Genomic DNA, 57671 nt, shown 5'->3' with positions numbered 1-57671 from the left:
ATTGGCGGCAGCTTCTGCGAAGGGATGTTCGCCACGCTGCTGGCAACGCCGTGCTCCGCGCCGTTCCTCGGTACCGCGGTCGCCTTTGCCCTTGGCGCACCGCTGCACTCCCTGTGGCTCATCTTCCTGATGCTTGGCGTGGGCATGAGCCTGCCGTGGCTGTTTGTCGCCCTGGTGCCCAAAACGGCCCTGCTGCTGCCTAGACCCGGCCGCTGGATGAACACGCTCAAAGTCATCCTGAGCCTGATGATGCTGGCCTCCAGCCTTTGGCTGGCAACATTGTTGAGCGTGCATCTCGGCGAGTCGGTCAGCCAGATCGTAATGCTGGTGCTGATCGCCGTCGCGCTTGCGCTGTTCGCGCTGAAGGGGCAAAAATCCTCACCGCTGTTCTGGCTCGTGGTCATCGTGCTGTCGGCGTTCGGCGGGTATCAGGCGCGCGGGCTGCTTAACGCGCCGTCAGACGCGTCGGCGCAAAATACCGCGCAGACCATCCCGTGGCAGCCGCTCAGCGAAGAAGCCATCCAGCAGGCGCTGGCGCAGGGAAAACGGGTGTTTGTGGATATCTCGGCGGACTGGTGCGTAACCTGCAAAGTTAACGAGCATCGGGTGCTGAATCAGCCGGACGTTATTGCCGCGCTGCGCCAGCCGGACGTGGTGGCCCTGCGCGGAGACTGGAGCCAGCCGTCCGCGTTTATCGCGGAGTTTCTGGCGAAGCGAAACCGTTACGCCATTCCGTTTAACGCAGCGTATGGCCCCGGTCTGCCTGAGGGGGAAATCCTCTCGCCGCTGCTGGACAAGCGCACCCTGGTCACCACCCTGAATAACGCAAAAGGCTAAACGTATTATGAAAAAACTCCTTATTACGCTGCTGCTCCTGCTGGCCCCGGTTCAGGTGTTCGCTGCCCAGCCGCTGACGCCGGACCAGGAGCAGCGTGCGCAGAAGATGATCGCTGATTTCCTGTTTAACGATCCGAACTCCCCACGCATCGGCGCGAAAAACCCAAAGCTCACCCTGGTGGTGTTTACCGACTACAACTGCCCGTACTGTAAAAAATTCGATCCGTATCTGGAGAAGATTGTTGAGAAATACCCGGACGTCGCGGTGGTCTTTAAGTTCTTACCTTTCCGCTCGGAAAGCTCGCTGACCGCCGCACGGGATGCGCTAACGCTCTGGCGTCAGGATCCCGGGCAGTTTATGAAGCTGAACCATACCCTGATGGCCAGGAAGGGGTACCACGATGACGCCAGCATTCAGGAGGCGCAGAAGCGGGCGGGCGTGAGCGTTACGACGCCGGATGACGAGAGCATGCTGACGATCAAGCGCAGCCTGATCGTCGCGGAAAAAATGGGGATCCAGGGCACGCCCGCCACGCTAATCGGCGAGGGACTGCTGCCTGGCTGGGTGCCGTTTGAACAGTTCGACGAAATGGTCAGTGACGCACTGAAAAACCGCTAACCTGAAGGGGGCGTAATGCCCCCGACAAACCGGAGAGGGAAATGAAAAAATTACTGTTACTTTCAGCGCTGGCGACGTCAGGGCTGGTACAGGCGGCTGAAGCCATACCGGAGGTGGTGAAGCACTTCGGCGAGCAGCAGAATATTAAAATCATCAAGAAGCTGGATGCGCCGGGCGGTGCGCCAGCCTGGCTGGGGCAGTATCAGGATATGGGCGTCATGCTGTTTTTAACCCCGGACGGCAAGCACGTCATATCTGGCTATCTATACGATGACAAAGGAAAAAACCTCAGCGAAGGCTATTTCCAGAAAGAGATCTACGCCCCGATGGGACGCGAGATGTGGAAGAACCTCAACGCGGCGCATCCCCTGAAGGAAGGGGCGGATAACGCTCCGCGTAAAGTCTTTGTGTTTGCCGATCCGTTCTGTCCGTACTGTAAGCAGTTCTGGGCCGAAGCGCAGCCGTGGGTGAAGGCGGGCAAGGTTCAGCTCAACACGCTGCTGGTGGCGTTTCTCAACCCTAATAGCGGACGTAACGCCTCAGCGATTCTGAATGCGAAAGATCCGGTTTCGGCCTGGCGCGAATACGAGCTTTCCGGTGGGAAAAAATTGCCCAAGCCAGAGGGCGAGGCTTCTCGCGAAACGGTAGCGATCCTGCAGAAGCACCAGACGCTGATGGACAGCCTGGGCGCTAACGCCACGCCGGCCATTTACTATCTGAATGCGGAAAATGAGCTGCAGCAGGTGGTCGGCATGCCGGATGCGCAGCAGCTTGAGGCGATGTTTGGGCCGAAGCCGTAAAAAAAACAGGCAGAAACGGGGCGTTTCTGCCTGATAGTCTCTTAGCTTCCCCAACGTCCTTTCAGGTAGTTCACCGCCTGCTGCGTCTGCGGCTGGTTCAGGTAATCTTCCCGGAACAGGATGGTGCCGTTCACGTTGGGCAGCGAATCGTTGAGATCGAGCTGTTTTTTCAGCTCCGGCACGCCGCCCTGAACCGTCCAGTCCGGCTCATTTCTCGAGGGCTCGCCCACCTTGTAGAACGCAATGCCGATATACAGGCGAGTGTGGGTCGGCTTCACGACGTCGGCCCACCATTTGGTCAGCACGTCGTAGCGCGCGGCATTCCGGGAGAAGGGCCAGTAAATCTGCGGAGCGATGTAGTCCAGCAGGCCCTGCTGCACCCACTGCCGCGTATCGGCGTAGGACTCATCGTAGGCCGCGGCGCCGCGGGTATCGGAGCCTGCCGGGTCAAAGGAGCGGTTACGCCACACGCCCGCCGGGCTGACGCCAAACTCAACGTCGGGCTTGGTCTGTTTAATCGCGCGGGAAACCTGCACGATCAGCTGCTGCGTGTTGTGTCTTCGCCAGTCGGCCTTTGAGGCAAATCCCTGACCGTACTGCCGCCAGGTCTGTGCGTCGTTGAGCGCTGAACCAGGCGTTTCGGTATAGAAGTAATCGTCAAACTGCACGCCGTCTACCGCGTAGTTCGCCACCACTTCGGTCACTACGCGGGTGATCCAGTCCCGCACTTCCGGAATACCCGGATCGAGAACAAAGCGGTCGCCCGAGATGCGCACCCACTCAGGGTGCTGGACATAGACGCTGGACGGGGTCTGATAGGCGGTCCGGTTCAGGGCGGCGATGGTTGACGGTTTAGTGTTGGTCGACACGCGGTACGGGTTGAACCAGGCATGGACCTTCATGCCGCGCTTGTGCGCTTCGTCCAGCATAAACTGCAGCGGGTCGTATCCCGGATACTCGCCGACGTTGCCCGTCAGCATATCCGACCACGGTAAAATTTTGGATGACCAGAGGGCCGTGCTGTCCGGCTTCACCTGGAAAAACACCGTGTTAATACCGAGGTGCTTAAGGTTGTCGAGCTTGCTGGTCAGCGCCTGCTTTTGCATCGCGATGCGCTGGTCCGCGCTGCGGCCGTTCACCGATGCCACCGGCGGCCAGTCGAGACGAGAGACGGTCGCCAGCCAAATCCCGCGCATCGGCTCGTTTGCCTGCTGCGTCGGCTTGCTCGCGGTGGGAAGGGGGGTAACCAGTGATTTGGGTGGTTTTGAGGAGCAGCTCACAAGTAAAAGCGCGCAGGCAGCCAGCGCACCAATCCGTTTTACGTGTCGCGTCATTTGCGTATTAGCTCTTGATAATTCGACTGTTGGCCCAGGGATTAAAGGCGGGCTCCGCCTGTTCAGTGCTCACCTCATCGTGGAGGGAGTCCAGATACAGGGCTTCGACTTCCGCGCGCGCCCACGGGGTGCGGCGCAGAAATTTCAGGCTCGATTTAACGCTGGGATCTTTTCTGAAACAGTTAATTTTGATTCGGTCGCCCAGCTCGCTCCAGCCATATTTCGCCACCAGGGCGTTGACCATCATCTCCAGCGTTACGCCATGCAAAGGATCGTTAGAAATGTGTGCAGTCATAGGTGTCCGGATGTCTCAATGTTTGTGGGGGCAGGGTTACCGGTGAAAGGGTACAAGAAAGCAGGGGAAGCGGCAATTTTCCTTTTCCCCTTGCTTACCTTATGACGGACTCAGTGCGCTGATTTTCACCGACCTTTTTTCCCGCTTTGTTTTCAATCGTAAACGTAATCGACACCTCCTCCTGGCCTACGGGCGTGGCCGTCAGCGTTTTTACCATCGTTCCCGAATCTGCTGCGATCGTCATCGTCATCGTGCCCTTGGCCAGCACCTTATCGCGCTGGGTGATGCGCCAGGTCAGACGGCAATTGCTGCACGGTTTCCATGTGTCGTTGATGGCCCAGAGGCGCACGGTCGCCGCCGTGCCGGATTTCCACTGCGCAGTGACCGGTTCAATGGACGGCAGAACCGGCTGATACGCGCGTTTTAAGGCGTAAAAACCGGCTTTAGGCTTACGCAGGTAGTCCACCACGCTCCAGTTGATGGAGGGCCAGGTCTCCACAAACATGAAGTGGAACAGGGCCGTCACCGGCTGGTAGCGCTGTCGGCGGTAGCTTTCGGCCGCCGTCGCCACCAGCCGGGACTGATACGCCTGGGTATTGCGGATCATTTCCTGAATGGTGTTTCCGCGCGGGATACCGGCAAATTTAAACGTCTGGAAGGGCTGAAAATTATGGTATTTCCAGACGGTCCAGCCGGGATCGTCGGCGGCGGTAGTTTTTGGCCAGAGATGCGCTGCTGGGATGATGGTTTTTAACGTGGACAAGCGGGGAAGCGCCTGCGCGCCAAACTCGGTGATGATCCCCGTTTTGGCCGGCGTCAGCAGGTCGCGTACGGTACCGAAATACCAGCCCGCCCAGTAGTGCTCTTCAACGGCGGAAAAGCGATGCACGATGCGGGAGGTATCTTCGGCAAGCGTGTCCGCCACCTGCTGCGTGAGCTCGCGGTTGAGGTTTTTATTCCAGTCCGGGAAGCGTTTTTCCATCCAGGGCGAATTCCAGGGCGGTTCGTTATGGCCGCCCCAGACGATGATGGCGGGGGAGTTGCCAAACTGTTCGATCATCTCCCGCGTCTGTCGCACCGCATTTTTGGTAAAGGCGTCGCTACTGTCGTAGCCCCACTGCAGCGGGACGTCCTGCCAGATCATCATCCCCATCTCATCGGCAACATCATAAAGCGCGCGCCCCGCGACGTGTCCGTGCACGCGTATGGCGTTGGCGTTCATGGCTTCGACCAGACGAAGATCTCGACGATATTTTTCTCGCGTCATGGTGCTGAGCCAGGGGGAGCCGATGTAATTGCTGCCCTTAACAAAAAGGCGTCTGTCGTTAATGAGCCAGCCTTTATTATCGGGCTGCTCAACGATCTTGCGCAGTCCGGTGCGGGTGAGCGCCGTATCCATTAACCCATTTTCATCCCGTAATGAGACGCGAACCGTATACAAATGAGGGTTCCCGGTGCCGACGGGCCACCACAGTTTTGCCGCCGGCATGGGCAGCGTCACCTGCGCGGAATGGGCACCGCTTTCGAGGGTAAGCGGAAAGTCTGCCTGGAAGCGTTTGCCGCTGAAATTGGCTGGGGTGGCAGTGAGCCGCACGTTAGCCTGGCCCTTGCTGAGCGCGCGATAGCGAATCTCAGCCTTCAATGCAGGGCTTTTCAGCCCCTGCGACCAGTCAGGCCGAAGGATGACCTCATCAACGGTGGCTCCCCGGCTAAGATGCAGCCTGACCGGTCCCCAGATGCCGCCAGAGTTGGCGTCCTGTCCTTCTGGTGACCAGGCACCTCCGGGACGCGTGTCATGCTGATTAAGAATCCCCTTCATGGCCGTTTTATGCAGGGGCCAGGTTGTATGCGGATCTTCGTACGGGCTATCCACCCGGACCACGAGTTGATTGTGACGTTGTAACGCACTACTGGCATCCAGCGAAAAGCGCTGAAAATAGCCCTCGTGCTTGCCCAGCGGCTGGCTGTTCAGCGTGACATCGGCCAGGTAATCGACACCGTCAAACACCAGGGTGCTCATTACATCGTGTGGCTGAGCGGGTAGCGTAAAGGCGTGCTTATACCACAGCGCGCCCTGATGATCGTACCCGGCGCTGTACCAGTTGGCAGGGACTTTCAGCCCGCGCCAGCCTGACGCGGGAGGATGCGTGCTGTCATTGGCGTCCTGAACCTGCCAGGTACCCGCAAGCGACCAGCTTACCGGTGCTGATGTCGCCACCATTGTGGGGAGAAACAGGGCAAAGAGCAGCGTGCAGTTACGAGTCATGAGTCACGTTTACCCCGCGCGCGTTGAGCCATGCCGTCAGGCGCAGCGATTCCTTGTAAAGTTGTTCATTCAGCGCCGCAAGCTGTTGCCCCTCCAGCGTATGTGCTTCGCTCTCCAGCGCCTGCAGCTGTTGCGCGAGTGCCCTGAAGTCCAGCGTAATGGCTTCTCCGCGCAGCTTGTGGGCCGCGCGTCGTAGCGCTTCGCGATCGTTGCTGTCGATAGCCCGGGTGATGGCTTTCATGGCTTCAGCCAGTCCTTCGCTAAACAGGGACAGCAGTTCCTGTACCAGGTCAGGATCGTCAGCGCACTGTTTTAGCAGGCGTGCTTCATCCGGGAAGGCAGAGGGGTCATCATGGCTCGGGAGCACGCGAGCAATCTCCTCTGCGAGATGTTCCTGGCTGATGGGTTTGGCAATGTAGCCGTCGAATCCCATGTTAAGGCAGCGCTCTTTATCCCCCTGCATGGCGTGTGCGGTCATGGCGACGGTGGGCTGCGTCGGTCCGGGCCGGGACCGTTCCTCCTCGCGAAGCAGGCGAATGGCGGTCTCGCCGTCCATCTCGGGCATCTGAAGGTCGATCAGCAAAACGTCCCATACGCCCGCGCGCCAGCGCTCAAGCAGCGCGACGCCATTGTCGACGATCTGACAGCTATGACCGAGGCGTTCCAGCAGGCGCGCGGCGACCTTCTGATTGACCAGATTATCTTCAGCCAGCAGGATCCGTAACCCCGTTTCGCCCGGCGAGACGAGAGGCGTCGGCGTGGTTTCCCCCGCGAGCTTCGGCGCTCGTTCAAACGCTGCGGCAATCGCCTGATGCAGCTCGTCCTGCGCAATAGGCTTATGCAGATAGTTTTTGATGCCGATCCGCTTCAGCATATTGATATCAAAATGTCGGCTCATGGAGCTCAGCATGATGATATGGCTCTCAGATACCTGCGGCAGAACCGAAAGCTCAAGGGCCAGAGACACGCCGTCCATTTCCGGCATCTGCGCGTCCAGCAGGATCAACGGCCACGCTGTACCCGCTTTAACCCGATTAATGGCCTCGCTGGCTTTGTTGACGCAGGTGGGTTTCAGCCCCATCTGGCTAAGCATCGCGGCCAGCAGCCGCAGATTGGTCTCGTTATCATCGACCACCAGCACAGGTTCCCCGTTAAAGCGATCGCTATGCGGGCGTTCCTCCGGCGTAAGAAACTGTGTCGCAAGCGGCAGCGAAAACGAAAATTCGCTGCCTTTCCCCGGCTCGCTGGACACCGTTAACTCGCCGCCCATGGCCGCAACCAGTCGAGCAGAAATGGTTAACCCGAGCCCCGTCCCTCCATAGCGGCGGGTGGTTGAGTTATCCGCCTGGCTAAAGGCTTCAAAAATAGCCTTCTGCTTATCTGCCGGTATGCCAATGCCGCTGTCGCGAACTCGAAAACGCCAGCGATCCGCGCTATCGCACGGTTCAACAATCAGGATGACTTCTCCCTGATGGGTAAATTTCAGCGCGTTGCCCAGCAGATTGGTCAGGATTTGGCGCAGCCGCGCGCCGTCGACCAGCAGTACGTCGGGCACGTCGGGTGCGATATCAACCAGCAGCTCGATGCCTTTTTCGCTCGCTCCCGGCATGTGCGGGCGAATAAGCGACTGAATGAAGGGGCGGACAGGTACGAGGTCCGTCTCCAGCTCGACTTTGCCGGCTTCAATGCGGGAAAAGTCGAGAATATCGTTGATGATATGCAGCAGAGACTGGGCAGAACTCATCACCAGCGTCAGGTAATCGCGCTGATCGGCACTGAGAGACGTATCCAGGCACAGCTGGGTCATGCCAATAATGCCGTTCATCGGGGTACGAATTTCATGGCTCATATTCGCTAGGAACGCGCTTTTCGCCTCATTGGCTTTCCTGGCGTCCTGGGCGGCATTGATGGCCAGTATTTCTGCTTCTTTGCGACGCGTAATATCCTGCAGCGTGCCAATGACGCGCTCGGCGTTTCCTTCGATGGAGAGCGTGACCACCTGCCCGGACAGCATCATCCAGCGCAATCCTTCGGTTGGGTGATGAACGCGGATCTCGCATTCAAAGACCGGACGATGATCCTGCTTCGAGGCGTGCAGCGCCTTGCGCAGCGCACCGCGATCCTCTTCGTGAACCTGGTTAAGCAAAAAGCGCACCGGATATCGCCACTGCGTCCGCGACTGGCCCAGCATGGAAAGCAGGGTGTCGTTGACCTGTAAGCTGTCACCAGAAATCTGCCAGTCCCAGATCCCGATATGAATAGATTCCGCCGTCAGCAGAAAATCGTCATGCAGCTGGTGGCGCGCCCGCTGCGCTTCATCCAGCTCCGTGATATCGCTGTGCAGGCTAACAATGCCGCCGTCCGCAAGCCGTTGATGCTGAACGAAGATACGGCGATGGCCAGCCTGCCGCACTTCACAGTGCTTATCCTGACGACAGTTGCGTATGACCGACTCGCGCAGCGTCTGGCGAAGACCGGGATCGACGTTGTAAACGGCGTCGATAAAGCGTTCCGCCAGCGCGTCAAGCGTTGTGCCCACCTTCAGCCATGGGGTGATGACCGGATAAAAAAGGGCCACGTTGTGATTCCAGGCCTGCAGTCGTTCGTCTCGGTCATAAATCATGACGGCGGCGGGCAGTGCGTTAAGATCGTAGGTGAATGCGTTCATCGTGATCCTCCCTACGCGCGGTAGTGCAGTTCTGCCTGTCGGCGCAGATATTCCAGCCCGGGCGCGATCGCCATCGCCCAGGCCGTCAGGATCTCATCGTCGCACTGCGGATCGCGCTGGCTCACCGTGTTCAGCATGGCTTCGCGCCAGAGCGCGAAAAATCGCGGGGGGAGATGCAGACCGTCGTCGCTTTGCTCCCGCGCCAGTCGCTCGAGAAAATCAGGCACGATTAATGCGCCGTCTACCGCAAGCATGGCGAAGAAACTTTTAAACAGAGTCTGCTGCCCCTCCCGATCCGGCAGGCGAGAAAAATGCTGCTCCGTCTCGGGTGACATATGGACGAAGGCGTCATAGAACGTCTGAAAAAACGCTGTTTTGTCATTATCCGGAAAGACGCGGTTCAAACTGGATTCAAACAGATCGCGGTAAAACTTCACGGCATCCTCCTTACGGCGCTTTCGCCCGGCAGACAAAGCCCTAAGGGCGTAAATTCATCTGCCAGACGGCGTGAAAAGTAGCTCTCTTTCTTCGAACGACGAACGTCAAAGAGGGGCCCGGCGTTGTGTTTAAAGAAAAGGGCTTCCAGAACCGTGGCATTGGTGGAAAGGGTCAGGGAGGCGTTGGTATCGCCCGTGGCTTCAAGGCGGCCTTCGTACCAGCCTCTTAGCGGATCGTGAAGGTGCTCGGTGACCGACATCAGTACGTCGGTATACGGGGTGTCCCACAAGACCCACAGCGCAAAGACCGCTTTTGTCGATACCTGCGCGAAGCGGGTGTAATCCCGGCCATCGTCGCCGATGGAGTTCCAGGCATAGCCATTTCCCCAGACGGTATCCTGAATATGCCAGGGTGCCTGAGGGAGCGAAAAGTCCGCTCTGGCCGTCAGGACCTTATCGGTCTCCCAGCGCGTTTTCTGGATCAGCCAGACGTTTTCCGCCTGCTTGCGCAGGCGCTTTTGCAGATCGGCCGCAACGCCTTCCGGCTCCCAGCCAAACTCCAGGCCCGGCAGCATATAGGGAAGGGTGGTTATCAGGGAGGGCTGCCACGTGGTGCGCGGATCGCGGGCATCGACGGCCAGACGCCGCTGGGCGATGATGACGTGGTGCGCAGGGGGCGCAAACGCTTTATCCGGGGAAAATCCCCACAGATGAAACGCCGTCGCGGCGTATTCGCTTTCGCCCAGGCGCAGCTCTTCCCGGACCACCGGCTGGCCGTTTTGCAGTGAGGACGACCACAGCTCGCCTTCGCCATCAATGACCGGGCAGAAATTCCAGCGCAGAATGATTTTATCCAGGTACTCGCTGTACTGCGGCTCCCGCTCAGCGGTGAGGCGCAGGGAGAGCATCAGGCGAGCCATGTCGCGCGCGGACCAGCCATTTTTGACGGGGTTGCCGCTAAAATCGACCAGCGCCGCCGTCTGGCTGGAATAAACCCGTCCGGGCGTCCGGGCCTCGGTCAGCGTCAGGCGGTTGAGGGTGCCCATCAGCCGCGTCAGGCGGGCGTCATACTCGGCCTCATCAATCAGCCCCAGCTCTTTTGCCGCCAGCAGGGCGATAAGCGTATCGCCCATTTGCCAGAGCGTAACGCGGGGCTGCTTGTCGCTCCCGTTGACCAGCCCGGTTTGCGGCTGCGTATTATTGACGAAATAGCGCCAGGCGATCGCCGCCCATTTCTGTTCTTCCGGCGTCAGGGCAGAGATACGCGCGCTGGAGTGCCAGCCGCCATTGATTAGCCAGCGCCAGCCGGCTCCCTGATGGCCAAACAGAGCAAATATGACCACGCCTGCGAGGAGTAATCCCGCGAGCCCTCTTGCTATGGTTTTAAGCATTGCGCAGTCACCGGAGGCAGTTTAACCGGCTCGTCCGCGCTGCATGAGGCGCACTGACAGGCCTGGCAGGCGGGTTTAGTGCGCTGCGTGACGCCGGTCCGGTCGCACCAGCTTTTTACAGCCGGTGTGCTGGTCAGGAACGGGCGGCTGCGCAGGGCGTTGTTCTCTTCAAACTGATCGAGCAGCTTTTGATCCCACAGAGACGGGGCAAAATCCTTGCTCTTCGGGTTGTCGGTGTTGAAGGCCAGCAGTTTCCCCTCTTTTTTGAACAACAGGGCTTCCAGCATGATGCCGTTATTGTTCGCGGTGAACTCCTTGATCGGCCCGTCACCGTTTTCATACAGCCCTTCGTAGTAGCCTTTTCCCTCTTCGTTCGCATTTTCAATGGTGTTCAGCAGGCGGTCGGTATAAGGCGAGTTCCACAGGACCCACATCCCCAGCGCCGCTTTAAGTGAAATTGCGGCAGCGTTAGGAACGAACTGGCCCTTGTCGGTGATCGTGTTCCAGTTGTATCCGTCGCTGAAGACGGTGTCATAGACGAAGTAAGGGGCTTTATCGAGCTGGTGCTCAGAGCGCGCGGTGAGCACGCCGGTGATGGTATAGCGGTTCTCCTGAGCCTGATAAACGCGATCGGCAAAGTTTTTCATCCACGTCAGGGAGTAGTCGCGCGGAGCGTTATCGCGATCGGTAGGCTTATCGAAGCCAAACTCCAGCCCGTAGAGCAGGTAGGATTCCGTCACAACATAGTTATGCTGCGACGTATTGCGCGGGTCCCGTGAATCATACGGAACCAGCACGCAGTAGATCTCGGCCAGCTCATACGGCTGCGGGCGGCTGGCTTTACAGGTATTAAATCCCCACAGCTGATAGCCCGCCGCACCGTACTCTTCATAGCCCAGTCGACCTTCCTGAACATACTTCGGCTGACCATTTTCGAGATAGGCGCCATACAGCGTGCCGCAGGGGTCGATCGCGTGGCTGAAATCCCAACCGAGGACCACGTTATCAATGCTGTTGCCGTATTCCGGGTAACGCTCTTTGATGATTTTCAGCCAGACCAGCATCCGCCCGATATCCAGCGCCGAGAAGCCGATTTCGCCGGGCTTGTTGGTATAGTCCACCTTCTGACCGCTGATGGTGTTATAGGCTTTGTTGGGCAACTCATTACGGAACAGCACAAGGGTGTTTAGCGTGGCGAGGAATTTCAGCATCCGGCGGTCGAACTCGGCTTTATCTATGATCCCCAGCTCACGCGCTGCCGTCATGGCGGCGATATAGGACGCGCTGTCCCACATGGTGGTGGACGGATATTTGTTAACCGCATTCACCAGCCCCGTCGTGGGCTGATAGTTGGAGACGAAATACTGCCAGGCGTTTTTCGCAATGGTCATCTCTCTGGCCGTCAGCTCGCCGCTGCGCGGGGAGTAACCAGATGCAGGCAGCTCGGTTTCCGCACGCACGGTCGATAGCGCCAGCCAGCAGATCGTTATTCCCGTGAGCAGGTGGAAAAGGATCGGGGATCTTGGCTTCATGGCGTTGCTCCTGCGGGAGTGGATGAATGGGGGGCCGTGGAGAAGCAGGCCAGACAAAGCATCTGGCCATGCGCGATATACGACAGACTTTCCAGCACAATGGCGTTGGTGTCGCCGTCAACAACGGTATTGGCGGTGTTATTGAGATTTAATCCTCTCTGCCAGCCTTTACCCGGCACCTGAAGCGGCAGAACCTGCTGGCGCAGCGCTTCACTCCAGCCGTTGCGGAACAGGGCATACCAGGCAAACGCGGTTCGGGTGGAGGCGATCGCCACCTTCTCCGGTATCTCTTCGCGCAGGGCGCGCGCCTGAACCGGCTGCCTGTTGGGCAGATCGTTAACGTAATCCGGCGCCGGTTCGGCATAATCCGTGCTGACAGGCGGCTTTGGCGTGCGCAGGCTATGGCGCCGCTGCTGAATCTGCATAATCCGCCACGCGATTTCAGCGCTTTGTGCGTCAAAGCCAAGCTCAAGGCCGGTTAACAAATAGGGGAGACTGATTAGGGAGGTCTGCTTGCCCCAGGGCGTGCGCAGCCCTTCATCGGGAACCATGATCCCATCCAGGTCGATCATCTTTTGCCCTTCAGGCGGATTGGTAACCGCCAGTCCCGCCGCGCTGTCAATCAAGCGCAGCGTATGGCTGGCATAGAGCCGGTAGCCAAAGCTGTCTCGCTGCTCGTCGGCAGCCAGCGTCCAGTGATGGAGCGGTACCGCCGCCTGGCTTTGGGTGCTGTTTTCCATCAGCGCGCCGGTGCGCCAGACGCTAAACAGATCGCGGATTGCGGCTGCGTGCTGAGGATAGCGCCACAGAATGGTCTGCAGCGCCGCCAGCAGACGACTTAGCCCAATTGCGGAGGCGTCTGGTTTCCCCAGAATTTTAAGGGTGTCCGCATGGTAATACGCGGCAGGGAGACCTTGTTCATTGAGCGGCAGCTGCCCCAGCGTAAACAGGGCCGTGCTGACCCTCTCGTCAAACTCATCGGTGGAAATGATATTGAGCTGCTCTGCGGCGGCGGTCGCAAACAGATAGCTCCCCACGCTCCAGAGGCTCAGCCAGGGCTCTCCATCGCTGGCATTCGCCAGGCCATTTGGCTGGGTATTGTTCACATAGTATTGCCAGGCTACCCGTGCCCAGATGGCCTCTTCATAGGTCAGCTCGCGTTTCGCGGGCAGCGGAGGGAAATCTTTACTGAGCGCGATGCCGCCGCTGCTCTCCACGCGTGAAGGCATTTGTTTCTCAACCCATACCACAATGGCAAAGCCGAGCAGGAACCCCAGCAGAATAGTGAGATAACTGCGCGCGGAAAGCAGGGCATCACGTATTCTCATTGGGTGACCTCATCCTCTTCGGCGGGCGTCCACATGGCTGCGAATATCAGCGGCAGCATGGCGGCGATGTTCACCCCTCCCCAGAAAATATTGATGACGTAGCCAGAAGGATCGTCGACCTGGCCGCGTGCAACCTGAATCCCTCCCCAGATAAGCCCTGCGAGGGTCAGCACCACGATGGCAATCTGCGGCTTCACCAGATAGAGAAAACGCCCCGTCTGCCTCTCTTTTGGCGTAACGTGAAATTTGATCTGTTCGCCCCGCAGCACCGTATTGAGCGCGCGCAGATTCATGGAAAAGAAGGAGAGGTAGGAGGCCCTGCCGTCCCAGGCCGAAATCCCCCATGTCCCGAACATAAAGGCCAGTTCGGAGAAAATAAAAAAGGGGAGAAAATGGAGATAGAACGGCGTCGACCAGGCCGATACCGGCGGAATGCCGGTAAACAGATAAATAATGGGTGAAATCAAAAACACCGTGTTCCATACGCAGGCCATATAAGACCAGAAGGTCGTGGCGTACATCAGCGTCTGAGGGAGGGAAAGCCTGAAGCGACGACGGCTAAAGATGTTGTCATGGAACAAAATATCCAGTGAACCTGCGGCGTATTTAAAGCGCTGGATCATCCACGTCAGCATATCCTGCGGAGAGAGCATCTTCGACTCAACGCGCGGGTGCATGACCGAACGCCAGCGTCTTGCGGCATCACCGTGCAGCAGCACCGAGGTGTAAATATCTTCGGAAACGTGGAATTTGTAGGGCGTTAACTCAGTGTCAAATGCCACGTGCGGGCGCATAGCCTCCTGCAGCGCGCTCCGCGTTTCGTCATCGCGGATGTCGCGGGTATGGCGATGGATCTCCTCTTCGACGGACCAGACGTAGCTTCGCAGCGCGGCCTGCATGACCGCCTCGCGACGGTGGATGGACGCCGCGCCGCAGCAGAATGCCGCGTTGGCCCAGTTTCGCCGCCGCAGGATGACGTCATAGAACATGCGCGGATCGTTAAAAAACGGGTCGCGGCCAACCGTGACCGGCCCCACGAATTTTTGTATCAGCCAGCCCATGCCATAGCCCACGTTTCCCGCTTTCCGCTGGCCCCAGCGTGACAGACTTTCCCCTTCAGGGAGATCGAAGAACCATTGTGGCGTCTGCACCCAGGCCACGTCAGGGTCGCGGAAATAGCCCAGCGTATGGCTGAGAAGGGTGGGAAATACCCGGGTATCGGCGTCGCAGATGACAATAAAATCACCGTCAGTTTGCTCAAGGCCATTGCGCAGATTACCGGCCTTAAAGCCGATGTTGGTCTGGCGACTGATGTAATTGACGCCTTCCTCATCGCAAACGGCTTTCATCTCCGGGCGACGGCCGTCATCGAGGACGTGGATCCGGTAGTCATTCGGGTACGGGTAATCCATGTTCAGGGCATCGCGAATGGACAGCCTGACCAGCTCGGTATCTTCGGAGTAGGTGGCAATGAACAGATCTACCTTAACGGGACGGGGCTCTACCGCTTCCTCTTGTGACAGGCAGTCGTTAATCTCGCTCGGGGGCGGATTCTGGGGGGGATCCTGTTCTTTCCATAAATTGATGGTAAACAGCACGGTACCGATCCAGGCCAGGGTTTCGGCGAGGACCAGCGGTATGGCGTACCATAACGCGTCCGTGTTCAGGGAGGAGGTCCAGCGCCAGTAAATATAATTTGCGCCCAGAATAAGCGCCGCGACCGCTAACACCTGCCAGGTCATCATTACCCAGCGCGGCGTTTTCAACGGTTCCGGAGGTCGACGATGTTCAAAACGGGAAAAATAAAAATCCATAGTTCCGGCGTTCCTGATTCCGTGAAAATGCAGACCCATTCTGCTGCGAAGGCAGTTGCCCAAAAGCGAAAGAAAATAGCGATTAAACAAGATTTAAGATAAGTGTAGAACGCCGAATAAAAGTGTCCAGCATCGTTTTTATTAATATGTAGCAGGAGTTAATTCATGTTTAATTCTACTTAATATATTTCATCTGCCGGTGATAAATTGCAGTTACTATTCCTTTAGTCTATCTACTTTATTTAGACCTTAATTTTCGTTTTCAGGCAAAGGACACCCTATGAGCCATGTTGCGCCGTCGATCGCGCAAGAAGATGACGCTAAATCAACAGCATGGCAGTATGCCGTTGCAGGTGCTCGGGACCTGAGAATTGACTTTATGCGCGGAATAGCCCTCGTCATGATGGTCGTTGCGCATACGGAGGTGATGTCGGTATTTAATATATTCTCCTGGGAGCGTTTTGGGCTCACCACCGGTGCAGAAGGTTTTGTTATTCTCTCGGGTTTTATGCTGGGGATGCTGAATCGCGCGCGTCTGCAAAAAGTGGTTTTGCTCACGGTTTCCTGGGGGCTTTATCTCAGGGCATGGAAAATATATCGTGTAAATATCATTATCATAGTGTCATTTATTCTTCTGTCCTATATCCCACATATTAATCTTTTCGAGGTCACTCATTTTACCGACCGATTTTCGGGTGAAAGCTGGTCGCTTTATCCGGTTACGCCGCAAATAAAAGAGACCTGGTTCAACATTATTCTCTATTTGCAGATTGGCCCCCATCAGACGCAAATTCTGGGGCTGTATATCTTTTTGCTGCTCCTCAGCCCGCTTTTTTTGGGGATGCTACAGAAGGGTAAAGTCTGGTGGCTGCTGGGGCTGTCGCTGCTGGTGTACAGCCTGTGGCAACGGTGGCCGCTCCGGCTGACGCCGTCGGAATTTGAATTCGCCTTTCCGCTGCTCGCCTGGCAGTTCATCTTTGTGCTGGGTATGGCCAGCGGCTGGTATAAAGCCGAACTGATCTCTTTCGCACGCACGCCAGCAGGTAAAGTGGTGGTGGTTGCGCTGGTGATGGTGGCGCTCATTCTGGGGTTCGTCGCCCAGAACCATACCAACCCGTTTATGCCCCCCGCGCTGCTGATGCACGTGATCCCGCCTGATAGCTTCAATACGTTTTATCACACCTGGGCGGCGAAGAATGGGCTGGGCCCGGTGCGGGTGTTAAACGATATCGCCCTGATGGTCACCGTCTATCTGGTGCTGACATACTGCTGGGCGCCGCTCAACCGCCTGCTGGGATGGTTCCTGATCCCGCTAGGCCAGCACTCGCTTTATACCTTCATTTTGCATGTGTACGTGGTGCTGCTGGTGAGTCAGTTCATCACCTTCGATTTATGGCGTCATGCCTGGATAGAAAATACGTTAGTGCATGCTGCGGCACTGGGCATTTTGTGGCTCATGGCAAAATACAACGTCGCCGCACGCTGGATACCTAACTAAGGATGGCGGTTATGCGCGAAAAATGGCTCCTGGCGGGCGTCTTACTCGCCGCAATTCCCGCGGCGGATGCAGCGCAAAGCAATGAGAAAGAGACGTTGCGCGATAAGAATGACGAACCTGTTCAGGCTGGCGTCTTTACCAGCCGGTGGGGGCGTTTGTTCTCGGGGAATGACAAGAAATTCTCTGGTGCCCTGAGCTTTAGTTCGGGGCTGAAAGAGCAAATGGTGAGCGTGCCCAATAGCTCGGACAGTGCCGCGCAGGAGAAAAAAATTAACCAGACGCTGAATCTTAGTCTTCAGTATTCCCCCTACAGCTTCTGGTTTGCCAACATTACCTCCCGGTTGCCGGTCAGAGACACCACCCGCTATACCGCGGATTTTCGCTACAGCTTCGGCTATGACGACTGGCACGCCAATACGTTCAGCCTGGTATACGGCAACTACGGCGATAACCACTTCTGGACTTCGGGTAGCCGGAGACACACCTATTTCGAACAGGGTGCCTTTACGCTGGCCTATAAGTTTTCGCTACCGAAACCGGTTGAAAACACGCTCCTGATTAATAAAGGGGACTCTATTATTTGCCAGGTCGGGTACAGCTGGGTTCCGCGCTACTACGACCTCAGCAGCGATGACATCCGCAAAAATAAAAACGTCATGCTCGGCGGCTGCGGCTATACCTTCAAACAACACTTCTTCGTTCGCGCAACAGCGTTCTGGTTCCCGGACAGCAGCCAGCAGCAGCCCTGGAACGGCGATTACAGCTACAGCTTCGGCTATGCGGGCTATACGCCGGGATCGTTTTCCGTCCAGTACGCAAACTATGCCGGGACGCGCTATCCGGGGCATGGAAACGGTAATGCAAAATTCAGGGAAGGGACCGTGAGTCTCATCTGGTTCTTACCGCTATAGGAGGGATGTATGTCAGCGCTGCACGTGTTAATCGTTGAAGATTCGCTGATTTATCGTCGGTTGCTCTCCCGAATGCTCACCCAGTGGGGCTATATCGTGAGCGAGGCGGAAAATGGCGTCGCCGCGCTGGAAATATTGTCCAGCCAGCCGGTCAGCATGGTGATAAGCGACTGGGAGATGCCGGAAATGGACGGTCTCACGCTCTGCCAGACGATACGCAACCGTCAGTTTGGCCGCTACGTGTATGTCATCCTGCTGACGGCGCGCGAAAATGCCGGGGATTTAACGCAGGGTTTTGATGCGGGGGCGGATGATTTTTTAAGCAAGCCTGTCGAACAGGCTGAGCTACGTGCGAGGCTCCACGCCGGGGTACGTATTTTGACGCTGGAAGCGACCCTCGCGGCGCACAACAAGCGCCTGAGTGAAGCGTTACACCAGATTGAAAAGGATCTTGAGCTAGCGGCGCGCGTTCAGCACTCGGTTCTGCCTTCACACCGCTTGCGCTTCGGGGACTACTTTTCCGACTGGCTTTTCATGCCGTCTGCCTGGGTATCGGGCGATGTCTTCAATATTTTTCCTCTGGACTCTCATCTGGGGTTCTATTGCGTTGACGTGTCCGGTCACGGCGTGGGGGCCGCGATGATGTCCCTCGCGGTGGCGCGTCAGTTCCTGCACGGCCGGGTGGTGGACCGTTTTTTGTTTACAGCAGAGGGTGGAATTCAGTCGCCTGCTGAGGTCATCAGAATATTGAACAGCCGCTTTTGCAGTGAAGAAAACGACATCACCAGCTATTTCACCATCATCTACGGCGTGATCGACCCCGAAAGTGGACAGGGGCTGTTGTGTCAGGCGGGGCATCCTACTCCCGTGATTGTGAATGCAGACAATGCCGTCACTTCCGTAGGCGAGGGTGGACCGCCTGTCGGGCTGATGCCCGAGCTCAGCTGGGAGGATGTCGCTTTTACCCTCAATCCAGGGGATCGCTTATGCTTATTCAGTGACGGCATCACGGAGTGTGAGAATAGCGAGGGCGAGCAGTTTGGCTCGCAACGTCTCGAACGCTGGCTTCATCAGCATGTCCGGCTGCCGGTTGACGAACTCTTGCCGCGGTTCGGTGACCACCTGACCGACTGGCGCAACGCAAATCGTGATGAACCGACCGCCTTAACCGATGACGTTTCACTGTTAGTGATCGAGCGTCAGGGAGAACAGAATGATTATTAACACTGAACGATTACCGCATGCCAACATTCTCACACCAGCGGTCCGGCGGCTGGATGCGTCCATTGCCGCGGCGTTTAAGGCCTCTGTCACGGAAGAGATTGGCAGCGATCGTAAAGCCTTAATTGTCGACTTTAGCAAAGTGGACTTTATCGACAGCAGCGGGCTGGGGATGCTGGTGTCGTTGTTTAAGCTGATGAACGGGAAAGGCGAAATGGCTTTATGTTCCCTGAACCCCGGGATCATGAATATGTTCACCCTGACCCGGATGGATCGCATATTCCGCATCTATCCGGATAAAAACAGCGCGCTCGCGCAGCTGGGGCAGTAGATGCAGACGCCGGAGCATGCAGAATTTCCGGCGGCGCTCGTTTCCCTGACGCCGCTGGCCGGCTGGCTGGGAGACAGGCTGGGCGCGCTTGCCGTTGACGATGAGTGGCGTTTCGCGCTCGATCTGGCCGTCTGTGAAGCGGCGACGAATATCATCCGGCACGCGCTGCATGAGGATGCCTCACGCGCATTCAGCGTACAGTTCGACATCCGGAACCATAATGTCTGCGTTGTCTTTACCGACGCGGGTGATGCGTTCCCGCTGGAGCGGCTTGAGGCCGCCCGACGAGACCGCTTCTGCGAAATTTCGCCGTTATTGGAGAGCGGCAGGGGGCTGATGCTCATTTTGCTGAGCGTCGATCGCTTCTCGGTGGAGCGAAAGGCGGATAAAAATATTGCCACGCTTGAAAAGAAAATAAGCGTATGACCTGCTGGCCATACGCCCGAAATTTTTCCTATTTCTTATCAGCGAACAGCTCCGGCGCCCACGGACGCGGATCCACCTCCATAAACGGCGCGCGCTCGAAGCGGTCCTTCAGCGCCCACGGCACCGTGCAGTCGAAGATGGTCTTGCAGGAGATGCCGTTTGCGCGAATCGAGGTGCTGTAATCCGGCGACTGCGACGGATCCAGCTGGTGGCCGCGGATCCCCGGAATATTCGTGATGCTGACATCACCCTGCATGCGGGTTGTCATCGCCCACAGGATGTCGTCGCTGTCGAAAATATCCACGTCTTCATCGACAAGAATAATGTTCTTCAGCTCCGAATAGGTAGCTAAGGCGATAAGCGCCGCCTGGCCCTGACGTCCTTCGTCTGACGGCTGGCGTTTTTTCACCTGCAAAATACCGAGGAACTTACCGCCGCCTGCGGTATGCGCATAGACGTTTTGCAGGAAGCCCGGAATCGCCTCTTCAACGGCATTGCGGATGCTGGCCTCCGTCGGCAAACCGGCCAGCGTGGTATGTTCTTCCCCTGGTCCCACCAGCGTTTGCAGGATTGCGTGATGACGCATGGTCACCGCTTTCACTTTGATCACCGGCAGGGACGGGTTTGCCTCGCCGCAGTAGCCCGGGAACTCCGGCATCGCGTGGCCGGTATTGGTGTGCTGATCTTCTCTCACGCGCACGCCAGGGAGCAGTTCACCTTCGATGATGATTTCCGCCCGCGCGATCGCTTTCTCTTTTACCGCCACGCCCTGCACCAGCTCGACCGGCTGCTGGCGCAGCGCCCCGGCAACGCCCAGCTCGTTGTAGCCAAACGGCGTGGTGGGGGCCTCAAAGCACGCGCCGATATAGATGGCGGGATCGAGACCCATATTGATCGTCACCGGCAGCGGTTTTCCGGCCTCTTCCGCCTTTTTGCGGAAGACTTCGATATGCCGACCGGCGGCAAGGAACATCGAAAGCTCGTCGCGCTCCTGGACGCAGAGGCGGTGAATGGTCACATCTGTGAGCGAGCTATCCTCAGGATCGCTTGCCAGCACCAGCCCCAGACAGAAGAACGGGCCTGCATCAATCGGCGTGTTTGTCGGTGCCGGAAGCAGCTTGCGCAGGTCGAAGTCTGGGTCGTCCGCGTAGAAGACCTGTTCCTGGCAGGGCGCCTGCGAGGCCGGAACGACAACCGGCGCAACCGGCTTTTTCACCGCCTGGCCGACGTGTTTTGCCAGTTCAGAGGGCTCGCAGCCCAGAAGGAGCGCCGCGCGCTCGCGGCTGGCGTGCATGCCCACCAGGATGCGGGAGCCCGGATAGCCCTTCACGCTGTTAAACATCATGGCCGGGCCCGTACGGGTGGGACGTTTTACCGTGCCGCCTGCGCCGATATGACGGTAGACTCCCGCCAGCTCCGCGTTGGGATCGACCGGATAATCGGTTTCAAGATACTGCCCTTCGTGGCGCTGAAGCAGGGCGATGGCGCTGCGGAGATCGTTGATCGCGTTTTCCATATTTTTCTCCCTCGTTTGAATACCTCCATTTTTATGGCAATGACCAATAGCATCAATTGCATCATTGCTGCTAAATTGATAATTAAATTCATATCAAAAAAGGAGGCGTTCCGTGCAGTTTCGTCAGATGCGCCATTTCATCGTCGTTGCCGAAGAGCTCCACATGCACCGGGCCGCCGAGCGTCTGAACATGGCGCAACCGGCGCTGAGCCAGCAGATAAAGGCGCTGGAAGAACGTTTAGGCGTCACGCTCTTTAGCCGGGCGAACCGCCGCTTAACCCTGACGCCCGCGGGCGAAGCGTTTCTGATGAAAGCCAGGCTCGCCATCTCCCTCACCGAACAGGCGGTGCTGGACGCCAGGCAAACGGCAAGGGGCGAGCAGGGGGTGTTAAACCTGGGGTGCGTGTCGAGCGCGATGTTCGACGGCAGGCTGCCCGCCGCGCTGCGCCAGATGCATACGCGCTGGCCGGCTATTACCATGTCACTGGTGACGGGAAACGTGCAGACGCTCTACGCGGCCGTGCAAAGCAACCAGCTCGATGTGGCCATTATCCGGGCGCCGCTGCCGTCGCTGCCTGACGATCTGCAAAGCCGCCCGTTCACCGCAGAGAAAACGGTGCTGGCGCTATATCGTCAGCATCCGCTGGCGGGATCTTCCGCGCTGACGCTTTCGTCGGTGAAGGATGAAAAATGGATCTCCCTTCGCGACCCGGAGGGAATGGGGCTGGAACAGTACTTTTATGACGCCTGCAGCGGGGCGGGCTTTCAGCCGAACGTGGTGCAAAACGCGACCGACGTGCCCACGGTGATAAGCCTGGTCTCGGCAGGGTTTGGGCTGGCGCTGCTGCCCGCCTCGGCAAAGGCGGTGAGCGTCGAAAATGTGGTTTACGTGGACATCCTTGACCGGCTGCGGGAAAGCGAACTTACGCTGGTTTGCCACCGGATTATCCGATCAGAAGTGCTTAAAAAGTTTCTGGCAACCCTCGATCACGCCTGACGTCCGGCGGCCTGCAGCAGCTGCTCGCGCAGCCAGGCGTTCGCCGGGTCCTGGCTGTTTTTCGGGTGCCAGTACATGTAGATGGTTATCGGCTGGAGCGGCAGCGGCGGCGGAAAAATATCCAGCGAGCTGGCAAACTGTCGCAGCATCCGTTCCGGTAAGGTGCACACAAGGTCAGTACCGGTGACAAGCGCAGGCGCCATGGCGTAGCTCTGCGTAGACATCGCGACGTGTCGCTGATAGCCCAGCCCCGCCAGAGTTTGATCGACAAAGCCGGTAAACGGATCCCCCGCCGACGACACCACCAGATGAGAAAGCGCGCAGTAGCTTTCCAGGTCTAACGCACCGGTCCCGCGCGGATGACCTTTGCGCTGGGCGGTGGCAAACGCGTCGTCGAGCAGTTTGCGCCTTACCCAGCCGTCATGGGCACCGGCGCTCACGCCGATGTAGATATCGACATCACCGTTTTCCAGCTGCTGCGGCAGTTCGGCCATCTCCGGCAGGGCGAAGCGCAGGCGGATACCGGGAGCATCGTTGCTCACCTGGTTAAGCAGCCCGGTGCCCAGCATCAGTGCCGGGTTTTCATGCAGAGCGATCGCAAAGGTCCGGCGGCTGGTGGCGGCATCAAACGCGATGGGGGCAAACATCGCGCTGATGCCGCGCAGCACGCTCTCCACCTGAGGCTTAAGCGCTTCCGCTCTCGGCGTGGGCAACACCCCGCGTCCATGTGGGGAGGGGATAAACAGCGGTTCGCCAAACAGCGTTCGCAGACGCGCGAGACGGGCGGAGAGCGCGGGCTGGCTGATGCCAAGCCGCGCGGCCGCATGGGTGATATTCCTGTCCTGAAGCAGCGCGTCCAGGGTCAGGATCAGGTCTATGTCCATGCCAGAGAGGGGCGTCATCTTATTTCGCGCTGCTGGCGTCCCGGTTGGTATAGGTCACAGGGACCCAGGCATAGCCGCCGTTTTCGCCTTTGGTGACATAGCCGATACCCGGGAACGGCAGATGGGGCGCGGCAACCAGGTCTTTATTTTTCACAAAGTCCGCAAACGCATGTTCGCGCACGCTTGCCGCTTTGCTCTGATCTTCATCGTAGGTAATGGTCACGTCGGGCTGCGGGAACTGAACCGCCGCGGCATGAATGATGTCGCCGACAAAGGTGATCTTCTCGCCTTTGCTTGTCAGCGTGTAGAAGGCTGAGCCCGGCGTATGGCCGGGATGAACCGTGCCGGTCAGCCCCGGGAGAATGTCAGATGTGCCGCTAAACGGCACCACTTTACCGGCGTCAAGATAGGGTTTTAAGGTCTTCTGCGCGACGACAAAGTAGTTCTTGCCGTAGCCGGTTTTTTTCTGATTCTCGTCGTTAAAGAAAAAGTCGACGTCCGGTTTGCCAACAAAAACGCGCGCGTTGCTGAACACCATCTTGCCGTCTTTCACCAGGCCGCCCGCGTGATCGGAGTGGGCGTGGGTCAGCAGGACTTCAGTAATGTCCTCGGGTTTAATCCCCTGCGTGGCGAGGCTTTCAATCAGACGTCCGCCGTTGCCGGGGCCAAAGAGCTGGCCTGAGCCCGTATCTACCAGAATTTTATGTCCGGGCATCGCAATCAGGAACGCGTTAATGGACACCTCAGGCGGGTTTGTCTGGAAATTTTTCGCGAGCAGCGCATCAATTTTTTGCGGCGTTGTCCGGCGCAGCAGCTTGTGCAGATCCTGCGGGACGGTCCCGTCCGTAAACGAGGTCACCAGAACGTCGCCGACCTGAACGCTGTATCCGCCCGCCGGTTGTTTAACGACGTGCTGAGGCGTCTCTGCCGACGCCTGAAGCGCAGGGTAGAAAAGCAATGAACTGGAAATAAGCGTGGACAGGGCAAGTTTTTTCACGGTAAGCATACGAGTCTCCTTTGAAAGCGCTCATCTTACTTCTTCGTAAAATTATAAGAACCTGCCCAGAAATGATAGGACCTATAAACGCGGTGGATAGCATAGTGAAGAGGCCGGGTGGCGGTGAAGCCTTTCCCGGCCCGTAAAACGTTATTTTTTCAGCGGCGCGTTCCAGCTGTCCGGCGTGGCTTTGGACCAGGCGCCATAAGCGGCATTAGGCAGCACAATCCAGTCGTTACCGAAGTGTTCCGCGCTGGCCTCAACCAGCTCGCGCTGCTGCTCGCTCGGCTTTTTGTTTTTAAACTGCACGGCGAAATCCGGCAGGCTGTCGCCAAACAGCATCACGATCTGATGCTTTTTGAGGATGCTCTGGCGACGCTCTTCCTTGCTGACCGTATCCAGAAGCACGCTTTCATCGGACACCTGCGGAAGTCCCAGGACTTTTAACGTCCTGAGCGTATCGGCTTTATTTTCCTGCATGCGGTCCGAGACGTAATAGATACGGACCTTGCTTTGATTCACATGGTCAAGAAACGCCTTCGCGCCCGGAATTAAGCCGGGTTTACCCTGTTTCTCCCAGTCGCTCCAGGTGTCCCATTTTGTAAAGTCGTGACACTGCTCCGTGTCGCGCACCAGCAGAGGGGTGTTATCCAGCACCGTTTCATCCAGGTCCATTACCACGGCGTAATTTTCAGGCGTTTTCAGATCTTTTAACTTTTCGTTGAAACGCTCGGTGGCAAACCGATACGTCTGCAGCTGAAGAGCCATAATCTCTGCCGATTTCTGCTGATAGCGCAGCGCCATTTCGTACGCTTTGGGTTCACACAGGTCGCGCCCGGCGGCCGTCGCCGCTGCCGTTGCACTCAAAACAGGTAATGCCAGCAGTAATGCCTTAGCCATTGAATTCACACTTCTTTCCTCAACACCATGGTTAAAATCCCGAAAGCGTAATGAAATTCAATGACAGAAATATGAAGGCTGCATTGCTAGACCAGCATGTAATACCAGAACAGGGCGACCTCGTCTTTTTCCGGTAAGGCGTTGTAGAGATAACGATCGTATCCACCCAGGGTGAACCCGTAGTTACGGTAGAACAGGCAGGCAGAGACGTTCACATTTTGTGTTTCAAGCCGTAATCCCGGCGCGTTTACGCTGCGGGCCCAGACGTGGGCGGCGGCCATCAATTTTTGTGCGGCGCCGGTTCTGCGTTTTGTACGCTCAACGGCGATATAATCCACTGAGATAAATTTATTCCAGCCAATTGAAGCGGTAATAAATCCGGCTATTTCACCGTCATCCGTTTCGGCGATAAGAAATATGGCGTCCGGATTAACGCAGTGGTTTTCAAGAGTTTGAATGTCGAGTTCGTAGGTTTTAATCCAGGGCTCGGTGACGGCTTCGATATGCAAATCACAGTGGATAAAGGGCTCTCGCGCAACGTGGCTAATGGTGAAAGAAAAGTCACAGCATTCAAGACGTACGAGGTCAGTATTTAATCCTTTTCGAATCTGCATAATTTTCCCGGTAGTGAGTTATTTCATAAAGAATAGACGAAGCGGTTAAATCCGCTGGGCTAACACACTTTCAATCCTGAACTAAGCTTGTACTTCGTTCCGCGTAAAATGTGGGTCATTCGAGGACAATGAATGGAATTCAGGACATTTCAAAAGCAGTGGGGTGCTGAGTTTATTTCCAATGACGTAGTACGTTTTCGCGTCTGGGCAGAAGGACAGAAAGAACTTACGCTACGTCTGGCTACCGCCGACGTGCCGATGACGGCAACCGGCGGCGGCTGGTTCCAGGCGGATGTACCCGGCGTCTCGCACGGTGCAGAATATCAATTTGTTCTTCAGGACGGCATGACGGTGCCCGACCCCGCCTCGCGCGCGCAAACGGGCGAGGTTAACGGCCCCTCCGTCGTAATCGATCCCCGACGCTATCAGCCGGTCAACCGGGACTGGGCAGGGCGGCCGTGGGAAGAGACGGTTATCTATGAGCTGCACGTCGGCACCTTTACCCCGGAGGGCACCTTCCGGGCGGCCATCGACAAGCTGCCGTATCTGGCAGAGCTCGGTATTACCCAGCTTGAAGTGATGCCCGTCTCCCAGTTTGGCGGAACACGCGGCTGGGGGTATGACGGCGTGCTGCTGTATGCCCCGCACGCCGCCTACGGCACGCCGGAGGATTTCCACGCGCTTATCGACGCGGCTCACGGGCTGGGGCTTTCCGTGGTGCTGGATATCGTGCTCAACCACTTCGGCCCCGAGGGAAACTATCTGCCCCTGCTGTCGCCCGGTTTTTTCGATGCGGATCGCACCACGCCCTGGGGCAACGGCATCGCTTACGAGCGCGAGCCGGTGAGGCGGTATATCACCGATGCGCCGCTCTACTGGCTGACGGAGTATCGTCTGGACGGTCTGCGCTTTGATGCCATCGACCAGATTAAAGACGACTCAGAGACGCACATTCTGGAAGAGATAGCAGAGAAGATCCGCGAGGCGATCCCGCACCGTCACGTTCACCTGACCACGGAAGACAGCCGCAACGTGATTTTCCTGCATCCGCGCGATGAACAGGGCAACACGCCGCTGTTCACCGCCGAGTGGAATGATGACTTCCACAACGCTGCCCACGCGTTTGCTACCGGCGAGACCCACGCGTATTACCAGGATTTTGCCTTTGAGCCGGAGAAAAAGTTTGCCCGGGCGCTGGCGGAAGGGTTTGTCTACCAGGGCGAAATTTCGCTGCAAACCGGTGAATCCCGCGGGGTGGAGTGTCAGACCCAGCCGCCGCAGTTCTTCGTCGATTTTATTCAAAACCACGATCAGACCGGGAATCGCGCCCAGGGCGAGCGGCTTATCACCCTGGCCGGTGCCGATAAGACGCGAGTGCTGCTTGCCGCGCTGCTGCTTTCCCCCCATATCCCGCTGCTGTTTATGGGCGAGGAGTTTGGGGAAACGCATCCGTTCCTGTTCTTCACCGATTTTCACGGCGATCTGGCAAAGGCGGTGCGGGAAGGGCGCGCAAAAGAGTTTACCGGCCATGCCGGGCACGATGAAACCGTCCCGGATCCGAATGACGTGAACACCTTCGTTCGCTCAAAGCTCGACTGGAATAAGATTGCCACCGACGAAGGCAAAACGTGGCTGCGCTTCACGCGCCACCTGCTGACGCTGCGTCATCGCCATATCGTTCCGCTTCTGCGTCATGGCGGCACCGTTCAGGGCAAGGTGATCAAGACCGCGCCCGGCATGGTGGCGGTGGGCTGGCGCTTCCCGGCTGGGACGCTCTCTCTGGCGCTCAATATCGGCAATAAGCCCGTCGCGCTGCCCGATCTCGCGGGCGAGACGCGTTTTGCCTGGCCGGAAGTCACAGACGTTTTACCCCCGAACGGTATTGTCGTTCGCTTTGCTGATGGAGAAGCATCGTTATGATCCCTTCCGCCACGTACCGTATTCAGTTCCGTAATGGCATGACGTTTGACCGCGTTGCGGCGCTGGTGCCGTATCTGAAAGATCTCGGCATCAGCCATCTCTACGCGTCGCCCGTGTTTAGCGCCACAGCGGGTTCCACCCACGGCTATGACGTCACCAACCCGAATGAAATCGACCCCGCGATCGGCGGACGAGAGGGGTTTGACCGCATGGCCGCGGCGCTTAAGCAGGCCGGTATGGGGCTGATTCTGGATATTGTCCCGAACCATATGTCCACCTCGCTGGAAAACCTCTGGTGGCGGGACGTGATTGAATACGGCCAGCAGAGCCGCTATTTCCGCTATTTCGATATCGACGGCTCGCGCCCGCTTACGCTGCCGTTCCTCGGCGACACCTTTGAGGCGGAGCTTGAGAAGGGTGCTATCACTTTAAAACGTGACCCTGTCACGAAAAAGGCCGCGCTGGTCTACTATGACGCCGAGTATCCGCTCAACCCGGGTACGTACAGCGAGGATAAGAACATCGCTGAACTGCATGACGCGCAAAGCTGGCGGCTGATGTCCTGGCGGGAGGCGCCGAAGCAGCTCTCGTGGCGGCGCTTCTTTGAGATCACCGGGCTGGTCGGCGTTCGGGTTGAAGATGACGCGGTCTTCGACGATTCGCACCGGCTGATCCTAGAGTTGGTCCACGCGGGCGTGGTGGACGGCCTGCGCATTGACCATGTCGACGGCCTTGCCGATCCGCTGGGCTATCTGCAGCGCCTGCGGCAGAAAACCGGACCCGACTGCTACATCACGGTTGAAAAAATTCTCGCCCGGGGAGAACAGATCCCCGCAGACTGGCCGGTATCCGGCACCACCGGCTACGAGTTTATCGCCTCGCTGGCGGAAGTGCTGGTCGACGACGATAACCTGTCACGCCTGGAGACCATCCACGAGGAGACGCTGGGAATAACGGTCGATCGGCACGCCGAGCTGCGCGATGCCAAAGGCCTGATGACCGACCGCAATTTTGAGGGTGAATTCACCACGCTGCTAAACCTTGCTGACGATCTGGCCCGCCGCAATGAGGTTGCGCTACCGCGCGAAAAGATCCGCCACGCGCTGCGCGAGCTGCTTATCGCCTTTCCGGTCTATCGCACCTACGGCACCCGGGAGGGATTAATTCCGCCTGACGTGGCGCTGCTCAACCGCGTGGTCGCCAGCGTGGAGACGTCTGAAGCGGCGCTGAGCCTGATTGTGCGCATTCTTACCGGCGACCTGCCGGAAGATTGCCGCGAGTCCGCCGCGCTTTTCAGAACCCGCTTCCAGCAGCTTACAGGGCCGCTGATGGCGAAGTCGGTGGAGGACACGCTGTTCTTCCGCCACAACCTGGAGCTGGCGCTCAATGAAGTGGGCGCCGACCCGACGCCGCGCGCGTTTTCATTATCTCGCTTCCACCAGGAGATGCGCATTCGTCTTGCCCGTCAGCCCGATGCGCTGCTGGGCACCTCCACGCACGATACCAAGCGCGGGGAAGACGCCCGGGCGCGCCTTTACACCCTGACGGAGGCGCCGGAACGGTGGGGCGATAACCTGGCCCGCTGGCGACAGATGAACCAGACTCAGGTGCGTTTTCTCAATGACGGCACCGCGCCGAACGCCGCCGATACCTGGATGATCTATCAGGCGCTGGCGGGCGTCTGGCCCGCCGTGCAGTCTCCGGACGACGCTGAAGGGCTTGCATCACTGGAAGCGCGTTTTATCGGCTTCCTTGAGAAAGCGCTGCGCGAGGCAAAACAGCGCACCGACTGGATCGACAGCAACGAGAGCTATGAGAGCGTGGTGTTGAGCTACGCGCGGCACCTGCTTTCGCCGGACAACACTCTGTTCCTGCATGATTTCAGCGAGGCGATGCAGCCCTTTATCCGGGCCGGGCTGATGAACAGCCTCAGCCAGACGGTAATCAAGCTGACGGCTCCCGGCGTGCCGGATATCTATCAGGGCAGCGAGGCGCTCAACTTTAGCCTCGTCGACCCGGATAACCGACGGGAGCCGGACTTCCCGACCCTGGTGCACAACCTCAGCGCGGCGGATGCCTCGGTGTTTGACAACCCGGCCTGCTGGCGAGACGGGCGCGTTAAACAGTTCGTCACCGCCACGCTGTTACGGCTGCGTCCGCATTACGCCGCGCTTTTCCGCTATGGCGACTGGCTGCCGCTTAAGGTCAGCGGCGAGCGCGAGGAGAACCTGATTGCCTATGCGCGCGTTAAGGACGACGAGGCGCTAATTGTTGCCGTGCCGCGTCTGGTTTTTGGTGTCACCGGCAACGAAACGCTGTGGGTTAATACCACGGTAGCGATACCCGACGAACTGGCCGGGAAGCGCTATCGGGATCTGTTCAGCGGTGAAAGCCGCATTCTGCAAGAGACGCTGGATTTAACGTCAGAAAAGGGATGTGTACTGGTTCTGCTTACCTGCGAATAATCGTGGAGAACGAAAATGGCAAAGGATACTACGTTTGAAATTCGGGCCGGTCATGGCCAACAGTTGGGTGCTAATTATGACGGAAAGGGAGTCAACTTCGCGCTGTTCTCCGCTCACGCCGAACGGGTGGAGCTCTGTCTGTTTGACCCGTCCGGGAAAACCGAAATCGCCAGGCTGGAACTGCCGGAATATACCCATGAGGTCTGGCACGGCTATGTGCCCGATCTGAAGCCCGGTGCGCTGTACGGCTATCGCGTCTACGGCCCTTACGACCCGGAAAACGGTCACCGCTTCAACCCGCACAAGCTGCTTATCGACCCCTACGCCCGCGAACTGGTGGGCGATATCGACTGGAACGACGCCCATTTCGGCTATGAGCTGGGGCATGATGAACTGGACCTCAGTTTTGACACGCGCGACAGCGCGCCGTTCACGCCGAAATGCAAGGTCATCGACCCGGACGCCTTTGACTGGCAGGACAACAGCCGGCCCAACGTGCCCTGGCCGCATACGGTTGTCTATGAGAGCCACGTGAAGGGTTTTACCCAGATGAACCCGGCCATTCCGCCCGAGCTGCGCGGAACGTTTGAGGGGATGGGGCACAAAGCCTCGGTCGACTACATCAAGAGTCTTGGCATCACCTCGGTGGAACTGCTGCCGGTTCACTGGTTCCCGGACGACCAGCATCTGCTCGACCGTGGCCTGAAGAACTTCTGGGGCTATAACACGCTCGGCTTTTTTGCTCCGGCGTCGCGCTACTACGGCCCGGCGGGGATCCAGGGCTTTCGCGACATGGTACGCGCGTATCACGATGCGGGCATCGAGGTGATTCTGGACGTGGTGTACAACCACACGGCGGAAGGAAATGAGCTTGGCCCCACGCTCTCGTTTAAGGGGATTGATAACTACAGCTATTACCGCACCCTGCCGGACCAGCACCGGTACTACATCAACGACACCGGGACGGGAAACACGGTCAACACCTCGCACCCGCGCGTGCTGCAGATGGTGATGGACTCCCTGCGCTACTGGGCGGAGTCGATGCATATTGACGGTTTTCGTTTCGACCTGGGGACGATTCTTGGCCGCGAGCCCGAAGGGTTTGACCCGCGCGGCGGTTTCTTCGACGCCATATCCCAGGATCCGGTGTTATCGAGACTGAAGCTGATTGGTGAACCCTGGGATATTGGCCCCGGCGGGTATCAGGTCGGCGGTTTCCCGCCCGGCTGGGGGGAGTGGAACGATAAGTACCGCGATACCGTCCGCGAGTACTGGAAGGGCGATAACGTCTCTACCGATTTTGCCGCGCGTCTGCTCGGCTCCGGCGATCTGTACGATCTGCGCGGGCGTCGTCCGTGGGCCAGCGTCAACTTCATCACCGCTCACGACGGCTTTACGCTGAATGACCTGGTGTCGTACAACGAAAAGCATAACGCCGACAACGGTGAGGACAATAACGACGGGCATAACGATAATCGCTCGTACAACTATGGCGAAGAAGGGCCGACGGAGAACCCGGATATTATTGCCACCCGCGAGCGGCAGAAGCGTAATTTCCTGACCACGCTGCTGTTTTCCCATGGCACGCCGATGCTGCTGGCCGGGGACGAGTTTGGCCGCACGCAGAAGGGCAACAATAACGGCTACTGCCAGGACAGCGAGATCTCCTGGATCGACTGGAAGGGGCTCTCCGAAAACGACGCCGCGCTGCGCGAGTTCACCCGACGGCTTATTGCCCTACGCGCATCGCAGCCGTTATTGCGTCGTGAAAGCTGGCGCGACGGGCTGGAGATCCGCTGGTTCAATGCCGGAGGCGGTCCGCAGCAGGCCGAGCAGTGGGATGAAGGCTCGACGCTCGGGGTCTCCATCAGCAGGCCGGATCTCAGGCAGGAGGACGGCATCTGGCACGACGTGCTGATGCTGTTCAACCCGTTTGAAGGCACCGTGCCGTTCCAGATCCCGCAGTTTGGCGAAGGGGGATGGGTGCTGGAACTGTCTACGGCAGATGACGCCGCCGCCGGGACAGCGATCACCGACACCGTAGAGTACGAACTGGCTGGACGCAGTATTACCCTCTTCAGACGACCTTAACTTTAGAGTGATGCCGCCGCGCGGGCGGCGGTGTCATACAGGGAGGAGATCGTGCGTAACAGCTGCGCGGTCTCGCCAATCGACTTCCCGGCAATGCCACTCTCCGCGTGGATTGCGATCAGACACGCCTCCCGCACGTCCCGGTACTTCATGCACAACGCTTTCCCTTCTTCGGTGGTGGAGAAAAAGAGCTCTTTGCCCGCTTTCTCGCTCGTCACATAGCCCGCTTTGACCAGCTTTTTCAGGGCGTAGGTCACCACGTGGGTATCTTCCACATTGAGAACGAAACAGATATCGGCCAGCTTTTTCTTGCGGTCGCGGTGGTTCACATGATGCAGCAGCGAGACGTCAAATGCGCCCATATCCGGTTCACCGGCTGCGGCCATGCAGCGCACCATCCATTTATTGAACGCGTTGCTGGTCATGATCAGCGCGTACTCCAGCTCTGACAGTTCCGCACAGCGCTCGGACACCAGATGGCGGGAAGAGACGATCCGGCCATCGTTGATATCGTCGCGATCGGGTGAAGCACTCTTTTTCGAGGTCATAACGTTCCTTAGCCAGAAATGTAAACTCATCGATAAAATAAGAACATTTTATTGATAATTTGTTTACATGTTTTTGAGGTTCAGATATAGCTTTTTAGCGCAGGTTTTCCGAAACCTGACGAAAAACACAACATCGCTCGCCGCAAAATAAAAAAATAGCCGTCGGCGCGCAACGCTCACTTTGGATAGGGTAAACGTTATGGACGGTACTACGCTGTTGCCGCTGATCGGGATACCGATCGTGGTTATTGGTTTTGCACTGCGCTTCAACCCGCTGCTGGTGGTCGTGGTGGCGGGGCTGGCGACGGGTCTGCTGGTCGGGATGGATTTCGGGATGCTGCTGGAGACCTTTGGCGAAAAGTTCGTGAATAGCCGATCGCTGGCGACCTTCATTCTGATCCTGCCCGTGATTGGTCTGCTGGAATATTACGGGCTCAAGGAGCGTGCCCAGGCCTGGGTGGCTAAGATCGCCAGCGCCACCTCGGCGCGCATTCTGATGCTCTATTTTGTCGCCCGTGAAGGCACCGCCGCGCTGGGGCTTATGTCGCTGGGCGGTCATGCCCAGACGGTGCGCCCGCTGCTGGCGCCGATGGCCGAAGGGGCGGCGCTGAACGAATACGGCGAGCTGCCGCAGCACATCCGCGACAAAATCAAAGCCCATGCCGCCGCGTGCGACAACATCGCGGTCTTCTTTGGGGAAGATATCTTTATTGCCTTCGGTGCGGTGCTGCTGATCGACGCGTTCCTGAAGGAGAACGGTATTCCGGGCATTGAACCGCTGCATATCGGCCTGTGGGCTATCCCAACCGCCATTGCGGCATTAGTTATTCATATGACGCGCCTGCTGCGTCTGGATGCCAGCATCCGTCGCGACGTTATGGCCTGGCGTGCAGAGCAGGGTAAACAGGAGGTGGCGCAATGATGACGCTCATCACCATTAACCGCGTGTACTACCTGATCGGCTTCGTCGTGATGCTGCTGGTTGTGATGACCCTGCGCGATCGCGCCAATCCGAAGCGTTTTACCACGGCACTGTTCTGGTTCTTATTCGGTGGGATCTTCCTGTTCGGTGACCTGATGGTGCAGGAGCTGGGGAAATCGCTGGCGTACCGGATAATCGGCGGCGGCGTTATCGCTATCGCGCTGCTGGCGGGCTTTGGTCTTGTCGGGAAAGGACACTATAAAATGTCCACCGAAGACGAACGTCTCGCCTCGTCAAACCGCCTTAAAAACTGGCTGTTCCTGCCCGCGCTGATGATCCCGGTGGTGACGGTTATCGGCACCCTGTTCCTGAAAGGGGTTTCGGTTGGCGGCGTGTTCCTGCTCGATCAGAAACAGCTCACCCTCGCGGCGCTGTGCGTGGCCTGCGTCGCGGCGATCCTCACCGGCTGGTGGCTGACCAAAGGCACGCCGCTGCATGCCATTCGTCAGTCTCGTCGTCTTGTTGATACCATCGGCTGGGCGGTGATCCTGCCGCAGATGCTTGCCATGCTCGGCGGCGTGTTTGTGGCGGCCAATACTGGTGATTCGGTGCAGAAGGTGGTGAGCCTGTTCGTTAACCCGGATAACCGCTTTATGCTGGTGGTGATTTACTGCGTGGGGATGGCGCTGTTTACCATGATCATGGGGAATGCGTTTGCGGCCTTCCCGGTGCTTAGCGCGGGGATCGCCTTGCCGTTTCTGATCAACGTGCATCACGGCAACCCGGCGCCGCTGCTGGCGATTGGCATGTACGCGGGCTACTGCGGCACGCTGATGACGCCGATGGCCGCGAACTTCAATATCGTTCCCGCCGCGCTGCTGGAGCTGAAAGACAAATATCAGGTGATCAAGATCCAGATCCCGACCGCGTTAACCCTGATGGTGGTGAACGTGTTCCTCATGTATTTCCTCGTGTTTCGCTAAGGAGCTGTTATGGAATTAACGCAACATCAGGCTGACGCGTTTGCCCGCATGCCTTTGACCTATTTGCGCCAGGAATACCCGAACCACATCATGCATCTGCTGAATGATGATGGCGACGTGCTGCCGCCTCGCGAACTGCACCCGATTTTCTACGGCTGTTTTGACTGGCATTCGGCGGTGCACGGCTACTGGCTGCTGCTGCGCTGCGTGCGCCTCTTTCCGGAACTGCCGAGCCGGGACGCGATCGTCGCGCTTTTCGACGAGCACCTGACGGAAGAGAACGTGGCGAAGGAGCTGGCCTATTTCACCGCGCCGTTCCGCGCCTCGTTTGAGCGCCCGTATGGCTACGGCTGGCTGCTGGCGCTGGCGCAGGAGCTAAAACAGTCGTCGCTGCCCCAGGCCGCAGGCTGGTACCGGACGCTAGAGCCGCTAACCCAGGATATTCGCAATAGGCTGGTGGATTACCTCAGCAAGCTCACCTATTCGATCCGCGTCGGGACGCACTACAACACGGCGTTTGCCCTCGCGCTGGGGCTGGACTACGCCCGAGCCGTAGAAGATAGCGCGCTTGAGCAGGCGATTGTGAAGGCGGCGGAGCGGTTTTATCTCGGCGACACGCGCTATCCGGCCCACTACGAACCCGGCGGGGATGAGTACATTTCCGGCGCGCTGACGGAAGCGCTGCTGATGAGCAAGGTGTCGGAGGGCTTCCCGGCCTGGTTTGACGCGTTTCTGCCGGATGTCGGCTCCGTTGCGGCGCTGATGAACCCGGCGGAAGTGAGCGACCGTACCGACCCGAAAATCGCCCATCTCGACGGATTAAACCTCAGCCGCGCCTGGTGCATGAAGCATATTGCCAAAGCGCTTCCCGCTAACCATCCGGCGCAGCAGGCGCTGCGCGAGGCGGTGGCGAAACACCTGACGGCAAGCGTCGAGCATGTAGTCGGCAGCCACTATAGCGGTGGGCACTGGCTGGCGAGCTTTGCGCTGCTGGCGCTGGAGTAAACAAACGAGTCGTCTTTTTGCCGGGTGACGCTGCGCTTACCCGGCCTACATTGTGCAAGCGTAGCGCCGCCGAGCGAATCAGGCTGATGCGCGAACCGCAGGGCGAAGCCGACTCACGCTAAACAATACCGACCCCGTCGAGGCGATGACGGCTATCCACAGTGCAACCTTGATGGCATGCTGATGGTCCCATCCCGTCGTCGCGGCCAGCAGCACGCCCACCGCGGCGGCACCGAGACACTGGCCGAATGTCCTGACGATAGACAACACGCCGGAGGCATAGCTGGCATATTCCCGCGCCACGTTAGAGAGCATTTCCCGGTTATTGGGGCTCTGAAAGCAGCCAAACCCAATCCCGCACACCAGACTGCGCAGGCAGATATTCCATGCGGAAGGGCTGTCCGGCAACGTCGCCAGCAGGACCAGTCCACCAACAAAAATCATCAGCCCGAGTGTCGAGATCAGCGGCGCGGAAATCGTATCTGCCCAGCGTCCCGCGTGCGGCGCGATCAGCACGATGCCAATCGGCCATGGGGTGAACAGCAGCGCGGAGACCACCGGGCTGTAGCCATACACGCTCTGAAACAGGAACGGCAGCGCGACAAAGGTGATGCCCTGGCTGACAAACGTGGCCAGCGAAGTCAGGGCTGCGAGGGTGAAGCGTCCGTTTTTAAACATGACGGGCGGCAGGATGGGACTTCGCGCGCGCCGTATCCGCCAGATAAAGGCGAGAGCGCTGACCAGCGTGAGCAGCCCCCAGCCGACGGCCTCCCGGCTAATGTGTTGCGCCACGCGCTGAAGGCTGTCGGCCAGCATAATCGCTGAACCTAACAGCGCGGCGGAGAGCACGGCGCCTGGCGCATCAAAGGATGAGCGGTCAACGGCCGATTCCCGCGGCAAGGCGCGCCACGCCAGCAGCAGGGCAACGCTGCCCGGAATAACGTTAATGGCGAACAGCCACTGCCAGCTCAGCGCGTCCAGTATGGTTCCGCCCAGCACGGGGGCAATCGCCGTGCTGGAGGCGATAAGCAGCGCGTGCAGCCCCAGAATGCGGCCAAGCAGTCGACCCGGAAAAACGGATCGCAGGATCGCCGGGGCGATACTCAGCGTGGCCGCACCGCCGATGCCTTGCAAAATACGCATGCCGATCAGCATTTCTGGCGTGGTCGCCAGCGCGCAGCCGATCGAGGTGAGCGTAAAGGTGGCAAGCCCGGCAAGAAACACCGGGCGATAGCCCACGCGCGCCGCCAGCGCCGCGAAGAGGGCTAACGTCATTGCCGCTGACAGCAGGTAACCGTTGGCGAACCAGACCGCCACGTTCGCGGGGACCTGCATCGCCGTTGCCATGGAGGGCAGCGCGATGTTGATCATGGTGCCGTCAAAGACGCCCATCAGCGTGGTGGTCATGACGGCGGCCATCACCCTGGCGCGTTCGTGCCCGGGCAAACCTTCATCGCCGGGCTGGTTTGAAAATAGCGTCATCGTCGTTACTCCGGATAAGAATAGTAATGACGAAACTATAATCATGCGGTATACAGGGCGGAAGACGCACCATTTGCACTTAATCATTGCATATAACGCCTTATCTGAGGAGCCATCGTGTCCGATCCTGACTTTAACCTTCTGGTTGCACTCGACGTTCTGCTCGCAGAAGCCAGCGTGGCGGGCGCGGCGCGACGTTTGAACCTCAGCACCTCCGCCATGAGCCGCACCCTGAGCAGGTTGCGGGAGGTGACCGGCGATCCTATTCTGGTGCGGGCCGGGCGTCATATGGTGCTGACGCCCTGGGCAGAAGCCACGCGGGACCGCGCCAGAAGCGCCGTGCATGAGGCGAGGGCGGTGCTACAGCCCTCCACCGACGCGCTGAAGGTGGAAAATCTCGAGCGGCTGTTCACCATCAGAGCTAACGACGGTTTTGTGGTGGCGTTTGGGCCGCTGCTTATTGCGGCGGTGGCGAGCGTTGCGCCCGAGGTGTGCATCCGCTTCTCTCCGAAACCTGAAAAAACGTCGCGCTATTTGCGCGAGGGGCTGGTCGACCTGGAGATCGGCGTGCAGAGCAATATGGGGCCTGAAATACGGCTGCAAAGGCTTTTTCAGGATCGGTTTGTTGGCGCGGTGCGCAAGGGGCATCCGCTATCATTACGGCCTGACGTCAGCCTTGCCGATTATGTCGCGTGGGGCCACGTGGTGGCCTCACCGGACGGATCGTTACACGGGTTTGTCGATGACGCGCTGGCGGAACGGGGGATGAAGCGCAAGGTCGCCAGCGTGGTGCCCGGATTTCCGACGGCGCTGTCCGTGGCGCTGGCGTCCGATCTGATAGCCATGGTGCCGGCGCTGTACCTGCTCAATCAGCCGATGAACGAGCGCGTACACGTCTTTGAGCTGCCGTTTAAAACCCGGACCATTACGGTGTCGCAGATGTGGCATCCGCGTATGGAAAGAGATCCGGGGCATCGATGGCTCAGGGAAAAGGTTCTGGAAGTGTGTCGGCCCGTGCGCTGACGCTCAGGCCGCATTTCCCGGCACGGAGAGGATGAAGCGTGTCGACACCTCATCCGATTCCACGCGGACTTTTCCATGGTGCGCGGTGACGATGGACTTCACGATGGCAAGCCCGATCCCGCTGCCTTCGCCTTTGCGCTGTCTGGACGGATCGACGCGATAGAAACGGTCAAACAGCTTTGGCAGATGTTCCTGAGGGATCGGCTTACCGGGGTTTTCTATCATCAGTTCAACGTCGTTATCCTGATGTCTGATGGAAACCGTCACCGCTTTTCCTGGTGGCGTATAGCGCAGGGCATTGGAGAGCAGATTATTCATTGCTCTTCTGAACATCTGAGGATCGCCTTCTATCAGGCAGGGCATCCCGTTAAATTTCAGCGTGATGTTGCGTTCTTCCGCCCAGGCTTCGAAGAATTCGAAGACTTTCATGACCTCGGCACTTAAATCAAACATCACCCGGTCAGGGATCAGCTGGTTATTATCCGCCTGCGCCAGGAAAAGCATGTCGCTAACCATCCGGGTCATCCGGTTGTACTCTTCCAGACTGGAGTACAGAACATCTTCCAGCTCTTTCTGCGAGCGGTTCTGGCTCAGCGCGATTTCCGTTTGCGTCACCAGGTTGGTGATGGGCGTTCTGATTTCATGCGCGATATCGGCGGAAAAATTCGCCTGACGGGTAAAGACATCTTCAATCTTTTCGATCATATGGTTGAAGGAGATGACCAGCTGTTCCAGCTCAACGGGTACGAGAGACGGCTCCAGCCGCGCATCCAGGTTTTCTGAGGTGATATTTTTTATGGCGTTGCTGACGTTACGCAGGGGTAAATGTCCCTGACGAACCGCGATGCGGATGACAAGAATAATCAGCAGGCTGATCGCCGCGGCAATCATCAGGAGATTCTTTTTCAGCGCCTCCAGGTAGTGCAGATGAAAATTAATGGAGAGTCCGATCAGCATGACGTAGCCCTGCGTTTTGCCCTGCAGCGTCGCCGTTCCTGTAGAGGCGATAATCCGGTACGTTTCCATGTTCATGTCGGACCCGTCGTGCACAGGCATGGCATGGCCTTCAACCGTCCAGTGAAACACTTCCTGTGTGCGACAGTGTTCGCTAAAATCCGCCGTGTTCATCGCAGGGCGCAGTGCCGCCCCTTGCGCCGAGCTGAACAGGGTATTTCCCTGCGGATCCAGGAGCAGGACGGCTACGCTGCGGTAGCCGGCGATCGACTCTTTGATCTTGCTGATTTTCTTTTGATCGGGGTCGGTGGGCGATCGCAGTATGCGGTGCATCGTAGTGCTGATTTGCTGCAGATCGTTGATATCCTGCTCGGCGAAATGCTTTTCAACGGAATGGAGCATAAACCAGGTAAAGGCGAAAAAGGCCAGTATCGTGGAGAGACTGATAAAAAAGGTCAGCCGCAGGGCAAGAGAAAAGGGGCGCCTGGGAAGCTTAACGAGCATCCGGTACCTCCAGCATATAGCCCACGCCGCGCACCGTCTGGATCAGCTTCGGTTCATAATCGTTATCGATTTTCGCGCGAAGCCGCTTTACCGCCACATCAATTGCGTTTGTGTCGCTGTCAAAATTCATGTCCCACACCTGGGAGGCAATCAGGGAGCGGGGAAGCACCTCTCCCTGATGACGCATGAAAAACTCCAGCAGGCTAAACTCTTTGCTGGTTAACAGGATGCGACTTCCGGCCCGGCTTACCTTTCTCGACACGAGGTCAACCGTCAGGTCTGCCACCTGAAGCTGGCTTTCCGCGATCACCGTATTTCCGCGTCTTAACAGCGTCCTTACCCGGGCGAGCAGCTCTGCAAAGGCGAAAGGCTTAATCAGATAATCATCCGCGCCAAGCTCAAGCCCTTTAACCCGGTGTTCAATCGTGCCGAGAGCCGTGAGTAACAGGATGGGCATCCCTTTGCCTCCAGAGCGGAGCATGCGGACGATGTCCCAGCCGTTCACATCGGGCAGCATGATATCCAGAATCAGCAGATCGTATTCAGCGGTCATGGCGAGATGGTAGCCGTTCAGGCCGTTATCCGCGTGGTCCACAACAAACCCCGCTTCAGTCAGCCCCTTACTCAGGTACTCACCGGTTTTAATTTCGTCTTCGACGATCAGTATTTTCATCATGCTCCCCTGACTGGCTGCTGATGACATTCTAGTGAGCCTGCGACCGTTAACAATGACTTACGCTAAAAATGACAACATTGTCATTATCCTGTCACCCGTCAAACAGGATGCGTTCCGTAGAGTAGCCCTAAAACTACTCTGGACTTCATTTGAACCGCTATGTTCCTGTTAAAACGACTAAGCATCAGCACGGTATTTATTCTGGCAGGCTGCGTCTCGCTGGCCCCAGAGTACCAGCGACCGGAAGCACCTGTACCCCAGCAGTTTTCGCTCTCCCGGAACGGCCTGACGCCCGCGGCGGCGGGGTATCAGGACACCGGCTGGCGACGCTTTTTTGTAGAACCTCAGGTTGCGGGGCTGATTACGGAAGCCCTGAATAACAATCGCGATATCAAAATGGCCGCCCTGAAGGTCGAGGAAGCCCGGGCGCAGTTTAACGTGACGGATGCGGATCGTTATCCTCAGCTGAATGCCTCCTCGAGTATCACGTACGGCGGTGGGCTGAAAAGTGACAAACCCACCGCGCAGCAGTACGACGCGGGTCTTGCGCTTAGCTATGAACTCGATTTCTTCGGCAAGCTGAGGAACATGAGCGATGCCGACCGACAAAACTTTTTCGCCAGCGAAGAGGCCCGTCGCGCGGTACATATCCTGCTCGTCACTAACGTTTCTCAGAGCTATTTCAACCAGCAGCTGGCGTACAAACAGCTGCGCATTGCGCGGGATACGCTGACAAATTACCAGCAGTCTTATGCGTTCGTTGAGCAGCAGTTGGTGACGGGCAGTACGAACGTCCTGGCGCTGGAACAGGCCCGGGGACAGATCGAAAGCACGCGGGCAGAGATTGCCAAAAGAGAGGGGGAGCTGGCGCAGGCCAATAATGCCCTGCAGCTGGTCCTCGGCACGTATCGCGCGCTGCCGGGCGACGGCGGTATGAACGCCAGCGACGTTGCGCCGGTAAAACTGCCTCCCCATCTTTCCTCAGCGATACTGCTGCAGCGCCCGGATATTATGGAAGCGGAGTATCAGCTTAAGGCGGCCGATGCAAATATCGGCGCGGCGCGAGCGGCCTTTTTCCCGTCCATATCACTCACCAGCGGGCTTTCAACCGGCAGCACGGAGTTGTCCAGCCTGTTCACGTCAGGGAGCGGGATGTGGAATTTTATTCCTAAAATCGACATTCCCATTTTTAATGCGGGCAGAAATAAGGCCAACCTGAAGCTGGCCGAAATTCGCCAGCAGCAGTCGGTTGTGAATTACGAACAAAAAATTCAGTCCGCCTTCAAACAGGTTGCCGACGCGCTCGCGCTGCGTGACAGCATTAACCAGCAGCTTGCTGCGCAGCAGCGGTATCTTGATTCGCTACGCATCACCCTGCAGCGGGCCAGAGGGTTATATTCCAGCGGTGCGGTCAGCTATATCGAAGTGCTTGACGCGGAACGTTCTCTTTTCTCCACGCAGCAAAATATTCTCGACCTTATTTATGCCCGGCAGGTTAATGAAATTAATCTCTTCACCGCGCTCGGCGGCGGTTGGGTCGAATAACGTTATTTAATTAAACAGGAAAATAAACATGCGCAATTCACTTAAGGCTGTTGTATTCGGTGCGATCTCCATTATGTTTTCTGCCGGCCTCCAGGCTGAGGTTCATCAGCACGAGGGGATGAGTGCTGCCAGCGAAGGGACCACAGAGCAGCTCATCACCGGGACCGGTATCGTGAAGGACATTGATCTTACGAATAAAAAAATCACGATTTCTCATGAGGCTATCCCAGCGATTGGCTGGCCCGCGATGACCATGCGTTTCACCTTTATTCAGGCTGACGAGAGTATCAATGCCTTAAAAGTCGGCAGTCACGTTGATTTTTCGTTTGTTCAGCAGGGCAATATCTCTTTACTGAAGAGCATTAAATAGCGAGAAACGGCATGGCCTCATTAAAAATAAAATATGCTGCCATGATTGTCAGCAGCCTAATTGCGGGAGGGCTGATATCGGTGACGGCCTGGCAGGCTCTTCATTCATCTGAAAAAATGGAAAATAGCGCACCAGAAAGAAAGGTGCTTTTCTGGTATGACCCGATGAAGCCAGACGTTAAATTCGATAAGCCCGGCAAATCACCGTTTATGGATATGGATCTGGTACCGAAATATGCGGATGAAAACGACAATAAAAGCAGTGCCGGTATCCGTATTGACCCAACACAGGTTCAGAACCTGGGATTAAAAACGCAAAAGGTGACGCGCGGAACGCTGAATTATGCCCAGACCATCCCAGCCAACGTCAGCTATAACGACTATCAGTTTGTGATTGTGCAGGCGCGTGCGGAAGGCTTCGTGGAGAAAGTGTACCCGCTGACGACGGGCGATAAGGTGAAGAAAGGCACGCCGCTTATTGATATTACCATTCCTGACTGGGTAGAGGCGCAGAGTGAGTTTCTGCTGTTATCCGGCACCGGCGGAACGCCAACGCAAATAAAAGGGGTTCTGGAACGGCTTCGCCTGGCGGGTATGCCGGATGAGGATATTCAGAGGCTGCGTGCGACCCGCACTATCCAGACCCGGTTTACCATCAAGGCGCCGATCGACGGAGCGATCACGGCCTTTGACCTGCGTACCGGCATGAATATTTCCAAAGATAAGGTGGTGGCGCAAATTCAGGGGATGGATCCGGTCTGGATCGGCGCGGCAGTACCTGAATCCATTGCTTATCTGCTGAAAGATACCTCGCAGTTTGCTGTTTCGATACCGGCCTGGCCGGATAAATCCTTCCCGGTTGAAAAATGGAGTCTTCTGCCGAGCGTGGATCAAACCACCCGAACGCTGCAGGTGCGCCTGCAGGTCGCTAACAAGGATGAGCTGCTTAAACCGGGCATGAATGCCTACCTGAAGCTGAATACCCAAAGTCAGGAAATGCTGCTGATCCCCTCCCAGGCCGTTATCGATACCGGCAAAGAACAGCGCGTTATTACGGTTGATGCGGACGGGAATTTTGTCCCGAAAAGGATCCACGTTCTGCATGAATCTCAGCAGCAGTCCGGCATTGGTAGCGGACTGGAAGAGGGGGAGTCGGTGGTGGTCAGCGGTCTGTTCCTGATTGACTCGGAGGCCAATATTACCGGCGCGCTGGAGCGCATGCGTCACGCTGAAGCTGCTGACGGCGCACATTCTGGCCATTAAGGAGACGATGATGATTGAATGGATTATCCGGCGGTCTGTCGCCAACCGTTTCCTGGTCATGATGGGGGCGCTGTTCCTCAGCGTCTGGGGGACATGGACCATTATCAACACCCCGGTCGATGCCTTGCCCGATCTCTCTGACGTTCAGGTGATTATCAAAACCAGCTATCCCGGCCAGGCCCCGCAGATTGTCGAAAACCAGGTGACCTATCCACTGACTACCACCATGCTCTCGGTTCCCGGCGCAAAGACCGTGCGCGGTTTCTCGCAGTTTGGCGATTCGTACGTGTACGTCATTTTTGAAGATGGCACCGATTTGTACTGGGCCCGTTCGCGCGTGCTGGAGTATCTGAACCAGGTTCAGGGCAAACTGCCTGCCGGCGTGAGCTCTGAAATTGGTCCTGATGCCACCGGCGTGGGCTGGATATTCGAGTATGCGCTGGTGGATCGCAGCGGAAAACACGATCTCGCAGAGTTGCGCTCGCTGCAGGACTGGTTCCTGAAATTTGAGCTGAAAACGATCCCGAACGTGGCCGAAGTGGCCTCCGTCGGCGGCGTGGTGAAGCAGTATCAGATCCAGGTCAATCCGTTAAAACTGGCTCAGTACGGCATTAGTCTGCCGGAGGTTAAGCAGGCCCTTGAGTCGTCTAACCAGGAGGCAGGAGGATCGTCAGTTGAAATGGCGGAAGCGGAGTATATGGTCCGGGCCAGCGGCTATCTGCAGACGATGGACGATTTCAATAACATCGTCCTGAAAACCGGAGAGAACGGGGTACCGATTTACCTTCGCGATGTTGCCCGCGTACAAACGGGGCCGGAAATGCGGCGCGGTATTGCCGAGCTGAACGGGCAGGGTGAAGTTGCGGGTGGCGTGGTGATCCTGCGTTCGGGCAAAAATGCGCGTGAAGTCATTACGGCGGTGAAAGATAAGCTGGAGACGCTGAAGGCCAGCCTGCCGGAAGGCGTTGAGATTGTGACGACCTACGATCGCAGCCAGCTCATCGATCGGGCAATCGACAACCTGAGTTCCAAGCTGCTCGAAGAGTTTATCGTGGTGGCCATCGTCTGCGCCCTGTTCCTGTGGCACGTTCGCTCTGCGCTGGTCGCGATTATCTCTCTGCCGCTTGGCCTGTGTATTGCCTTTATCGTCATGCACTTCCAGGGACTGAACGCCAATATTATGTCCCTGGGAGGCATTGCCATTGCGGTCGGTGCGATGGTGGATGCCGCTATCGTCATGATTGAAAACGCGCACAAACGGCTGGAGGAGTGGGATCACCAGCATCCAGGAGAACAGATTGATAACGCCATGCGCTGGAAGGTGATCACCAATGCCTCTGTCGAGGTTGGCCCCGCGCTGTTTATCAGCCTGCTGATCATCACCTTATCCTTCATTCCTGTCTTTACCCTTGAGGGCCAGGAAGGGCGGCTGTTTGGTCCGCTGGCCTTCACCAAAACGTACTCCATGGCGGGTGCGGCCGCGCTGGCCATCATCGTTATCCCCATCCTGATGGGATTCTGGATCCGGGGTAAGATTCCCGCAGAGACCAGTAACCCATTGAACAGGCTGCTGATTAAAGCCTACCATCCGCTACTGATTAAGGTTCTCCACTGGCCAAAAACAACCCTGCTGGTTGCGGCCTTGTCCATCTTCACGGTGATCTGGCCCCTGAGCCAGGTGGGTGGCGAGTTCCTGCCGAAGATCAATGAAGGCGATCTGCTGTATATGCCGTCAACATTGCCGGGCGTTTCTCCGGCAGAAGCGGCGGCGCTGTTACAGACCACGGACAAGTTAATCAAAACCGTGCCTGAGGTGGCCTCTGTTTTCGGCAAGACGGGTAAGGCCGAAACGGCTACGGATTCCGCGCCGCTCGAAATGGTGGAAACCACCATTCAGCTCAAACCTGAGAATGAGTGGCGGCCCGGCATGACGATTGACAAGATTATTGACGAGCTCGACAAGACCGTTCGGTTACCCGGCTTGGCTAACCTGTGGGTTCCGCCGATTCGCAACCGGATAGACATGCTTTCCACCGGGATCAAAAGCCCGATTGGTATCAAGGTGTCGGGTACCGTTCTGTCGGATATTGACGCCACGGCGCAGAGCATCGAGGCGGTAGCCAAAACGGTGCCCGGCGTGGTGTCTGCCCTGGCTGAACGTCTGGAGGGCGGGCGCTACATTGATGTCGATATCAACCGGGAAAAAGCCTCCCGCTACGGGATGACGGTGGGCGATGTGCAGCTCTTTGTCTCCTCGGCCATCGGCGGGGCGACGGTGGGTGAAACGGTGGAAGGCGTCGCCCGGTACCCGATCAATATTCGCTATCCCCAGGACTACCGGAACAGCCCGAGCGCGTTGAAGCAGATGCCTATCCTGACGCCGATGAAACAGCAGATCACGCTGGGGGATGTAGCGGATATCAACGTGGTTTCCGGCCCCACGATGCTGAAAACGGAGAATGCCCGACCTGCGAGCTGGATTTATATCGATGCCCGCGGCAGGGATATGGTGTCGGTGGTCAACGACATTAAGACGGCCATCAGTCAGAGCGTAAAGCTGAGGCCGGGCACCAGCGTCTCATTCTCCGGACAGTTTGAGCTGCTCGAGCATGCCAACAAGAAACTGAAGCTGATGGTGCCGATGACGGTGATGATCATCTTCATTCTGCTGTATCTGGCGTTCCGTCGCGTGGATGAAGCGCTGCTGATCCTGATGAGCCTGCCGTTCGCCCTGGTCGGGGGAATATGGTTCCTCTACTGGCAGGGCTTCCATATGTCTGTCGCAACCGGCACCGGCTTTATCGCCCTGGCCGGGGTGGCGGCAGAATTTGGGGTGGTCATGCTGATGTATTTGCGTCATGCCGTTGAGGCACAGCCGGCGTTATCCCATCGGGAAACGTTCACCGAACAGGGGCTTGATGACGCTCTTTATCATGGCGCCGTGCTGCGCGTGCGGCCAAAGGCAATGACCGTCGCGGTGATTATTGCCGGTCTGCTGCCCATTCTGTGGGGGACCGGTGCCGGGTCAGAGGTCATGAGCCGGATAGCGGCGCCGATGATTGGCGGGATGATCACGGCTCCGCTGCTATCGCTGTTTATTATTCCTGCGGCGTATAAGTTAATTTGGTTGCGCAGGCATAAAAAGCCATAAAAAAACCCGCCAGCGATGGCGGGTTTTTAACGGGACGAACGCTTAGCGCGCTGTTTTAGCACGCGTCTGGTTGAGAAGCTTGCGCCAGGCACGATTATGCAGAGTAAACAGCAGCATCTTATAGAAGGCGGTGGAAAGGATACAGCTGCCGCTAATCAGTAGCATGACGATACTCACTAGCGCCGCGGTCAGACTGACGCCCGGAGCAACGCTACCGCTCAGCGCGACCAGCAGATAGGCTGCCGTTAATACCAGGCTTATCACCGCCAGCGTAAGGTGTAACCGCACGGCGCGCATGCTGCCTTTGCCAATCATAAACATCGTCACGCCGTTAAGGCCAGCGAACAGAAGGGCGATCAGGACAACCCAGACGAATACGTGTCCCGCTGGCTGATCGAGTCCAGCGAGTACGCCATACCCCAGCCACAGCTGCGGAATGGCGAAACTGACAATCACCCCGAGGGTACTGATTGCCGCGGGAATACCCATGGTGTGTAGGCCTACAGGTTTGCCCATTTCTACAGCCAACTGAGTCTTTAGCTGTTGCAGCTGCGTCGGGGAGGCATTGCTTATGCTGGTAGCCACCTCGTTACAGTGTTGCAGGTGACGGGATGCTCTTCTAATAATTTGAATAATCAACGTTTTGTATCTCTCATTCCTTGAGTGCCGGAACAGGGTAGGGAATAAGCCCATAGAGTGACAGAAATGTCACTCGCCAGTCATGCGATAAACAGCGGCCGATTTTTATAATTCATTATAAAGAAGGCCACCAACTATTGGGCACTTTAACTTCGGAGATACCGTTATGAAAAAGATCCTTTTATCTGTTATTGCCATCCTGGCGGTTTCTGCATCCAGCTGGGCGGCAGAGACAAACAACAAACAGGCAGCAATGTCCCATGACATGATGCAAAGCAACACATCAAATTCGAGCCAGAGCATGGCGGGAATGCATAAGGAGATGATTAAAACCCGTCCATGCGGTACTAACGAAAAAGCGACGTCGTTTTCCGCGATGAATGAACACGAGAAAGCGGCGATTGCACACGAGACGGCGAATAACGGCTAGTCTTCGGTCAGCCATCAGCAGCAGGCGCAACAACAACATCGTCGCCAGATGACAGAGAATTAATCGGCGGCGAAGCCTCATTGATTATTGACGTTACTGATACGCTCCTTAAAAAAGGGGCGTTTGTTATAGGTAAGGCCGGGATATCACGTAGAAAATCGAGGACAGGGTTATCGGCATATTGAATTTAACATAATATACATTATGCGCACCAATATGGAATGAGGAGAAATCTGGCGTTTTGTGGACATCCTTGGCCTGGATGATAATGGTCTCTGAGTGTGCCTTCTCAAGTTCTTTTATCGTCACGCTGCTCCTCTCACAGTGCATGGCTCACCGTTTTGCCCTGTTGATATAAGCCTGTAAACCCTCAGCAAGAAAATCAAACACCGTTTTACAGGCCTGGCTGTGGCGTAGATCCTCATGCATCACCAGCCAGGTGTCGAGATGAAATGCAAAGAAATCAGGCATTATCCTCTGTAACGGCGGAGAAAAATCGGCGAGCTGCACCTGACACATACCGATACCTGCCCCGGCGCGTATGAGGTTTAACTGTGCAATATCACTGTCGGTTCGCACGGTAAACAGTTCGCGGTTTAGCTGTGGGTACTGTTTAAGCGCTTGTAAAATAAAAGGCGTCATATTATCGAAACCCACAAGCGTATGGGTGAATAATTCATCAATACTTTCCGGTGCACCATGTCGTGACAGATACGCTGGCGCGGCATGCAGACCTATTTCAATCCTGCCCATCCGACGCGCAATCAGTTGCTCCTGCACCGGTGTGGTCATGCGTACAGCAATGTCCGCTTCCCGGTTCAGTAAATCCTGAACGCGATTAGACAGAACCAGCTCAACGGTTATTTGCGGGTATTCTTCCTTTATGTGTGCAATCACCGGAGGCAGAACCTCGGTGCCGATGATTTCACTGGCGGCAACGCGCACCACGCCTCGTAGTCCGGTTGCGCCGGAACTGAAACTGGCAGCCGACCGCTCAATCATCATGGCCGTATTTTCCATCGCTTGCGCATGGCCCTTCAGCTCGACGGCTGCGTCCGTGGCCTGCAATCCTGTCTGCGAACGGGTAAATAAAACAAGGCCCAGGGCTGATTCCAGCGCCGCAATATGACGCCCGGCAGTTGGCTGGGTAATGGCAAGCCTGCGTGCGGCCCCAGACAAGGACCCTTCTTTCATCACGACCAAAAAGGTGCGATACCATTCCCACGGGATATTGAGCTTCATACAAAAATGCATACCTGCTGGCTTATATTATGCAATTACATTTATCACTTGCGCTCATTAAGATGTCAAGCAGATAACCAACAAGGGTATGACGATGAAAAGCACAGATAAGGTACTGATATTGGGTGCAACGGGCGGGATCGGTGGCGAAATTGCCCGTAAAATGATCCGTGACGAATGGGATGTACGTGCATTACGCCGCAGCGTTCCGGGAAAAGACGCGCACAACAATAGTATTACGTGGATAAGCGGCGATGCGCAGAATGCTGAGCAGGTTGAGGCCGCGGCATCAGATTGCAGCGTGATTGTCCATGCCGTTAACCCGCCGGGTTATCGAAACTGGGAACAGCTGGTTTTGCCCATGTTGCATAACACCATCAGCGCAGCGGAGCGAAACGGTGCATTAATCGTTCTGCCGGGGACGATTTATAACTACGGCCCGGATGCTTTTCCCCTCTTACGCGAGGATTCCCTTCAGAACCCGGTTACCCGAAAAGGAGCCATACGCGTGCAAATGGAGCAAGAGCTCGCAGCCTATGCACAGCGTGGCGGAAAGGTGCTGATTTTGCGGGCTGGCGACTTTTTTGGTCCCCATGCTGGAAACAACTGGTTTTCACAGGGATTAGTCAAACCGGGGCATACGCCGAAGGTAATTAAAAACCCCGGGAAAACCGGCGCTGGCCATCAGTGGGCCTATCTGCCGGATGTCGCCGAAACGCTCGCAGCACTGCTGGCGCGTCGGGATGAGCTCGAGCCGTTTGCCAGTTTCCATATGCGCGGGCATTGGGATCCTGATGGGACAGAGATGACCGCAGCCATAAAGCACGTCGCGATGCGTGCCGGTATTAAGGCGAAGGTGAAGTCATTTCCCTGGTGGCTTATCTCCACGATGAGTCCCTTTAACGCTACGCTGCATGAAATGCGGGAGATGCGCTATCTTTGGGAGCAGACAATAGAGATGGATAATTCAAAACTGATTGCCTTTTTAGGCCATGAACCGCAGACCCCTCTTATTGAGGCCGTGCATGCCACATTAGATGGTCTGGGCTGTATTTAACATAATCCTAACCTGCACGTTTAGAAAGAGTTGAACGATGTCTGATATACTTCAGCTTTTGAAAAACGCAGCCCTAAGCAAATGGAAATTGAATTAAATAAAAGTATTAAAGAGAGAATCTTCCATGCCGTCATTTTTGAAGTGATAGCTAACGTTATCATCGCGCTGTCGCTTGCCTGGCTGATGAACGTGTCGATACTCCAGTCAGGCTCCCTGTCCGTGATATCTGCACTTACCGCAACGGCCTGGAATTTTGTATTTAATAAACTCTTCGACTCCCTGCAAAAAAAACATCAGTTTCAACGAACATTTCTCGTTCGTGCTATTCATGCGGTGGGTTTTGAAACAGGACTGATCGTCACCTTAATCCCCGTCGCGATGATTATGCTGGATTTAACCATGACTGAGGCATTTTTCGTTGAGATTGGTCTGGTACTGTTTTTCCTGCCATACACAATGCTGTTTAACTGGCTATACGACTACCTGCGGTGGATATTCGTTGGACGGAAACGGGTTGCTATGTAGCGGTTGTGCGTTATAGCGCACGGTGGTAAACTGGCCTTCTTGATTGACAATCAGCAGTGAGGCGCCGCTTTATGAATAAACTTCTTATACTCTTCCCCGCTCTGTGTTTAAGCGGTTGCGTGGATCTGGGTAAAGTTGGAACGCATCCGGAAGTGGCATCTTTCTATATCAATCATCCTAAAAGCCAGGTTGCCGATTGCCTTATGTACGCATCATCCAGAGAACATTTATCGCTGGAATTTGATGATACCCTTCCTGATGGTAGCGAAAGATATAATCTCCAGGATAGCGATTATACCGATGTTGCCTGGGTCGAAGTCAGTAAATTCAGCGGAAAACAGACTTCCGTTGAATTTTATTATGCCCCTCACGATCCTGGGTTGCATAACTCAATTCTTTCTATAGTGGATCAGTGTGAAAAATGAAGAGGAAAATAAAATGCAAAGTCTCCTGATTAAAGGAATTTGTCTTGCGTTAGCGTTGTCCGCCGCCGGAACGGCTCAGGCCGTTCAGAAAGAGAGCCATGACGACAATCTCAATGGAATCACCATTTTCGCTCAAAAAGAGTCTCAGGGAAGCCAATGGGACAGTACAACAGGCGAAGCAAAATACATGGTCAGCTATAAGGTGACGCTGGATAATGCATCGGGTAAAAGTATTGAGCCGGGCAAAGATAATAAAATGTGTTTCTTCCTGTTTGATAAAAACGGAAAGACATTTATGAGCACCGGCATTGAGCTGGATATGTTGAAAAAATATGAACCGCGGGACAACAGAACAGGGGTGGTTTATTTTTCCAGTTCAAACCCTGACGTTTTAAATATGCCATTTGTCCGTTTCGGCATCGGAAAAGACTGCATAAATTGATGCCAGTCACATTGACGCCTTCTTTAGCATGTTCGCCCCCACTCTCCTTCTATACTCGTTATTTCTCTATCTCGTAAAGGAAGGAACCATGTTCGATCATGTGAAATTCGGCGTCAGTGATTATGAAAAAAGTAAAACCTTCTTTCTCCATGCGCTTAAGCCGCTTGGTGTAGAACTCATCGATGAAGGCACGCCAGACTACGGTGTCGAAATGAGTTCAGGCGACGTTTCGCTCTGTCTTTTTCAGACAAATGATAAACCTGCTCCTCTGCATCTGGCGTTTGTGGCCGACACGCGCCAGCAGGTCGATGCGTTTTACCATGCCGCCCTGCGCGCCGGCGGACGTGATAACGGCGGGCCGGGGTTGAGGTCATACGGTGAAAATTACTACGCCGCGTTTGTCATCTCGCCTGATGGCCATAATATCGAGGCGGTGTGCCATGCACCGGAAAGTCAGTAGCTCAGCCCTTCTGTCAGAAGCGATTAAACGATCTGTCATGCATCTTTTTGCACGATAATGCACGAAAGTGTTTCATAACGCGCTCACAATCCCGTATGGTATCGGCAGTAAACGTGCAATTTCATGCAACAACACTGACAGAGGTACCTATGACACAACAGCTGATTTTAATTGCCGGCCCCTATCGCAGCGGAACCGAAGGCGTTCAGGCACGCATTGATGAGAATCTGGCGCGACTCGAAAGCGCAGCATTAGCCGTTTACCAGCGGGGTCACGTCCCGGTCATTGGCGAATGGCTGGCTTTGCCGTTGGCAAAAGCCGCTGGATCGAAAGCGGTTGGTGATGAAATCAGTGAAGCGATGCTGTACCCCGTTGCTCACCGGCTCATAGCTAAATGTGATGCGATTTATCGTATTGCCGGTGCGTCTAAAGGTGCCGATATGGACATTGAGGTCGCCCGCAAATATGGCCTGAAGGTTTATACCGCCCTTGAGAGCATTCCTGAGGCTTAAGGCAGGCCGCCAGCCTGTGCTTACAGGCTGGCTATCAGAGAGTGCCACTCTCTGAGGTCAACACGACGGATACCCCCTTTTCCGATACCGCGCGGATCCACTCCTTATCGGTATTGTCTTCAACGACGATGGTGTTCACCGATGACACATCGCCAATCACAAACGAAGACGCTGTGTTGATCTTTTCCGGAGAAGCCAGCACAACCGTCTCCGCGGCTCTGCCGGAAAATGCACGTTTGATGCACGCCTCTTCGAAATCACCGGTTGTCAGCCCCGCGTCGGGGTGAATGCCGGTCACGCCCATAAAGAACAGGTCTGCATGAATATTTTCGATACCTTCGATGGCCGCAGCGCCGACCGCAACGATAGAGTGTTTATACAAGCGACCGCCGATCAGAATCACCTCAATGGACGGATGATCGACCAGCCCCAGGGCAATGCTCGGGCTGTGCGTTACCACCGTGATGCGTAGGTCTGCCGGTAAAAACGTAATCAGCTCCGAGGTCGTCGTGCCACCGTCGACGATCACCACCTGGCCTGATGAAATCAGCTGCGCGCCTTTGCGGGCGACCCGTTTTTTCGCATCCATTTTCACGGATTGCCGTTCAGCAAAGGGCGCAATCGCGGAAGATGCCGGAAGCGCGCCGCCGTGAACGCGCTGCAAACGCCCTTCTGCCGCCAGCTCGCGCAAATCACGCCTGATGGTGTCTTCTGAGACGTCAAAGAACATGCTGAGCGCTTTTGACTGGACCTGCCCTTCGGCGCCTAGCTTTTCGAGGATCAATTGTTTTCGCTGACTGGTGAGCATCATGAATTCCTGATGTTGCATGTTTTATCTTGAATGTGCACGATAATGCTGTTTATGATAATTACTCTACGTAAGGAGGAACAAACGTGCAATCAAAACGTGCAGATGTGCGCATCATTGACAGTGAAACGCTGTCAGATAACTGGTACGTTCTTAAAAAATACACCTTCGACCTGCAGCGGCGTGACGGCGAGTGGCAGCGTCAGCATCGGGAAGTCTACGACCGTGGGAACGGCGCGACGATTCTGCTCTACAACCGTGATAAAAAGACGGTGATCCTGACCCGCCAGTTCCGCTTCCCCGTCTTTATCAACGGCCATGAGGACGATTTAATCGAAGCCGCTGCGGGGTTGCTGGACAATATGGATCCCGAAAGCCGCATAAAAGCAGAGGCGGAAGAAGAGACGGGATTCCACGTTTCACGCGTGCAGAAAATCTTTGAAGCCTATATGAGCCCGGGTTCCGTTACGGAAAAGCTCTATTTTTATCTTGCCGAGTACCAGCCGAAAGACAGAACTGGCGCAGGCGGCGGGATCAAGGCGGAAGGAGAAGATATCGACGTGCTGGAAATGACGCTTGAAGAGGCATTACGCGGCATTGAAACGGGCAAGATTGTCGACGGGAAGACTATCATGCTGCTTTATCATGTTGCGCTGAAAGGCATTCTCTAGCCTGCCGCACTTCGGACACCTGCCGCCGTGCAGGTGTCTGCCTGTGCTATCCTTGCAGAAGCCTGCAAAACGGAGAACCGAAAATGGCCGACTGGAACCCTTCTCTTTACCTGCAATACGGCGCGGAAAGAACGCGTCCTGCCGCTGAACTGCTCGCCAGAATTCCGCTGGATGAGGTCTCCACCATCGCTGATTTAGGCTGCGGGCCAGGAAACAGTACCGCGTTGTTGAAGCATCGCTGGCCATCGGCACACATCACCGGGGTCGATAACTCCCCTGCAATGCTCGAAGAAGCACGCGCCGCGTTACCCGACTGCCGTTTTGTTGAGGCTGATATCCGCCAGTACAAGCCTGGCCAGCCGCTGAACCTGATTTACGCTAACGCATCGCTACAGTGGATCCCAGACCATTACGATCTCCTGCCGCACCTAGTTTCCCTGCTCACGCTTAACGGCGTATTAGCGATCCAGATGCCTGACAACTGGCTTGAGCCCACTCACGTAGCGATGCGCGAAGTGGCGCTGGAGCAAGACTACCCTGACCGCGGCCGCGAGCCTCTGCCGGGAGTGCATGCCTATTACGACATCTTGTCGGAGGCCGGCTGTGACGTGGATATCTGGCGGACAACCTATTTCCATAAAATGAGCTCCCACCAGGCCATTATTGACTGGGTAAGCGCCACCGGTTTGCGCCCGTGGCTCCAGGAACTGAATGAGAGCGAGCAGAAACGTTTCCTGAAACGCTACCATGAACTGCTGGAAGAGCAGTATCCACTCCAGGAAAACGGGCAGATACTGCTGGCTTTCCCGCGGCTGTTTATTGTGGCTCAGCGTCAGCCCTGAAGTGGGCTATGAACGGGCCTCTTTGAGCAGCTGCTGAATAACCTTTTCCTGCTGCTCATAATCGCCTTCGCCAAAGGCGGTATAGCGCAGCTGGCCTTTTGCATCGAAATAATAATGCGCTGGCCAGTACTGGTTCCCGAAAGCGTTCCAGATTTTGTAGTTGTTATCCGTCACCACCCGGTACGGCAGCTGCCACTTATTTACCGCGTTTTTCACCGAGGCGAGCGGTTTTTCCCAGGGGTATTCCGGCGTGTGAACCCCTATCACGACCAGCCCCTGCGACTGATACTTCGTGGCCCAGTCTCGCACGTGCGGGAGCGTATGCTGGCAGTTGATGCAATCCCACGTCCAGAAATCAATCAGCACAACCTTACCTCGCAATGATTCAGACGTGACAGGGTCACCGTTAATCCACCCTGTTCCGCCGCTTAACGAAGGCAGCTGGCTGCTGGGCTCTGCCATCACGACCGGCTGGAGCTTCACCGGCGCGGCTGTGGGTTTCGCCAGCGTCAGGAGTGTTGTCTCCAGACGGTCCGCAACACCGTTTGCTCCTTTAAGAAGCGAAGTCATTCCTGTCGCGTTAAATACGACAGCCGCCAGCATCGCCACGCCCGCCCCCTGCCGCAGCTTTTCCATCAGCGCCGATTTTGCTCTTAACGGCGCCATCAGCGTGCGGCCTCCTAAAACGAGCAGGCTCAACATCAGGGCGCATCCGCTGCCATAGGCTGCCAGCAGCGCGCCCGTCGCAATGGCCGAGTGGCCCGCGATGTTAATACTGAAAATGGCGCCCAGTATGGGCCCGGCGCAGGGGGACCAGAGCAGCCCGACCGCCAGCCCGGCCAGAAAAGCCGATGCCATACCGCGCGTTTTCCCGCTTCGGGCGTTGAGGACGTTTCCCGCGCTGACAGCCGGACCCGCAATACGCTGGGCGAACGACGGAAAAATTAAGGCCAGCGCGGCCGCGGCCAGAATGACGAGGGCGATCCAGCGCCCGACGATGGTTGCCTCTGCGATCCACTCGCTGGCGACGGTGACGACCATCGCCACCAGGGTGAACATCACGATCATCCCCGCGAGCAGGGCCAGAATATGGCGTCGCTGCCCCTGAAAACCGGCGAACAGGAGCGGAATAACCGGGAGCGTACATGGACTGAGCAGGCTTATCATCCCGCCCAGAAAAGCGATTAACAGAAACATAGAAACCTCACAATACAAGTCCTGCGACGCTGCAGTGAGGTTATTTCATCGTGCGGATGTGTTCAGGATATGTGTAAAAACGCGGGTTTTGTCTGGCTCTGTATCACCCGGGCAGGGAGATACAAAGCCGTACAATTAGCTAACGGCGCGGTAGCGTAATGGAGACATCCAGCCCGCCTTCGGCCCGGTTCGTCAGGTTGAGCTTTCCTTCCAGCTGCGCGGTAAGCTGCGCGGCAATCGCCAGCCCGAGTCCTGTTCCGCCGGTATCGCGGTTGCGCGATGTTTCAACCCGATAAAACGGCTGTAATACCGCCTCAAGCTCGGCTTCGGGGATCCCCGGTCCGTCGTCCACAACGTGAATAACCACATCGCTGTCGGACGAATCATCTATGGCAATCGCGGCGTGCTCACCGAACTTGAGGGCGTTATCCAGCAGGTTGGTCATCACCCGGCGAAGCGCCTGCGGGCGCGTGACGATCGGTAAACGAGCTTCGCCTGCCTGGAACTGCACGTTTTTACCGATGTCCTGATAATCGCAGGCAATGCTGTTGACCCATGCGTTCAGCTCCAGCTTCAGCGAGGTCTCTTCCAGGGATTCTGATGACCGGGCATACGCAATACCCTCCCGCACCAGACGCGACATGTTATCAAGGTCGTTTAAGAGCTTGTCCCGCAGTTCTGGCTGCTCCGTCATTTCAACACGAAGCTTCATGCGGGTAATGGGCGTCTGGAGATCGTGAGAAATAGAGGCCAGGATCTGCGCGCGCTCCCTGAGATAAGACTGAATGCGCGTCTGCATTGCGTTAAAGGCATGGGCTGCGCGCTGCACCTCCAGCGGCCCTTTCTCCGTCATTGGCGTGCTGGCTGCAGGATCCAGCGAGTCCACCGCGCGGGTAAATTGTGAAAAAGGCCGTACCACCTGCCGCACGGCGATCCATGAGCAGGCCGCCAGGAGCAGCAGCTGCAGGATGAGCACAACGGGCAGCCAGCTGGCGACCGGCGGCATGCGCGGGATGAGGTCAATGGTCAGCGGCGAGCCATCGCGTAACGTAAGATGCGCCTGGATGTGCGAAATGGCGCCGGGAACGGCGGTGAAGCGGAGCGGATACTCTGGCGCGAGCGTCGCTTTTAAGGTACGGATGGCATCCTGTGAACGCTTATCCGTCGGCGCTGCGCCGGGCTCCCCTGTGCCCAGAATATAGCGATAGTTACCCCGCTCAAGCCTCGGAAGCCAGGCCGCGCGCTCGCTGGCCGGTAGCCGGTCTAAAATGGCGACGCTGGTTGCGACGTCGTTTTCCAGATTACCGAGCATCACCGTGCGGGCGCTGTGCATTCGTTCAATCATGACCAGCGTCAGGCTCAGGGCGTTAGCCAGCAGCAGACCGGGCAGCACGACGATCAGCAAACGGGCCAGCAGCGAGCGTGGCCATAGCCTCATTCGTTAACCTCTTTGATGGTCACCGGCATCGTAAAGACGTAGCCTTCGCTGCGCACGGTTTTGATATAGGCGGGCGTACGGGCATCTTCGTTCAGGCGCTGGCGGACCCGGCTAACCAGCAGGTCAATAGAACGTTCAAACAGCTCGGCGTCGCGCCCCTGCGTCAGGTTGAGCAGCTGATCGCGAGTCAGCACCCGCTGAGGATGGTCAAGGAAAACGCGCAGAAGGCGATACTCCGCCCCGCTGAGCGCCACAATCACCCCTTCCGGATCGATTAAGTGGCGGGCGACGGTATCGAGCTGCCATTCACCGAACATCACCAGCCGCCCTGCTTCTGTTACCTGTAGATTGGGCGGCATCGTGCGGAAACGCCGTAAAATCGCTTTGATACGAGCCAGCAGTTCGCGGGCGACAAACGGCTTCACCACGTAGTCATCCGCGCCCATCTCCAGACCGAGGATCCTGT

General features: G+C 56.9%; 52 protein-coding genes and 1 pseudogene (2 of these 53 only partly in view). 29 read left to right on the top strand and 24 right to left on the bottom strand.

Annotation, left to right across the window (positions count from 1 at the left end; translation table 11 throughout):
* The 3 genes in view from AC2TE5_RS11715 to dsbG are tightly spaced (at most 41 nt apart) and all read left to right on the top strand, a layout consistent with a single transcriptional unit that may run on beyond the window.
* On the top strand, window positions 1–837 hold the end of the coding sequence (locus AC2TE5_RS11715) for a protein-disulfide reductase DsbD family protein (RefSeq protein ID WP_484611664.1). The gene continues 1188 nt to the left of window position 1, outside the view; 837 of the gene's 2025 nt are visible here — the last part of the coding sequence; the start codon falls outside the window, past its left edge; it ends in the stop codon at window positions 835–837.
* 7 nt (window positions 838–844) lie between these two features.
* Window positions 845–1456: a DsbA family protein gene (locus AC2TE5_RS11710; protein ID WP_219322725.1), complete on the top strand. Its 612-nt coding sequence runs from the start codon at window positions 845–847 to the stop codon at window positions 1454–1456.
* Window positions 1457–1497: 41 nt separating this feature from the next.
* Window positions 1498–2256: a thiol:disulfide interchange protein DsbG gene (gene dsbG, locus AC2TE5_RS11705; RefSeq protein ID WP_484611663.1), complete on the top strand. Its 759-nt coding sequence runs from the start codon at window positions 1498–1500 to the stop codon at window positions 2254–2256.
* 41 nt (window positions 2257–2297) lie between these two features.
* Here dsbG and AC2TE5_RS11700 read toward each other — a convergent pair whose 3' ends face one another.
* The 9 genes from AC2TE5_RS11700 to AC2TE5_RS11660 form a co-directional block, all read right to left on the bottom strand.
* On the bottom strand, window positions 2298–3590 hold the full coding sequence (locus AC2TE5_RS11700) for a glycoside hydrolase family 10-like protein (RefSeq protein WP_484611662.1): 1293 nt from the start codon (window positions 3588–3590) through the stop codon (window positions 2298–2300).
* A 7-nt stretch (window positions 3591–3597) separates the two neighbouring features.
* Window positions 3598–3885: a VF530 family protein gene (locus AC2TE5_RS11695; RefSeq protein WP_121423784.1), complete on the bottom strand. Its 288-nt coding sequence runs from the start codon at window positions 3883–3885 to the stop codon at window positions 3598–3600.
* A gap of 94 nt (window positions 3886–3979) precedes the next feature.
* The gene (locus AC2TE5_RS11690; protein ID WP_484611661.1) at window positions 3980–6151 is read right to left on the bottom strand and encodes a glycoside hydrolase family 2 protein; all 2172 of its coding nucleotides are present in this window, start codon (window positions 6149–6151) and stop codon (window positions 3980–3982) included.
* Window positions 6141–8819, bottom strand: coding sequence for a hybrid sensor histidine kinase/response regulator (locus AC2TE5_RS11685; protein WP_484611660.1), 2679 nt, complete (start codon window positions 8817–8819; stop codon window positions 6141–6143). Before AC2TE5_RS11685 ends, AC2TE5_RS11690 begins: the two co-directional genes overlap by 11 nt.
* Before the next feature lie 11 nt (window positions 8820–8830).
* Window positions 8831–9256 carry a globin gene (locus AC2TE5_RS11680; protein WP_063142733.1) on the bottom strand — a complete coding sequence of 142 codons (426 nt, stop codon included), beginning with the start codon at window positions 9254–9256 and terminating at the stop codon, window positions 8831–8833.
* On the bottom strand, window positions 9253–10647 hold the full coding sequence (locus AC2TE5_RS11675; RefSeq protein WP_484611659.1) for a DUF3131 domain-containing protein: 1395 nt from the start codon (window positions 10645–10647) through the stop codon (window positions 9253–9255). Before AC2TE5_RS11675 ends, AC2TE5_RS11680 begins: the two co-directional genes overlap by 4 nt.
* A complete protein-coding gene (locus AC2TE5_RS11670) occupies window positions 10632–12179 on the bottom strand; it encodes a DUF3131 domain-containing protein (protein WP_213327567.1) in 1548 nt (515 codons plus the stop codon). Before AC2TE5_RS11670 ends, AC2TE5_RS11675 begins: the two co-directional genes overlap by 16 nt.
* A complete protein-coding gene (locus AC2TE5_RS11665; protein WP_484611658.1) occupies window positions 12176–13507 on the bottom strand; it encodes a DUF3131 domain-containing protein in 1332 nt (443 codons plus the stop codon). Before AC2TE5_RS11665 ends, AC2TE5_RS11670 begins: the two co-directional genes overlap by 4 nt.
* Window positions 13504–15321, bottom strand: a complete 1818-nt coding sequence (locus AC2TE5_RS11660; RefSeq protein ID WP_484611657.1) for a glycosyltransferase family 2 protein — start codon at window positions 15319–15321, stop codon at window positions 13504–13506. Before AC2TE5_RS11660 ends, AC2TE5_RS11665 begins: the two co-directional genes overlap by 4 nt.
* Before the next feature lie 280 nt (window positions 15322–15601).
* Here AC2TE5_RS11660 and opgC point away from each other — a divergent pair, with 280 nt between their 5' ends.
* From opgC to AC2TE5_RS11635, 5 genes are read left to right on the top strand one after another with little or no spacing between them, the layout of a single operon-like run.
* On the top strand, window positions 15602–16819 hold the full coding sequence (gene opgC, locus AC2TE5_RS11655) for an OpgC domain-containing protein (protein ID WP_484611656.1): 1218 nt from the start codon (window positions 15602–15604) through the stop codon (window positions 16817–16819).
* A gap of 11 nt (window positions 16820–16830) precedes the next feature.
* Window positions 16831–17730, top strand: a complete 900-nt coding sequence (locus AC2TE5_RS11650; protein ID WP_484611655.1) for a hypothetical protein — start codon at window positions 16831–16833, stop codon at window positions 17728–17730.
* 9 nt (window positions 17731–17739) lie between these two features.
* Window positions 17740–18954, top strand: a complete 1215-nt coding sequence (locus AC2TE5_RS11645) for a PP2C family protein-serine/threonine phosphatase (protein WP_484611654.1) — start codon at window positions 17740–17742, stop codon at window positions 18952–18954.
* Complete coding sequence (locus AC2TE5_RS11640) at window positions 18944–19282, top strand: STAS domain-containing protein (RefSeq protein ID WP_032657000.1); 339 nt, start codon at window positions 18944–18946, stop codon at window positions 19280–19282. Before AC2TE5_RS11645 ends, AC2TE5_RS11640 begins: the two co-directional genes overlap by 11 nt.
* Window positions 19283–19708 carry an ATP-binding protein gene (locus AC2TE5_RS11635; RefSeq protein WP_484611653.1) on the top strand — a complete coding sequence of 142 codons (426 nt, stop codon included), beginning with the start codon at window positions 19283–19285 and terminating at the stop codon, window positions 19706–19708. It abuts the gene before it with no gap.
* Between the two features lie 28 nt (window positions 19709–19736).
* Here the strand turns inward: AC2TE5_RS11635 and AC2TE5_RS11630 are convergent, their stop codons facing one another.
* Window positions 19737–21224 carry a UbiD family decarboxylase gene (locus AC2TE5_RS11630; RefSeq protein ID WP_484611652.1) on the bottom strand — a complete coding sequence of 496 codons (1488 nt, stop codon included), beginning with the start codon at window positions 21222–21224 and terminating at the stop codon, window positions 19737–19739.
* 112 nt (window positions 21225–21336) lie between these two features.
* Here AC2TE5_RS11630 and AC2TE5_RS11625 point away from each other — a divergent pair, with 112 nt between their 5' ends.
* Window positions 21337–22221, top strand: coding sequence for a LysR substrate-binding domain-containing protein (locus tag AC2TE5_RS11625; protein WP_484611651.1), 885 nt, complete (start codon window positions 21337–21339; stop codon window positions 22219–22221).
* Here AC2TE5_RS11625 and AC2TE5_RS11620 read toward each other — a convergent pair.
* The 4 genes from AC2TE5_RS11620 to AC2TE5_RS11605 all read right to left on the bottom strand — a co-directional run bounded on the left by AC2TE5_RS11620 (window position 22212) and on the right by AC2TE5_RS11605 (window position 25616).
* Window positions 22212–23123 (bottom strand): LysR family transcriptional regulator, encoded by a 912-nt coding sequence (locus AC2TE5_RS11620; protein WP_484611650.1) that lies wholly within the window; start codon window positions 23121–23123, stop codon window positions 22212–22214. The two genes, AC2TE5_RS11625 and AC2TE5_RS11620, sit on opposite strands and share 10 nt — an antisense overlap.
* A gap of 1 nt (window position 23124) precedes the next feature.
* A complete protein-coding gene (locus AC2TE5_RS11615; protein WP_484611649.1) occupies window positions 23125–24111 on the bottom strand; it encodes an MBL fold metallo-hydrolase in 987 nt (328 codons plus the stop codon).
* Between the two features lie 141 nt (window positions 24112–24252).
* The gene (locus tag AC2TE5_RS11610; protein ID WP_484611648.1) at window positions 24253–25002 is read right to left on the bottom strand and encodes a 5'-nucleotidase, lipoprotein e(P4) family; all 750 of its coding nucleotides are present in this window, start codon (window positions 25000–25002) and stop codon (window positions 24253–24255) included.
* An 86-nt stretch (window positions 25003–25088) separates the two neighbouring features.
* The gene (locus tag AC2TE5_RS11605) at window positions 25089–25616 is read right to left on the bottom strand and encodes a GNAT family N-acetyltransferase (RefSeq protein WP_484611647.1); all 528 of its coding nucleotides are present in this window, start codon (window positions 25614–25616) and stop codon (window positions 25089–25091) included.
* Between the two features lie 132 nt (window positions 25617–25748).
* Between AC2TE5_RS11605 and treZ the strand changes: the two genes are divergently transcribed.
* From treZ to glgX, 3 genes are read left to right on the top strand one after another with little or no spacing between them, the layout of a single operon-like run.
* Window positions 25749–27536, top strand: a complete 1788-nt coding sequence (gene treZ / locus AC2TE5_RS11600) for a malto-oligosyltrehalose trehalohydrolase (protein ID WP_484613302.1) — start codon at window positions 25749–25751, stop codon at window positions 27534–27536.
* Window positions 27533–30001: a malto-oligosyltrehalose synthase gene (gene treY / locus AC2TE5_RS11595; protein ID WP_484613301.1), complete on the top strand. Its 2469-nt coding sequence runs from the start codon at window positions 27533–27535 to the stop codon at window positions 29999–30001. The genes treZ and treY overlap by 4 nt, the downstream gene beginning before the upstream one ends.
* A 15-nt stretch (window positions 30002–30016) precedes the next feature.
* Window positions 30017–32092: a glycogen debranching protein GlgX gene (gene glgX, locus AC2TE5_RS11590; RefSeq protein ID WP_063142753.1), complete on the top strand. Its 2076-nt coding sequence runs from the start codon at window positions 30017–30019 to the stop codon at window positions 32090–32092.
* 2 nt (window positions 32093–32094) lie between these two features.
* Here the strand turns inward: glgX and AC2TE5_RS11585 are convergent, their stop codons facing one another.
* Window positions 32095–32640, bottom strand: coding sequence for a winged helix DNA-binding protein (locus tag AC2TE5_RS11585; protein ID WP_023335754.1), 546 nt, complete (start codon window positions 32638–32640; stop codon window positions 32095–32097).
* Between the two features lie 199 nt (window positions 32641–32839).
* Between AC2TE5_RS11585 and AC2TE5_RS11580 the strand changes: the two genes are divergently transcribed.
* From AC2TE5_RS11580 to AC2TE5_RS11570, 3 genes are read left to right on the top strand one after another with little or no spacing between them, the layout of a single operon-like run.
* On the top strand, window positions 32840–33562 hold the full coding sequence (locus AC2TE5_RS11580) for a DUF969 domain-containing protein (protein WP_032657020.1): 723 nt from the start codon (window positions 32840–32842) through the stop codon (window positions 33560–33562).
* Entirely contained in the window at window positions 33559–34545 is a 987-nt protein-coding gene (locus tag AC2TE5_RS11575; RefSeq protein ID WP_484613300.1) for a DUF979 domain-containing protein, read from the top strand. Before AC2TE5_RS11580 ends, AC2TE5_RS11575 begins: the two co-directional genes overlap by 4 nt.
* A gap of 9 nt (window positions 34546–34554) precedes the next feature.
* Complete coding sequence (locus tag AC2TE5_RS11570) at window positions 34555–35550, top strand: DUF2891 domain-containing protein (protein WP_484613299.1); 996 nt, start codon at window positions 34555–34557, stop codon at window positions 35548–35550.
* Between the two features lie 78 nt (window positions 35551–35628).
* On the opposite strand, the gene AC2TE5_RS11565 is transcribed toward AC2TE5_RS11570, so the two are convergent.
* Complete coding sequence (locus tag AC2TE5_RS11565) at window positions 35629–37032, bottom strand: MFS transporter (protein ID WP_484613298.1); 1404 nt, start codon at window positions 37030–37032, stop codon at window positions 35629–35631.
* Between the two features lie 117 nt (window positions 37033–37149).
* Here AC2TE5_RS11565 and AC2TE5_RS11560 point away from each other — a divergent pair, with 117 nt between their 5' ends.
* Window positions 37150–38055 carry a LysR family transcriptional regulator gene (locus tag AC2TE5_RS11560; protein ID WP_368740995.1) on the top strand — a complete coding sequence of 302 codons (906 nt, stop codon included), beginning with the start codon at window positions 37150–37152 and terminating at the stop codon, window positions 38053–38055.
* Between the two features lie 3 nt (window positions 38056–38058).
* On the opposite strand, the gene AC2TE5_RS11555 is transcribed toward AC2TE5_RS11560, so the two are convergent.
* Together AC2TE5_RS11555 and AC2TE5_RS11550 are read right to left on the bottom strand one after the other, a co-directional pair.
* A complete protein-coding gene (locus AC2TE5_RS11555) occupies window positions 38059–39513 on the bottom strand; it encodes a Cu(+)/Ag(+) sensor histidine kinase (protein ID WP_484613297.1) in 1455 nt (484 codons plus the stop codon).
* On the bottom strand, window positions 39503–40186 hold the full coding sequence (locus tag AC2TE5_RS11550; RefSeq protein WP_121423768.1) for a copper/silver response regulator transcription factor: 684 nt from the start codon (window positions 40184–40186) through the stop codon (window positions 39503–39505). Before AC2TE5_RS11550 ends, AC2TE5_RS11555 begins: the two co-directional genes overlap by 11 nt.
* Window positions 40187–40348: 162 nt before the next feature.
* Between AC2TE5_RS11550 and AC2TE5_RS11545 the strand changes: the two genes are divergently transcribed.
* The 4 genes from AC2TE5_RS11545 to silA are packed head-to-tail and all read left to right on the top strand — an operon-like array spanning window position 40349 to window position 46517.
* Window positions 40349–41734 (top strand): efflux transporter outer membrane subunit, encoded by a 1386-nt coding sequence (locus AC2TE5_RS11545; protein WP_484613296.1) that lies wholly within the window; start codon window positions 40349–40351, stop codon window positions 41732–41734.
* 28 nt (window positions 41735–41762) lie between these two features.
* Entirely contained in the window at window positions 41763–42104 is a 342-nt protein-coding gene (cusF, locus tag AC2TE5_RS11540; RefSeq protein WP_213327547.1) for a cation efflux system protein CusF, read from the top strand.
* A gap of 11 nt (window positions 42105–42115) precedes the next feature.
* Window positions 42116–43366: an efflux RND transporter periplasmic adaptor subunit gene (locus tag AC2TE5_RS11535; protein ID WP_484613295.1), complete on the top strand. Its 1251-nt coding sequence runs from the start codon at window positions 42116–42118 to the stop codon at window positions 43364–43366.
* A gap of 10 nt (window positions 43367–43376) precedes the next feature.
* A complete protein-coding gene (silA, locus tag AC2TE5_RS11530; protein ID WP_484613336.1) occupies window positions 43377–46517 on the top strand; it encodes a Cu(+)/Ag(+) efflux RND transporter permease subunit SilA in 3141 nt (1046 codons plus the stop codon).
* A gap of 42 nt (window positions 46518–46559) precedes the next feature.
* On the opposite strand, the gene AC2TE5_RS11525 is transcribed toward silA, so the two are convergent.
* Window positions 46560–47102, bottom strand: coding sequence for a hypothetical protein (locus AC2TE5_RS11525; protein WP_484613294.1), 543 nt, complete (start codon window positions 47100–47102; stop codon window positions 46560–46562).
* A 220-nt stretch (window positions 47103–47322) separates the two neighbouring features.
* Between AC2TE5_RS11525 and AC2TE5_RS11520 the strand changes: the two are divergent.
* Window positions 47323–47649 (top strand): annotated as a pseudogene (locus AC2TE5_RS11520) (Silver-binding protein).
* Between the two features lie 270 nt (window positions 47650–47919).
* Here AC2TE5_RS11520 and AC2TE5_RS11515 read toward each other — a convergent pair.
* Window positions 47920–48828, bottom strand: a complete 909-nt coding sequence (locus AC2TE5_RS11515) for a LysR family transcriptional regulator (protein ID WP_213327541.1) — start codon at window positions 48826–48828, stop codon at window positions 47920–47922.
* A 94-nt stretch (window positions 48829–48922) separates the two neighbouring features.
* On the opposite strand from AC2TE5_RS11515, the gene AC2TE5_RS11510 reads away from it, so the two are divergent.
* From AC2TE5_RS11510 to AC2TE5_RS11485, 6 genes are all read left to right on the top strand, one after another.
* A complete protein-coding gene (locus AC2TE5_RS11510; RefSeq protein WP_213327540.1) occupies window positions 48923–49885 on the top strand; it encodes an NAD-dependent epimerase/dehydratase family protein in 963 nt (320 codons plus the stop codon).
* An 81-nt stretch (window positions 49886–49966) separates the two neighbouring features.
* Window positions 49967–50410, top strand: coding sequence for a PACE efflux transporter (locus AC2TE5_RS11505; RefSeq protein ID WP_213327539.1), 444 nt, complete (start codon window positions 49967–49969; stop codon window positions 50408–50410).
* A 71-nt stretch (window positions 50411–50481) separates the two neighbouring features.
* On the top strand, window positions 50482–50835 hold the full coding sequence (locus tag AC2TE5_RS11500; protein WP_484613293.1) for a hypothetical protein: 354 nt from the start codon (window positions 50482–50484) through the stop codon (window positions 50833–50835).
* A complete protein-coding gene (locus tag AC2TE5_RS11495) occupies window positions 50825–51277 on the top strand; it encodes a DUF4354 family protein (protein WP_484613292.1) in 453 nt (150 codons plus the stop codon). The genes AC2TE5_RS11500 and AC2TE5_RS11495 overlap by 11 nt, the downstream gene beginning before the upstream one ends.
* An 88-nt stretch (window positions 51278–51365) precedes the next feature.
* Window positions 51366–51737, top strand: coding sequence for a VOC family protein (locus AC2TE5_RS11490; protein WP_311392456.1), 372 nt, complete (start codon window positions 51366–51368; stop codon window positions 51735–51737).
* A 149-nt stretch (window positions 51738–51886) separates the two neighbouring features.
* Complete coding sequence (locus AC2TE5_RS11485; protein WP_213327535.1) at window positions 51887–52249, top strand: TIR domain-containing protein; 363 nt, start codon at window positions 51887–51889, stop codon at window positions 52247–52249.
* Window positions 52250–52283: 34 nt separating this feature from the next.
* On the opposite strand, the gene AC2TE5_RS11480 is transcribed toward AC2TE5_RS11485, so the two are convergent.
* Window positions 52284–53057, bottom strand: a complete 774-nt coding sequence (locus tag AC2TE5_RS11480; RefSeq protein ID WP_484613335.1) for a DeoR/GlpR family DNA-binding transcription regulator — start codon at window positions 53055–53057, stop codon at window positions 52284–52286.
* An 86-nt stretch (window positions 53058–53143) separates the two neighbouring features.
* Here AC2TE5_RS11480 and AC2TE5_RS11475 point away from each other — a divergent pair, with 86 nt between their 5' ends.
* Entirely contained in the window at window positions 53144–53728 is a 585-nt protein-coding gene (locus AC2TE5_RS11475) for an NUDIX hydrolase (protein ID WP_159514181.1), read from the top strand.
* Between the two features lie 83 nt (window positions 53729–53811).
* Window positions 53812–54570, top strand: coding sequence for a trans-aconitate 2-methyltransferase (tam, locus tag AC2TE5_RS11470; protein WP_213327533.1), 759 nt, complete (start codon window positions 53812–53814; stop codon window positions 54568–54570).
* Window positions 54571–54576: 6 nt separating this feature from the next.
* Here the strand turns inward: tam and AC2TE5_RS11465 are convergent, their stop codons facing one another.
* The 3 genes from AC2TE5_RS11465 to AC2TE5_RS11455 all read right to left on the bottom strand — a co-directional run.
* Window positions 54577–55767 (bottom strand): cytochrome c biogenesis protein/redoxin, encoded by a 1191-nt coding sequence (locus AC2TE5_RS11465; protein WP_484613291.1) that lies wholly within the window; start codon window positions 55765–55767, stop codon window positions 54577–54579.
* A gap of 139 nt (window positions 55768–55906) precedes the next feature.
* Window positions 55907–57205 carry an ATP-binding protein gene (locus AC2TE5_RS11460; protein ID WP_484613290.1) on the bottom strand — a complete coding sequence of 433 codons (1299 nt, stop codon included), beginning with the start codon at window positions 57203–57205 and terminating at the stop codon, window positions 55907–55909.
* A protein-coding gene (locus tag AC2TE5_RS11455; protein ID WP_063142774.1) for a response regulator crosses the window boundary here: on the bottom strand, window positions 57202–57671 show its 3' portion. The gene runs 271 nt beyond the window's last position; the window shows 470 of its 741 coding nt (coding positions 272–741); the start codon falls outside the window, past its right edge; it ends in the stop codon at window positions 57202–57204. Before AC2TE5_RS11455 ends, AC2TE5_RS11460 begins: the two co-directional genes overlap by 4 nt.

The organism is Enterobacter sp. N5-15 (assembly GCF_057221635.1).
This window is presented reverse-complemented; position numbering and strand designations above follow the sequence as displayed.

Coding starts and splice junctions, on each gene's coding strand:
- AC2TE5_RS11710 (WP_219322725.1), top strand. CDS start 845: ATGAAAAAACTCCTTATTACGCTGCTGCTCCTGCTGGCCCCGGTTCAG.
- dsbG (WP_484611663.1), top strand. CDS start 1,498: ATGAAAAAATTACTGTTACTTTCAGCGCTGGCGACGTCAGGGCTGGTA.
- AC2TE5_RS11700 (WP_484611662.1), bottom strand. CDS start 3,590: ATGACGCGACACGTAAAACGGATTGGTGCGCTGGCTGCCTGCGCGCTT.
- AC2TE5_RS11695 (WP_121423784.1), bottom strand. CDS start 3,885: ATGACTGCACACATTTCTAACGATCCTTTGCATGGCGTAACGCTGGAG.
- AC2TE5_RS11690 (WP_484611661.1), bottom strand. CDS start 6,151: ATGACTCGTAACTGCACGCTGCTCTTTGCCCTGTTTCTCCCCACAATG.
- AC2TE5_RS11685 (WP_484611660.1), bottom strand. CDS start 8,819: ATGAACGCATTCACCTACGATCTTAACGCACTGCCCGCCGCCGTCATG.
- AC2TE5_RS11675 (WP_484611659.1), bottom strand. CDS start 10,647: ATGCTTAAAACCATAGCAAGAGGGCTCGCGGGATTACTCCTCGCAGGC.
- AC2TE5_RS11670 (WP_213327567.1), bottom strand. CDS start 12,179: ATGAAGCCAAGATCCCCGATCCTTTTCCACCTGCTCACGGGAATAACG.
- AC2TE5_RS11665 (WP_484611658.1), bottom strand. CDS start 13,507: ATGAGAATACGTGATGCCCTGCTTTCCGCGCGCAGTTATCTCACTATT.
- AC2TE5_RS11660 (WP_484611657.1), bottom strand. CDS start 15,321: ATGGATTTTTATTTTTCCCGTTTTGAACATCGTCGACCTCCGGAACCG.
- opgC (WP_484611656.1), top strand. CDS start 15,602: ATGAGCCATGTTGCGCCGTCGATCGCGCAAGAAGATGACGCTAAATCA.
- AC2TE5_RS11650 (WP_484611655.1), top strand. CDS start 16,831: ATGCGCGAAAAATGGCTCCTGGCGGGCGTCTTACTCGCCGCAATTCCC.
- AC2TE5_RS11645 (WP_484611654.1), top strand. CDS start 17,740: ATGTCAGCGCTGCACGTGTTAATCGTTGAAGATTCGCTGATTTATCGT.
- AC2TE5_RS11640 (WP_032657000.1), top strand. CDS start 18,944: ATGATTATTAACACTGAACGATTACCGCATGCCAACATTCTCACACCA.
- AC2TE5_RS11635 (WP_484611653.1), top strand. CDS start 19,283: ATGCAGACGCCGGAGCATGCAGAATTTCCGGCGGCGCTCGTTTCCCTG.
- AC2TE5_RS11630 (WP_484611652.1), bottom strand. CDS start 21,224: ATGGAAAACGCGATCAACGATCTCCGCAGCGCCATCGCCCTGCTTCAG.
- AC2TE5_RS11620 (WP_484611650.1), bottom strand. CDS start 23,123: ATGACGCCCCTCTCTGGCATGGACATAGACCTGATCCTGACCCTGGAC.
- AC2TE5_RS11615 (WP_484611649.1), bottom strand. CDS start 24,111: ATGCTTACCGTGAAAAAACTTGCCCTGTCCACGCTTATTTCCAGTTCA.
- AC2TE5_RS11610 (WP_484611648.1), bottom strand. CDS start 25,002: ATGGCTAAGGCATTACTGCTGGCATTACCTGTTTTGAGTGCAACGGCA.
- AC2TE5_RS11605 (WP_484611647.1), bottom strand. CDS start 25,616: ATGCAGATTCGAAAAGGATTAAATACTGACCTCGTACGTCTTGAATGC.
- treZ (WP_484613302.1), top strand. CDS start 25,749: ATGGAATTCAGGACATTTCAAAAGCAGTGGGGTGCTGAGTTTATTTCC.
- treY (WP_484613301.1), top strand. CDS start 27,533: ATGATCCCTTCCGCCACGTACCGTATTCAGTTCCGTAATGGCATGACG.
- glgX (WP_063142753.1), top strand. CDS start 30,017: ATGGCAAAGGATACTACGTTTGAAATTCGGGCCGGTCATGGCCAACAG.
- AC2TE5_RS11585 (WP_023335754.1), bottom strand. CDS start 32,640: ATGACCTCGAAAAAGAGTGCTTCACCCGATCGCGACGATATCAACGAT.
- AC2TE5_RS11580 (WP_032657020.1), top strand. CDS start 32,840: ATGGACGGTACTACGCTGTTGCCGCTGATCGGGATACCGATCGTGGTT.
- AC2TE5_RS11575 (WP_484613300.1), top strand. CDS start 33,559: ATGATGACGCTCATCACCATTAACCGCGTGTACTACCTGATCGGCTTC.
- AC2TE5_RS11570 (WP_484613299.1), top strand. CDS start 34,555: ATGGAATTAACGCAACATCAGGCTGACGCGTTTGCCCGCATGCCTTTG.
- AC2TE5_RS11565 (WP_484613298.1), bottom strand. CDS start 37,032: ATGACGCTATTTTCAAACCAGCCCGGCGATGAAGGTTTGCCCGGGCAC.
- AC2TE5_RS11555 (WP_484613297.1), bottom strand. CDS start 39,513: ATGCTCGTTAAGCTTCCCAGGCGCCCCTTTTCTCTTGCCCTGCGGCTG.
- AC2TE5_RS11550 (WP_121423768.1), bottom strand. CDS start 40,186: ATGAAAATACTGATCGTCGAAGACGAAATTAAAACCGGTGAGTACCTG.
- AC2TE5_RS11545 (WP_484613296.1), top strand. CDS start 40,349: ATGTTCCTGTTAAAACGACTAAGCATCAGCACGGTATTTATTCTGGCA.
- cusF (WP_213327547.1), top strand. CDS start 41,763: ATGCGCAATTCACTTAAGGCTGTTGTATTCGGTGCGATCTCCATTATG.
- AC2TE5_RS11535 (WP_484613295.1), top strand. CDS start 42,116: ATGGCCTCATTAAAAATAAAATATGCTGCCATGATTGTCAGCAGCCTA.
- silA (WP_484613336.1), top strand. CDS start 43,377: ATGATTGAATGGATTATCCGGCGGTCTGTCGCCAACCGTTTCCTGGTC.
- AC2TE5_RS11515 (WP_213327541.1), bottom strand. CDS start 48,828: ATGAAGCTCAATATCCCGTGGGAATGGTATCGCACCTTTTTGGTCGTG.
- AC2TE5_RS11510 (WP_213327540.1), top strand. CDS start 48,923: ATGAAAAGCACAGATAAGGTACTGATATTGGGTGCAACGGGCGGGATC.
- AC2TE5_RS11505 (WP_213327539.1), top strand. CDS start 49,967: ATGGAAATTGAATTAAATAAAAGTATTAAAGAGAGAATCTTCCATGCC.
- AC2TE5_RS11500 (WP_484613293.1), top strand. CDS start 50,482: ATGAATAAACTTCTTATACTCTTCCCCGCTCTGTGTTTAAGCGGTTGC.
- AC2TE5_RS11490 (WP_311392456.1), top strand. CDS start 51,366: ATGTTCGATCATGTGAAATTCGGCGTCAGTGATTATGAAAAAAGTAAA.
- AC2TE5_RS11485 (WP_213327535.1), top strand. CDS start 51,887: ATGACACAACAGCTGATTTTAATTGCCGGCCCCTATCGCAGCGGAACC.
- AC2TE5_RS11480 (WP_484613335.1), bottom strand. CDS start 53,057: ATGCTCACCAGTCAGCGAAAACAATTGATCCTCGAAAAGCTAGGCGCC.
- tam (WP_213327533.1), top strand. CDS start 53,812: ATGGCCGACTGGAACCCTTCTCTTTACCTGCAATACGGCGCGGAAAGA.
- AC2TE5_RS11465 (WP_484613291.1), bottom strand. CDS start 55,767: ATGTTTCTGTTAATCGCTTTTCTGGGCGGGATGATAAGCCTGCTCAGT.
- AC2TE5_RS11460 (WP_484613290.1), bottom strand. CDS start 57,205: ATGAGGCTATGGCCACGCTCGCTGCTGGCCCGTTTGCTGATCGTCGTG.